Source organism: Labilibaculum manganireducens (assembly GCF_002843385.1).
GTDB lineage: Bacteria > Bacteroidota > Bacteroidia > Bacteroidales > Marinifilaceae > Labilibaculum > Labilibaculum manganireducens.
On sequence record NZ_MVDE01000041.1, the window covers coordinates 1 to 46,237 of the forward strand.

A 46,237-nucleotide genomic window follows, 5' to 3' on the forward strand; every position below is an offset into this window, starting at 1 on the left:
GTTCCTCCAACAACAAGTGATAATTGTTCGGGAACAATCACAGGCACAACAACCGATCCTTTAAGCTATACTACTCAGGGAACTCATGTTATTCATTGGACCTTTGATGATGGCAACGGGAACAGCACCACGGTTCCTCAAAATGTAATCGTTGATGATGTAACTGCACCCATCGCTCCGGTTTTGGATGATGTAAGCGGCATGTGTACCATTAGTCTTGCTGTGCCAATAGCTAACGACGATTGTGCAGGAGAGATACAGGGAACTACATTGGATCCATTGACTTATAACACCGAAGGCAGCTATGTTGTCAATTGGACATTTGATGATGGCAATGGCAATAGCAGTAGAGTTGCACAAAATGTAGATGTATTTACCATTGTGGAAGATGTTGAACTAAGTTCTTCAGCAACAGAATTAACCTGCGGTGTAAAGAATATTGATTTGACAGCGAGAGCGAAAGTACAAGGGGAAATTTATTACAAATGGTTTAAAGATAATGACTTAATCCCTGGGGAAACGGCTTCTGTTTTAGAGATAGGAAATGGAGAGGAAGGGGAGTATGCAGTTGAAGTTTCGGATGAAGATCTCCAATGCAATGTGCTTTCTGATCCAATACTTATTACAGAAGACGTAGCAGTTCCGATAGTTTCACTTTCTCCACTTTCAGGTAGTTTATCCTCTGCTGAAAGTATTATAATTAATGCCACAGCAATTACTAAGGGAGAAGCAGGTTATATTTGGTCCACAGGGGAAATTACTTCAAGTATAGAGGTTAAATATCCGGGCGAATATAGTGTTGAGGTAATTGATCATGCCAATGGGTGCAGTGTAAATTCGGCTGATATAGGACAGAAAGCAATAATATTGAATTATTGGAAAGAAAACCTTCTTAGAGCTTTTACTCCGAATGCTGATGGCTTTAATGATAGCTGGCGTATTGAACGGGTTGAATTGGTGCAGAAATTGAAAATTGTGATATACGACCGATGGGGTAAAGCAATTTATAAGTTCAGTGGCTCGGGAAATGAATACAAGGGGACACCTTGGAAAGGATCCGATGGAAATGGTAATTTACCGATTGGCTCGTATTATTATGTCATTAAAATAGATGAAGAAAAACCAATGAAGGGAACTGTTACAATTATGAGATAAAACACCTAAAATTCAATTTCGACATTCCAAATAAAATGAAGAGGGAAAGTAGATTGAGAGAAAGAAGAGCTGCTGATCGAAATTTCAGTAAAACAAAAACTTCCCGATACAAGAGAAACAGTAAAAGTTATATCTTTTTTTAAAAAATTTTAGAAGAACTTGAATCTGGTATTTTTACATAAAATACCGGATTTTTTATATCTTCAAGTTCGATTTAAACAAGTAAACCATGCAATTCTATCGACTTCTGTTTTTTATTGTCATCTCATTTCTCATTATTTCTTGCGACCAAGATGAGAATTTTACGACCGATCCAAATTTTAGATTGACATTTTCAGCGGATACACTTGCATTTGATACATTATTCACTGGCTTTGGTTCAACAACCAAGCAGTTAAAGGTGAAGAATACTTCATCTAACGCAATTAATATCTCGCACTTATACCTTCAAAATTTAGAATCACCATATCGACTAAATGTGAATGGAATTCAGTCGAACAATTTGATGGATATTAAACTTGATGCCAAAGACAGCCTTTTTATTTTTGTTGAGGTAGGTCTTGAAGCAAAAGATGAGAATGCTCCCCGGTTATTAAAAGACCAATTGAAGTTTGAACTGAACGGGCAGGTGCAGGAAGTGATTTTTGAGACTTTTGCGCAGGATGTATATATAGTTGATGGTAATATTACTAAAAATACGATTTGGACGGGAGATCGGCCTTATTTTGTTACGAAGCCTGTTTGGATTGATGAAGGTGTTGACCTGATAGTTTATGAGGGAACAATGGTTTATTTCAAGAAGAATGCGGCACTTCATGTTAAGGGTAATTTTGAGGTAAAAGGAAGTTTTCAAAAACCTGTTTATTTCGGAAGTTCACGATTAGAGGAATTGTACAAAAATGTTCCCGGTCAATGGGATGGAATCTACTTTTACGATGAAAGTACGACTCATCTTCTCAGTCATTTTATTCTCGAAAACGGCATTAATGGATTAAGCTTTCCTAAAACCATATTGGATAACAATCCAATTTTGATTGAGTATGGAATTATTCGGAATTTTACGGGGAATGGATTACTGGCATCAAATTCTATTATTGCTGCTCATGATATGCTGGTCAGTAATTGTGGTGAGGAGTGTGTTCGGTTAAAAGAGTATGGTTCTTGTTTGATATCTCATTCAACTTTTTATAATTCGTGGTTTTTTTCTGTCCGTTCAAAGGCAGTTATCTCATACAATGGTCTTGGCGAAGAGGGCTTGACAATCAGAAATAGTATTCTGTATGGAAATAGATCTGATGAGTTGGAATTTGATCAAACAGCAAATGTTTTGGTTCAGAATTCTCTCTTAAAATTGAGCAATTCAGCCCAGACTGATTATGCTTCAACATTCACTGAATGTTTGTTTAATAAAGATCCTGATTTTCTTAATTCCGAAGAGCTTGATTTTAGCTTGAGTGAGCAATCGTCAGCTATAAATAAGGGAAGTATTGAATTTATATCGACCTATCTTTTTGATTTGGCAGGCAATCGCAGAGATAATGATGTTGCCCCGGATATGGGATGTTATGAATTTTCAGAAATTAAATAATATGAAGTTTTCTCTAATCCTAATCATTTGCCTGTTCTTGTGTGCGAGAATTAGTTTGGCACAATCTGTCATCGATGGATTGGAGGAAGGCATACGAGGTGATTTTAGGTTGATGTTTTACAATGTGGAGAATTTTTTTGATTGTTTTGATGACAGCCTTACGCTGGATAATGAATTTCTTCCAAGGGGAGAGCGAAATTGGACATGGGAAAAATATCAGAAAAAATCACAAAAAGTGGCTAAGGTAATTTTAGCGGCGGGTGGCTGGGAGTTTCCCGATTTAATTGGACTCTGCGAGGTTGAGAACCGATTTGTTTTAGATGGTTTGTTTAAAATTGGATATCTGAACAAAGCAGGATATCAAATTATTCATCGCGAATCGCCGGACAGGAGAGGGATAGATGTGGCATTAATTTATCAGCCTGAAACATTTCATCCCATCGATACGACATTTATTAAATTGATTTATGAGGGAGATTCAATCTCAACTACCCGGGAAATTCTTTATGTAAAGGGGAAAACAAATACAGATGATACTTTGCATATTTTTGTAAATCACTGGCCTTCGCGTTGGGGAGGCCAGCTGGAGTCCGAGAATAGAAGAATATCAGCATCACATTTGCTGAAAGGAAAAGTATCTGAGATTGTTAATCATAACGGCAATGCCTTGATTGTAATAATGGGCGATTTTAATGATTATCCGGATAACAGATCTTTACAAACAGAGCTGAATGCTTTATCTCCGGAGAAAGAAATTTGCGATAATAAATTATACAATTTGGCTTATTTATTTTTAAACAAAACAGGAATAGGGAGTCATAAATATCAAGGGAAATGGGGAATGCTCGATCAATTTATTGTATCAGGAGCTTTGCTTAATAAGTCTGGTTTTTTGTATTGCGATCCAGATAATATGAGTCTTTTTAAACCCGAATTCTTATTGGAAACTGATAATACTTATTTTGGAGAAAAACCTTTCAGGAGTTTTGTTGGATATAAATTTAATGATGGTTTTAGCGACCATCTTCCTATTATTCTTGACTTGTGGAGGAAATAAAAATGGCTGTCAATAGATGTTGGCAGCCATTTTAATAATTTATTTATTCTGCAGAAATAATATCTGCAAGATTTTTTTCATATAATTTACTGCCCGTTTTCGGATCGAAATTCGAACTTGGACCGGAAATACAACCACCTTCACAAGCCATTACCTCTATAAAATTACCGCTTGTTTTGCCTGTTTTAGCAAATGCTTTCAGCATATTAATCTTCTTTTTGTCAAGACCATTTACAATTACAGGTTTAATGTTAACGTAAGGCTTAAGTTCAAGTACCGATTGTGCCACACCACCACTTGCAGCGTAAGCTCTTCCGTGATTTAAAATACTTTTGTCAAGATTTATTGAATTTTCCATTTCCATCTCAACTTTCCAACCTTTAAAAAGAGCCGATAATTCTTCAAATGTCATTACGTAATCTACGTTTGGATCATTCATTCCTTCCCGGCGTTTGGCAATACATGGCCCAATGAATACAATTTTTGCCTTTGGATAATTTGCTCGGGCAATCTCTGCGGCATAATACATCGGACTCTTGGTATGTGAAATGTATTTTTTCATTTCGGGTATATGCTTGTCTACAGCAGAAACATAAGCAGGACAGCAGGAAGTTGTCATAAAAGGGGCTTTTGCCGCCAGACGTTCCAGTAATTCGTCGGCCTCATTTTCAGTAGTTACATTTGCACCTTTAGCAACTTCTATCACATCTGTAAAACCCAATTTCTTGATAGCACCCAATACATTCTCTATTTTAGAGTGGAATTGTCCAAGAACAGCAGGAGCAACTATGGCAACGGTTTCTTGCTCTTCCTCTTTTATGGATTTCATCACATCGATTATCTGAGAATTCTCCATGATTGAACCAAAAGGACAAGCCGTAATACATTTGCCGCAATCAATGCATTTATCTTCATCGATCCGTTCAATACCATACTCATCTTTGGTGATAGCGCCAACAGGACAAGCATTTTCGCAAGGTACAGGCATGTATATAATGGAATGATAAGGGCAAACACTCATGCAAATACCACAATTAATACAGGTTTTGGGATTGATTTGAGCCTGACCGTTTGCATTCCAGCTGATGGATTCCTTTGGACAGTTCATCATACACGGATGTGCAACACAACCTTTGCAAAGATTGGTTACGATGTAACTATTCTTTACACAAGAAGTACACGCCTCATCAACAACCGTCAATATTTTGTTGATTGGATTTTTTCTTTCAAGTGCTTCTTCAGCATACGAAGCCAGAGTTTTAAGTTCGTCTGTATATTCATCCAAATCGAAACCTAAAAGCGGAATCAATTTTTCTTTAATGATTACACGTTCCTTAAAAATACAGCAACGATCAGATTTAGGGCTTCTGCGCGGGGCCATTTCAAGAGGAATTCTATCAAGTCCTTCCATTAATTTCCCTTCATTAAAAAGATCTGCCATTCTTGCCAGAAGATCTCTTCTGATTATCATTGTATTGTCAACATATGCCATTCCTGAATACTTTATTAGTGGGGTGCTTTCTTCTTTTTTTCAGGCCGCAAAAATAGATATTATTATTATATTTTATGATGCTGTTTAGCATGCAAAGGTTGTAAGTTAAAAAAAACCTTCGGACTAATCCAAAGGTTCTTTTTTGTTGCTTTTTTTTATGGGTTCAAGTCCCAGTTCTTTTCCTTTTTTCAGCATAAACTGATAGGCTGCATCATGTTCATTGGGAATTACTCCATCAAGAATAGCCTCCTTTATAGCCATTTTAATATCGCCAATTATTCTGCATGGCGATAAATTAAAAATATCAATAATTTCCTGTCCGTCAATTGGTGGCTGAAAGTTACGAACAGAATCCTTTTCCTCCACCTCTTTTAGTTTCCTTCGTACCAATTGAAAATTATCGAGAAACTTTTTCACTTTTTCTTCATTTTTAGAAGTGATATCGGCTTCGCATAATTTCATTAATTCATCTACATCATCGCCGGCATCAAACAGCAATCTTCGAATTGCAGAATCGGTAACCACCTCTTGTGCCAATACGATGGGACGCATATGAAGAAGTACCATTTTCTGAACAAATTTCATTTTCTCGTTCAAGGGCAATTTCATTTTCTTAAAAATACCAGGCACCATTTTCTCACCAATAAAATTATGAGCATGAAACGTCCATCCAATTCCATCCACAAATCTCTTGGTATTCGGTTTGGCAATATCGTGCAGCAAAGCCGACCATCGCAGCCAAAGATTATTTGATTTTGGAGTTAATTGATCAAGGACCTCAAGTGTATGGTAGAAATTGTCTTTATGACTGATTCCTTTTCTGGTTTCCCGACCTTTTAGTCTAACAAATTCGGGAAATATTAATTTTAACAAGCCCGTTTCATCCAGCAGCTTAAATCCGATAGAAGGTTTATCTGAAAGAATTATCTTATTTAATTCCTCGATAATTCTTTCTTTTGTGATGATATTAATTCGATCTTTATTGGTACGAATAGCTTCAAGAGTTTCCTTCGATATTGTGAAGTTAAGTTGAGTCGCAAAACGTATTGCCCTCATCATTCGCAAAGGATCATCAGAGAATGTTATTATTGGTTCCATTGGTGTTTTAATGATTTTATTATTTAAATCATTAATTCCATTAAATGGATCGAGCAACTCTCCAAAATTATCCTGATGCAGGCTAAGAGCCAAAGCATTAATTGTGAAGTCCCTTCTTTTTTGATCGTCTTCGAGCGTACCGTCTTCAACAATAGGGTTTCTGGAATCCCGATTGTAAGATTCTTTTCTGGCACCAACAAATTCAATTTCCAGATCTTTGTACTTTAGCATTGCCGTTCCATAGTTCTTGAAAATGGAAACTTTTGATACTCCGGCTTCTTTTGCTGCTTTCTGGGCAAGTTCAATACCACTTCCAATAACTACAATATCAATATCTTTTGATTCCCGGTGTAAAAATAAATCTCTTACAAAACCTCCAATTACATAACTCTCGAGATTTTCACGGGTTACAATTTTGGAAATAATTGAAAATATAGGGTGTTTTAAATGTTCTTTCACTTTACTTTTTTTCAAACAGTTTACTCTAAATCATGTGCTTCAGGAGCCTAAATTCATAAATCCCTGATTCATTGCGCTGACAAAATTACAATTATTTAGATGGAATCTATAAAAACAAGCAAATTTTGAATTTGGCATACGAATTGTAAGATATAAATATGTATATTTATACATGTAGAATGATTGTATTATTTTAATATTGAAGGTTATGGTAGAACATTTGACAGTAGAAACATTTAAAGCGAAAGTATTCAATTTCGAACAAAATAAAGATTGGAAATTTGAAGGCAACCGACCTTGTTTGGTTGATTTTTATGCAGATTGGTGTGGTCCATGTAAAGCTGTTGCTCCTATTTTAGAGGAATTACAGGAAGAGTATGGTGATAATCTGGATATTTACAAGATTGACACTGAAAAAGAACGTGAGTTGGCATCAATGTTTGGAATTCAGAGCATTCCGTCTTTGTTGTTCATTCCTACAGACGGGCAGCCACAGATGTCACAGGGTGCTATGTCAAAAGAATCATTTAAGCAGGCATTTTCAGAGGTTCTTGGTGTAGGTTAATAATGTTTGCAGCTTAAAATTTTATTAAAGCTCCTGGATAATAATGATGGTTCTGAAAAAAGTATCATTTTTGTAAGAGAGTAATAATAAAAAAAGAAGTTGAACGAGGGGTTGTTCTTTTGTTGGGTTACCTCTGTAAAGAAACAAAGATGAAAAAAATATTTTTTGCATTGTTTGTAGCAATGATAAACTTAAGTGCATTTTCTCAGACAGCAAATGAAGTCATTCACTTGGATGATAATAGTTTTAAGGAAAAGGTATTTGATTTTACAAATAGTAAAGAATGGAATTTTAAAGGGGATAAACCTGTAATCGTTGATTTTTATGCAACATGGTGTGGTCCGTGTAAACGTGTTGCGCCTGTGCTTGAAGAGCTTCAAAAGGAATATGGACAGGACATTCAGATTTACAAAGTTGACACCGATAAATCACCAATGGTTTCCGGGGCGTTTGGAATTAAAAGCATACCAAGTTTTTTATTTATTCCTGTTAAGGGAAAGCCAACAATGGCACAGGGAGCTTTACCAAAAGAAACATTTGTAAAAGCTATAAAGGATGTTTTGGGTGTTAATGCACCTGAATCAATTAAATAGGGTTGAAAAAATTAAAGTTTAGGTTTTAGGAAGAGCCGGCATTTAGCCGGCTCTTTTGTTTTTGAACTATTTCCGATTACCTTTGTGGCAAAATCACAGTGGGGTGCCTTAAATAACAGGCTGAGATCATACCCTTTAAACCTGATCCGGATAATGCCGGCGTAGGGAAAATTGCGAATTAACTTTTCGCCAACCTGATCTTATTTACAACCTCATTGCAATATATTATTAACGTTTTAACTTATAAACAATGTTTACAAGAAAGATGAACTGTGTTTTACGCAGAGCAGCAGTGTTAATTTTATTGCAATTTGTATGTTTTATTGGATTCTCTCAACTTACCTTAACCGGTAAAGTTACCGATAAAGCAGGAAAAGCACTTCCGGGTGCCACAATCGCAGTAAAAGGAACTTATTTAGGAACCGTTGCCAGTTCGAATGGTACATACAGGTTTCAGAATTTAAAAGAAGGAAACTACAGTTTTGTGGTTTCATTTTTGGGTTATGAAAGTGCTCAAAAAGAAGTGAAGCTGAGTAAGTCAGAAGAAATTGACTTTAATTTGGAAGCATCTGCCATTATGGCCGATGAGGTTCTTGTTGCTGCTACCCGTGCGGGCAATAAGGTTCCGGTTGCTATTACAAATCTCTCAGGGGATGATGTAAGAAGGCAGAATACAGGACAGGATATTCCTTATCAGTTAAGTTTGACTCCTTCATTGGTTGAGGCTTCTGAATCAGGTAATGGTGTTGGTTATTCTTCCTTGAGAATTAGAGGAACAGATGCTACCCGAATTAATGTAACGATTAATGGTGTTCCTTTGAATGATTCTGAATCACAAGGTGTTTTTTGGGTAAATATGCCCGATTTTGCATCTTCGGTAAATAACATTCAAATTCAGCGGGGAGTAGGAACATCTACCAATGGAGCTGCAGCTTTTGGTGCGACCATTAATTTTCAGACAGAAACTATTAATGCAGATCCTTATGCAGAGGTGCAAAGTGTTGCAGGTTCATATAATACGTTTAGGAATACAGTAAAAGTAGGAACAGGGCTAATTGACGGCAAGTTTAGTTTTGATGCTCGTTATTCCCGTTTAAAATCAGATGGTTTTGTTGATCGTGCATTCTCGGATCATGAATCTTTTTTTGTTAGTGGAACTTACTATACAGAAAAAAGTATGCTGAAGTTTAATGTGATGAGCGGTGATCAGAAAACAGGTATTTCCTGGTGGGGAAATGATGATATGGATGGCAAAGGTAGAAAATACAACCCAGCTGGGAAGTATAAGGATAAAGATGGCAATACGAAATTCTACGATAATCAAACCGATAACTACAAGCAAACTCATTACCAGTTGTTTTATTCTCAGGAGTTGAATTCAGCTTTGAATATGAATGCAGCTTTGCATTATACCAAGGGAAAAGGTTTTTATGAGCAATACAAGACGGATGAAAGCTATGCAGAATATGGTTTAAGTAATCCAAAGTATGGCGCTGAAGAGGTAAGTACTACAGATTTAACTCGTCAAAAATGGCTGAAGAATGACTTTTATGGATTTACATATTCTTTAAATTATAAGAAGAAAGGTGTAGATGCTTCATTAGGTGGTGCTTGGAATCACTATGATGGAGATCACTTTGGAAATATACTTTGGGCCAAAAATGGTGGTATAATAAATGATTACCAGTGGTATTTAAATAATGGTAAAAAAACAGACTACAATGCTTTTGCAAAAGTCAATCTTGGATTGAGTGATCAATTGAATGTATATGGTGATGTTCAGTATCGTCATATTTCGTACGAGATGGATGGAATTGATGATGATTTGAAACCATTGATTCAAGATCATAAATTTGATTTCTTCAACCCTAAAATGGGATTGTTTTATACAATTAACGATAGAAATAATGTCTACCTATCTTTTGGTTTGGCTCATCGTGAGCCAACCCGTACTAACTTTAAGGATGCTAAAGAAGACATTACAAGATTACCAAGTTCAGAGTCTTTATTTGATTATGAATTAGGTTATAATTTTAAATCTTCGAAAGCGACATTTGGGGTAAATATTTACTACATGTATTATCAAGATCAGTTGGTTGCAACTGGTGAAAGGAATAATGTAGGTTCTGCAATTATGACGAATGTTGATAAGAGTTATCGTGTCGGTTTTGAGTTTATTGGAGGTGTGCAGCTTCTTCCTAATTTGAAGTGGGATGCTAATCTGACTTTAAGTCGAAATAAGATTAAAGATTTTACAGATTATGTAAGTGTGATTGATGGAGATTGGGATGAAGTTGATGTGAAAGCTATAAAACTTGGCGAGACTGATATCAGTTATTCTCCGGAAGTAGTGGGTAGCAGTATTCTAAATTGGAACCCTGCAAAGGGGTTGGGAGTTAGCTTTATTAGCAAATATGTAGGCGAGCAGTTTTTCGATAACACATCAAACGAAGATCGTAAGATTGATGCTTATTTAGTAAATAACCTACGTTTCGAGTACACCGTTCAACCAAAATGGATGAAAGAAATTGCTTTCAATGTTCAGATCAATAATTTGTTTGATAAAGAATATGAGAACAATGCTTATGGTGAACACAACGAGGGTTTAGATGGAACTCCTGGAACCTGGAAAGCATATTTCCCTCAGGCAGGAACAAATTTCATGGCAGGATTAACATTTAGATTTTAATTATTTGATATACAGAACACCGGTTTCTATCTTGCATAGAATCTGGTGTTTTTTTAATATGCTTCAGAAATGAATTGGATTGTTGATAATATCATTGAAATAATTGGAACCATTGCCGGTTTAATCTTTCTTTTTTTAGAAATCAAACAGAATAAATGGTTGTGGCCGGTTGGGCTTTTAACCTCGGTGATGTACATTTATGTGTTTTTTATTGCCAAGTTGTATGCCGACATGTCTCTTCAATTCTACTATGTTTTTATTAGTATTTACGGTTGGATTGTTTGGTCGAAAGGAGCTGGTCAGAAAGAAATTCCGGTGACCAAATTATCCAAAGGATTGTTTTTGATTCTTTTTGGAGCCAGCATGCTAATCTATGCTGTTATCTCATATATACTGGTGGCTCATACTGATGCTTCTATTCCATATTGGGATGCTTTTACAACAGCCTTGAGTATTGTTGCTACCTGGATGCTGGCGCGGAAAATTTTAGAGCAATGGCTGGTTTGGGTAATTGTAAATGCGGTTTCTTTGGGGCTGTATATCTATAAAGGACTGTATCCAACTTCTGTTCTTTTCTTTTTTTATACTGTTTTGGCAGTGGTAGGATATATTCAATGGAAAAAAGATATGCTTTATACTGAAGCAATTTCCCGCGAATAATTACTTTTGTGTTTGGTAAAATTCAAATTCTGAAAGATTTAGATTAAGTAAGCATGCAAAAGAAAGCGGTAATTCTGGCTAATGGCTCATTCCCTACACACAAAATTCCTTTAAACGAATTAAAATCCTCAAAATATATTGTTTGCTGCGATGGTGCAATCAATAAATTGGATGAAGCTGGAATTGAGCCTTTCGCAATTGTAGGCGACCTGGATTCTTTAAATCCGGAAATGAAATGGAAATACCGCGATATCATTCACCATTTTGCCAATCAGGACAGTAATGATTTAACCAAAGCCATTAACTGGTGTCTGGAAAATAAATTTTCTCAGGTTATTATTGTGGGAGCAACCGGACAGCGTGACGATCATATGATTGGAAATGTGTTTTTACTGCCGCAATACGCAAAAAAAATTCGTGTGAGAATGCTTACCAATTATGGTTGTTTTACACCGCTTCTTCGTTCAAAAAATTTCGACAGTTACACTCGTCAGCAAGTTTCAATATTTTCTCCCAATTCGGAGACTTTAATTTCTACAGCCAACTTACGATATGCATTAACAGAGCAAAAACTGGAACTGATGAATCAGGGAACCCTAAATGAATCGATGGGGGACAGTTTCCGAATTGAATTTGAAGGTGGTCCGTTAATTATTTATCAGGAATATTGAGATATCTGCATAATAGATAATTCTTTATTTTTTTTGAAATTCTTTTAAAATGCTTTGTTAAGTTTTTGTAAGTATCTGATTGTCAAGATGATTTGCTTAATGTGTATTTCAGTATAAAGATCTGAAAATAAGCACACTGCAAATCGATCTAATATCTCACATCTAAAATCTAACGATCTATTGCAAATGAAAAGCTGTTTTATAATATTCTTATAAACTAATATTCCTGTATATCTTTGCGGCGCAAAAAAACTGATAAAATCTATGAAAAAAATTAACTACCTACTACTTTTAGCACTTTTCTGTGTTGGCATCCCTAAGCTTAATGCTCAAGAGAAGAAAGACGAAATTAAGGTGAAATTCGGAGGTTATGTACACTCTTTATTTACCTACGATACCCGTCAAACAGTTAGTGCCCGGGAGGGATTCATATTACTTTACCCACAAGATGAAGATTTGGATGCTGCCGGAAAGGACATGAACAAAGGCGGCGTTTATAATATGGCTGTTATTCAGTCGCGTGTAAATGCAAAAATTGCAGGTCCTGAAATTTTAGGAGCGAAGACCAACGGTTTATTGGAAGCAGAGTTTATCGGCAATGCAGAATCGGATGTGAACGGGTTGCGTTTGCGTCACGCTTTTGTGAATTTGGATTGGGGCAAGACTTCTTTGTTAATAGGACAAACATGGTCACCATTATTTGATGCTGAAATCTTTCCAACTACAGTTGGTGCCAATGCCGGATTGCCGTTCAAAGCTTTTGCGCGTAATCCTCAGCTGCGTTTAACGTACAAAACAGAGCATTGGAAATTGTTGGCAGCTATTGCATCGGAGCGTGATTATACAAGTACCGGACCCGACGGAGCGAGTAACAAATATTTAAGAAATTCAGGATTGCCTATTCTTCAGGGACTGGTTCATTACTATGCAGGAAAGCATGTGTTTGGACTAAGTGGAGAGTTTAAAAACATCAAACCATCTTTAACAAGTACAACCGGATCATTAAAAGATGGTAACTTAACTAAATGGAAGAATGATGAAACACTTTCGTCGTGGGCTGTGGTTGCATCTTATAAATTGAATTTAAAACCAATTACTTTTAAGACTCAAACTACTTACGGCACCAACTTAACTGATGTGTTAATGTTAGGTGGATATGCAGCGAAAAGTTTAAATCCTATGACTAATGAAGCCAGTTATACAGGTATAAAGGTTTTAGGTACATGGACTGATGTTTCTTACATTAAAAATAATTTTGAGTTGGCCTTACATGCCGGTTATTCAAAAAATATGGGTGCTGATGATAAGGTTATTCCAGGTATGATTTATAGCCGGGGAAAAGATATTGGAGAATTGTATCGTATTGCGCCACGGGTTGCGAAACGTTTCGAGAATTTGAAGATGGAATTGGAAGTAGAATATACAGCAGCAGCTTACGGTGATGTTACTGAGAAAGCCGAAGTTGAGAATACCCATTGGGTAGGAAATACAAGAATTTCGGTAGGCTTGTACTATTTCTTTTAAATAAGGAATTGAATACAGAAGGCGGACAGAAATGTCCGCCTTTATTTTTAAAACGGAATGGTAAAATAGAAGGTGGTTCCCTCATTTGGTTTCGAGATAAACCAAATTTCGCCTCCTAAAAGCTCAACCAGACTTTTACTGATTGCCAATCCCAATCCGGTACCTCCATATTTCCTTGTATCAGCATTTAAATCAGCCTGACGGAAACGGTCGAAAATAATTTTTTGTTTGTCTTCAGATATACCGATTCCTGTGTCTTTCACAAAAAACCGGAGGAAGTCTCCTTTAATATCATATCCAATTTCAATTGTTCCTATGTTGGTAAATTTTATTGAATTTTCGATTAAATTATTGAAAATCTGAACCAAACGCATTGTGTCAGTATTGAATTCAGTGATGCTTTTATCATCAGGAACAGTAGTTATAATGGAAAGATTTTTATTATCATGCAAGTCCAGTATAGCTTCGTAAATTTCATTCAGATTTACGAATAGATTATCCAGAACACATTTGTTTTTCACAATTTTTAATTGATTGGTCTCAATTTTCGAGATGTCCAGTATGTCACTGATTAAGCGAAGCAGGTGTTTTGTGTTTCTTTGAATAATTGAGATAAAGCGGGTACGTTTTTCTTTTTCTACATCATCACCGGCCAATAGATCGGTAAAACCTAAAATGGCATTCATTGGAGTTCGGATTTCGTGCGACATATTAGCCAAAAATGCCGATTTCAATCTACTTGATTCCTCGGCTGCTTCCTTAGCAATTTTTAGTTCTTCGTGATTGGCTTTTATTTCCAGCAAATGAGCTTTTTCTTTTTGAGCACGAACCTTTCGTAAATGCATATTAATGGTCATCACAATGATAATAATTGTAAGAAGAATCAATACTGTTAGGGTTAGAATAACAATTTCTTTGTTTTCGCGGACAAAACTGTATGGTTCATTTATAATACGGGAATCTTTAGGGAGTTTCGATCTGTCAATATTGAATTGTGTTAGTTGTTTGTAGTCAAAACAATTCTCGTATTTTGCATTTTGGGAAGGAATATCATCTATACTAGTACCTGATAGAACTCTTTTTGCCATTTCGGTAACTTGTTTTCCTTGATTTCTACCCGTAATTAATGTTCCTCCTACAGCCCCGTGACCCATGTAAAAATCCCAAACACAGTAAATTGGTACCTTGCAATAAGGTATTACTTCTCTAAAACTATCTTCGTAAGTATAATACTTCCCTTCAGAATCTCTATTGTAAAGCAGATATAAAACAATCGAATTTTTATCCAGCGAGGAGAGTTCTTTTTGAAGATTCGGCATATGATCTGGTTGAATGATTCTGTAAGGAATCAATTCTTCCATATTTTTGATATCATCTTCAACAAATTGTACCATGGCTTTTCCTGTGGTGGTTTTGTCGCTGACGATAACAAGTTCTGAAAACTTTGGGTGATTTTCTTTAATGAGATCAATGGTAGAACAAAAATTCATATTTTCGAAAACTCCGCTGTAGCCTTTCGGAACGTCAATAGTTGAGTTCAAACCGCAAAACAATACAGGCACAGAGCCAAAAATCTGATTCTTATATTCTAATAAGAAATCATAAGCATTGTTGTCTGTAGATATAATTAAGTCGAATTTTCTATTCTTATATTTTTCCTGATAAAATTTGGCAAGTACATTCAAGTAGTTTTGGGAGAAATATCTTTTTGTATCCATATCCTCTATGTAAACAGAATAGGATGATTCCGTTGAAAGCTCCCGCTTGATACTTGATACGATGGAGTCGGTCCAGCTTAAACCATTGTGGTAGGAATTTAAGACTAAAATATCTTTCTGATTAGCGGAAAAACCTTTAAAACAGAAGATGAAAAGAAAGAGTACAATTGAAAAATATTGCTTTGTAATTCTCATAAACATCAAATTAGATCAGTAAACAGATGCAATCTGAAGTTATGAATTATAAAGCTGATTTAAAAGAGTTAAAAGTTTAATATTTACAGCAGATGATGAGCAGGAATAATTATTAATTAAAATTGTTACAGCATATTCTTTTCCTGATTTTGTTGTCAGATAGCCGCAATAAGTTCTTACACCAGTCATCGATCCGGTTTTAGCCTTCCAGTTCCCTTGCAGATCACTATTCCGGCCGAACGATTTTAAAGTGCCTGATATCCCGGCAACAGGCAATGAAGAGCTAAACTCATTTGAATACCTGCTCTGATACATGATTCTTAAAATCTGATCGAAAAAGTCTGCAGAAACAGCGTTGAAGTGGGAGAGTCCGCTGCCATCGAACAGTGATATGTATTTTGTGGGAAGACCTTTTTGATTCCAGAAATTTTTAACAGCTTCAATTCCATTTTCCCAGCTTGCCTTTCCTGATTCTTTTGCTCCAATCTCGAAAAGCATATGATCGGCAAAAAGGTTGATGCTTTTTTGATTGGTAAGGCTTACAATGTCTTTCAGCTCCGGAGAATTCAAATTAAGAAGCAAACTTCTTTCTTTAGCAGGAAGAACCTTGTTTTCTATTGAGATTCCTACTTGCAGAAACGATTGATTCAGAGATTCGATTAAGCTGTTTTTTGGCTGCAAAAGGGCTCCTTTCACTTCAAATTGGGCTCTGTTTTGTGGAATGCTTCCTTCAATCCTTCGCTGATTACTGGTATTTCCACCAAAAATATAGGCCAGGTCGCGGTTTACAACCGAGCTGATTACCTGATTATCAAAAACCAATCCTGTGTTTTGCGGTTCTGTTTTTGTCAATTGTGTTGCAGTGCCGGCATTTCCCGATGAAAAAAACAGGCTGTACATATTATCATGAAAGCTAAGTCCGTTGGGAATTGCACCGTAGTAATTTCCGATATCTTCCCAGATCCATGTTGCAGGTATTTTGGCTTCAATATAAGAGTCGTCAGCCAGTATTTTTCCTTGGATTTTCAGGATGCCAAGCGCCTTAATTTTCTCTGCAATCTGTTGCTCAATCGGTTTTTCGTTCTCAAAATATTTCGACCCCAGTGTTGGATCTCCAAAACCTTTCACAATCAGATTTCCAACAAGAGTTCCGTTTTTAAGAAGTTCTCCGTCGGTTTCAACTTGCGTTGCAAACTGATAATTGTTTCCTAAAATCTCCAGGGCAGCAGCCGTGGTAATTAATTTTTGTGTTGATGCGGGAACCAAGGCCAAATGAGCTTGGTTCATTGCTAAATTTTTACTTGTTTTCACATCCGAGACAACAATTCCTATTCCGGCCGAATAAAAACAGCTGTCCGATACAAACTCATTCACGTAAGTCTGTAATTTGTTAGGCCTGGGTTTCTGAGCTTCACAAGAAATTCCCAATAAGGAAACAATGAAAACAAGCAGTAATTTATTCATCCATCTCATTTAAAATTTTCTCAACTTCTTTTTCGGTATTGTGAAGCTTCTCTTTGCAGATTACAAGAAGCTCCGAAACCCGTTTCACTTTATCCGATAAATCATCCACATCCAGCTCGTCATTCTCGATGGAAGCAATGGTTTCTTCAATTTCGGTAATTGCATCGCGGTAGCTTGTCTTTTTTTTAGCCATTTGTATTTAATTTAGTCGTTTTAGTTTTTCGGTTGATTTTTTGAACCTGACTTTCAACGCTTCCGTTGGCAAACCGGGTTTCAATAATGTCTTGGGGCGATAGCTGATCAATATCCTTTATTATTTTTCCTTCTTTCAAACTTAAGGTATATCCTTTTTTCAAAATATGATCAGGATTAAGATATTTTACCGATTGCCCGAATAATGACAGATGGTGTTTCTGCTGCTCAATCTGTCTCTTAATCTTGGTTTTAAGTTTTATTTGCAACTGATTGATAAGCGTTTTTTGATTTTCAATTCTTCGTTCTGTAGAATACTGAAATTGTGAATTCAGTCTTTGCTGATAATGAAATTGATTGCCCAGCAAATGCGTGCCTGCAGTTTTTAGTCTCTGTTTGGCTGCACTCAGCTGATTCGATTTCCGTTCCAGTATCTGACTCACCATGGGCGAGAATTTGTTGGTTAAGTGCACCAGTTTTTCCGATGAGGATAAAAGAACTTCATTCACCTCTTCTAAAAATTGCTCGCGTAAACCATTCTGATATTCTCTGCATTCGTCGAAACAATCAATTAAGAATTCGGCAGCAGCAGTTGGTGTTTTTACTTTGGTATGAGCCACCAAATCAACAATCGTTTCATCTCTTTCGTGTCCAATCCCCGAAATTACCGGCATTGGAAATTGAGCAATGTTAAAAGCCAGCCAATAGCTGTCAAAACAATTTAAATCTGCCTGCGAGCCACCACCACGAATAATAACGGCAACATCAAATACATCTTCGTATTCATTTATTTTATCGAGAGCAGCAATTATCGATTCTTCGGCATTATTTCCCTGCATAACAGCCGGAAACAATTTGTAGTGGAATTTGTAACCGAATGAGTTGTTATCGAGCTGATTTGTGAAGTCGTCGTAGCCTGCAGCCGTAGGCGAGGAGATGATGGCAATACATTTTGGAATTTCAGGAAAAGCCAGTTCCTTATTCATTTCCAACACACCTTCTTCATCCAGCCGTGCAATAATTTCTTTTCTCCGCCGGGCCATGTCTCCCAAAGTGTAGGTGGGGTCAATGTCTTTGATATTTAAGGAGAAACCATAAATTTCCTGAAACTCAACACTTACATTTACCAATACTTTTATTCCTGACGAAAAAGACTGACCTGTTGTTGTTTCGAAGTAAGGTTTCAGCATCCGAAAGGTGTAGGACCAAATGGTAGCTTTTGCTTTTGCAATAATCTGATCGCTGTTTTCACCTTTTTCAACCAGTTCCAGATAACAATGTCCGTTTTGATTGTAACGCAGTTCACTAATTTCAGCCACAATCCAAACGCCCGAAGTAAATGTATCGGAAAGTATATTTTTTATTTGCTGATTCAGCTGAAAAAGACTGATTCCTTTTTGGCTCATCTACTTATAATTAATGAAGTTGTGTTTCGGAGAATGGTAAATATGCAGGTGTTTATCTCATTTGCGAGCGAAGATAGGAATCCGGATCATCAACAAATTTTTCAGGATCGATTAAATGATCCTTTTGTTTCTCCATTTCCTCTAATTTTTTCTGTTGGATACTATCCAGTTCATCCTGATTGCCGGCAATGCCGTTTTTGTATTCTATATTGAAAAGAAGTTCGCCTTTTTCAGAATAAAAATCCCATTTCCCGTCACGTCTGTTGTTTTTGTAGGTGCCGCTAAATTCGATCACTCCATTTGGAAAGTACGATTGAGTGATGCCATCTAAATTCCCGGAGCTGTAATTTGCCTCCAAATATGTTTTTCCATTTTCAAAATAACGTTTCCAGATTCCATGTCGTTTGCCATTTAGGAAGCTAAGGGTTTCGGCAGGTTTGCCGTTTTTAAAGTAGTACACACTTTCACCATTTTTTATTCCCCTGGTAAATGTTTCGCTGGCGCGGATGTTTTTATTCTTATCAAAATACACCCAAATACTATCCTTTTTCGATTGTATGAAATTTCCTTTTGCAATTAATCCTGCAGATTCATTGTAAAGAATAGCTTTCGCTTTTTGTCCTTCACTGGTGAAAAATAATTCAGCTTTTAAATTGCCGTTTTCGTGATAACGTTTCATTTCTCCAATCGGGAAATTGTCTTTAAAAGTTCCGGAATATTTAAGCCTGCCATTGGTGTGTGATTTTTCCCATACACCTTGTTTGTTCCCCAGCTCATCGGTTCTGTTAATTTGCTGTGCAAAGTTTAGCAGCGGCAAAAGGATAAAGGCGAATAATAGTATTTTTTTTGTCATCTTATTTTTATTGGGTCTATACAAAACTACTAAAAGATTGATTGATGCTAAAAAAAACAGATAGCTTTTCCCATTAAAATCAAGACCTTTTCCTATGCGATTCAAAAAACATGTTGTATATCATTTTTTATATTTTTCCGATCGTGCTGATTTTTTGTATTTTATGAGTCGGAAATGATCGAATCTCGTGTAATTATGTTATGAATTACAGAAAGATGATTTCTTTAATTTTCGATGCTGTTTTATAAAAGATTCTGTAAGTGGTGAGATAGAATAGCAGCAAAGAAAGAGAGTGTAAAATGTATGCATAACTAACAAAAATGGTGGTATGGAAACAATAGATTTTCCTTTTAGTTTTGATGAAATGCCGGTGGCGGCAAAATTCTTGCTGGATAGTTACACCCGGGATATGGCAGATTTCAACAGAATGTATCCGATATTCGATGAGACTTTTAAAGCCCGTGTAAGTGAACAAATTCAACGGGCAAAAGAATATGTGAATTGTGGTCCCGAGGGAGTACAGATTCAAAACCTTCGTTCTGGAATTTATAAACGGATCGAATCTCTGAACAACATGATACTTGAGGTTCAGGATAACTTCCCGGTATCCCGGATAAACGAATTTGATAAGATTGTAGAAATCGTTGAAAAGAAGGATTTGAAAGCCATTCTCACAGTGATTCCAAAATTCATAGTGCAGTTGGAAGCGAATATTCCCCGCGAAAATGCCGAGGTCACCCAAACGATTATTGAGAAAATTTTGACTCTTTTTCAGGTGCTCAAATTAAATAGAATAGAACTCAATCGTTTGCTTAACTCAAGAGGTTTGCTAAAAGAAGAAGTATTCCGTTGTTTGAATCATTTGTGGGCAACCATGCAGGATATTATGGAGATAGGACAGGATTTGTATAGAAAATCAGATCCTATGAAATGCGTGGAGTACGAATCGAACTATTTAAAAATGAAAGTGAAAAGTTTTTGGCTGCATACCAGTCAGGATTTGGTAGCGTCCTGACATTTCATAATTAATTAAACTCTAAATAAAATACAAAGCCCGTTTTGAACCTTCGAAACGGGCTTTTTGTTGCCTTACATAGAAATTGATAGTGCCTGCATAAATAAAGTTGCATTATCCTTTATTTGTTAGTCTGTAATGCCCTGTAAAATATTGTGGGGAATGTTTTGTTTACGGTTTATTGTTCTGTAGATTAGTGTGCGAATTCATAGAAAAACGCGCATTTGTTTTTGCAAAAAATTAAGAGCCCTAGTCATCGAATTGCTGGAGATAAGAGCTCAATGAATAGCAAAATAAATAAACACAACAATCATTAAGGCTGCAAAAGCAAACATTAACTATTGATCCATCACCATTAACAATTATGGGTAGCGAAATAACTATATATCAAACCGAAGATGGTAATACCAAAATTCAAACTCGCTTAGAGAATGAAACTGTTTGGCTTACTATTGAGCAAATGGCTGAACTGTTTCAAAAAGCAAAGTCAACCATAAACGAACATATTTTAAATATTTACAAAGAGGCTGAGCTCGAAAAAGAAACATCTATGAGAAAAATCGGAAATTCCGATTTTTCTACCAAGCCAACCAATTTTTATAATCTCGATGTTATTATTTCGGTAGGTTACAGAGTTAAAAGCTTGCAGGGAACAAAATTTAGACAATGGGCAACCACACGTCTTAAAGAGTATATTATAAAAGGTTTTACAATGAACGACGAACTGCTGAAAGAAGCAGGTGGTGGTAATTATTTCGACGAATTACTAGCTCGTATTCGTGATATACGTTCTTCTGAAAAAGTTTTTTGGAGAAAGGTTTTAGATATATATGCTACAAGCATCGATTATGATCCAAAATCTGAAATATCATATGCCTTTTTCAAAACAGTGCAAAATAAAATGCGTTGGGATAGTATTACTGAAGTTGAACGCGAACTCAGAAACTATATAAAAGGTTTCACTTCGATTGGAGTCGAAATTAATGAAGATTTTGACCGATTAAAATATTAAAAAAAATGCCCTGGAGGATGCATAAAAATAATAGCGGTAATGGTTATAAATTCAAAGTTTGCTGCCTATACCTCTTGCGTAATATAACAGGAAAGCAAACTTAAATAGCTATTGCTTGACCAATTAACCATTGTAGAAATGAGTTCAAATGCAAAAATATGACCCAAAACGAAGAAATAATTGAATGCGAAAATAGACTTTTAGAAGCTATGAGAACTGGTGATATCAAAGTTCTTGAGGAACTTTTACACGACAATTTAATTTTCACTATTCCAACAGGACAGACAATTACGAAGGAAATGGATATTGAAAATTATCGTTCGGGAATTTTAAAGGTTTCTGAAATATTGGTAACAGATCAGATCATAAATTCGATTGACGACGTTTCTACCGTGGCAGTTACACTTTATTTAAAAGCAAAATATGCAGATCAATTGGTTGAAGGAACATACAGATATTTAAGAGTTTGGAAATTATTTAACCATTCGTGGCGAGTGATTGCAGGGAGTGGATTTCAAATTCAATAGTTAGGAGTTTATTGACTGAAATGAAATTAGAGCGTAAGAATTCCGGCGAATATTTTATTACTGCTAAAAGAGAATTTAAAGCAGCGGCGATTGACCGGACTACAATTGCTGTTTGTTTTGATTTTGCTTGGCACATGGTTTTTGGGGAAGGTCATCATCGAAAGCATCGCTCAGGAGGAAAGCAGGAAAGGAATAAGGGCGAATTGTTTGCGAATACTTTTCAGGGGAAATTGGCTGAATTTGTTACTTACAGTGAGCTGTTGAAAAGAGGTTTTGCGGATGTTGAGAAACCCGATACCGGTATTTACGGCAAAGCCATTTGGGACGATGCCGATCTGGAATGCCGGGGCAAAAGAATCAATATTAAATCGGCGGCATTTTTTTCCAACTTGTTACTGCTCGAGGCAAAAGACTGGAATGGGAAAGGGGAGTACCTTCCTAATTTAGCGAACGGCACCAACCAACACTACGATTTCTTTTTACTGGTGAGAACTAAGCCGGATAGTAAAAAACTGCTGAAAGTCCATCAGCTTTTTTATGCCAACGAGCTTGATTTTGAGTCGCTGAAAGAGATAATATTGGGTGAGAAATGGACTTTCGATTTTGCGGGTGTTTGCACTCAGGAAACCATCAGACATATTATTGGTGAAGGATATCTGTTGCCTCAAAATTCTCTTTTAAACGGCAAAATAAAAATGGATGCAGCCAATTACTACATCCAGTGCGGCGATTTAAAGGAATTCGATTTTCTGATTTGTGAATTGCAAAAGCTTTAGTTACTGCTTATTTTGCAGTCTATCCCCTCAATTGCTTTCAATATGTTTTCGGCAATTTTCTCGATAACGGGAACACTCACCGAGTTGCCGGCTTGTTTGTAGAGGTGTGAGTTGGCAATTTCGGGCAAAATATAAGTATCGGGAAAGCCCTGAAATTTAAAACACTCTTTAGGCGTTAATTTTCTGATTCCAAACCCGGTTTTTATTAAAGGAACATTATGTCCGCCAGTGCCCATATTGGCCGTTAAAGTGGGACAGACATCCGATTTGTTCTCTCTCACATATTGTCTTCGAAACTGATATACGGTATCGTCTCTTGTGATATCGTTCTGCAGCATTTCAAACATGTATTTGTCTTCGCGGTAATAAAATTTCTCATCCACTTTACCTTTCAGGAATACACTTTTTACCTTTCGGGTTAACGTTTCTTTGGCTGGAAAATCGAAGTATTTATAGTTTTCGGGATACACATCTTTATCGAATCCGACGATGAAAATCCGTTCCCTGTTGTGTGGAATGTTGCCGTAATCTTTTGTGTTCAGTACTTTGGAGTGAAAAGAATAGTTTCTCTTTTCGATTTCGTTCCGAATTACTTTAAAGGTATTTCCTTTATCGTGCCCAACCAGATTTTTTACATTTTCGAAGAACAAAACTTTGGGTCTCATTTCGTCTACAAAATCGAGCATTCTAAAAAAATGATTTCCCCGGTTGTCGCCGAATCCTTTTCTGTAGCCTGCCACCGAAAAAGGCTGACAGGGAAAACCACCGGCAAGCACATCTACATTATTCAGGCTACTGATATCAATTTCCATGATATCGCCTTCAATCAGTTTGTGAGTGAAATTTTCACGATAGGTAACACAGGCGTTTTTGTCATATTCATTGGCCCACGAAACAGCAAATCCTGAGTTTTTAAATCCCAGACAGATTCCGCCAACACCCGCATATAAACTCCCAACCGTAAATTTGTTCTTCATAATTCTGATAATTGTGGTTTGCGAAAATAGGGGTTTTTATTGAAAAATGAGAACAGAAACAGGATAAAGGAGAGTGGGAAATAAGAATGAGTAACCGGCCTGCAGGTGAAAGTAAGAATCAGTTACAATCTGTACAAATAAAAAATGGCGGTCAATTAATTTGACCGCCATTTGCTTTTATCTGAAGTTGAATTATTTCACTTCTTCGAAGTCTACATCAGTAACTTCGTCATTTTTGGCTGCACCTTCAGCTTGAGGTTCGCCACCTGTCTGACCAGCCTGAGCATCTTGTGCCTGAGCGTTGTACATTTCCTGAGAAGCTGCCTGGAAAACAGTGTTCAATTCTTCAACAGCTGCATTACATGCATCAACATCCTGAGCTGCGTGAGCAGTTTTCAATTTAGCCAAAGCATCTTCGATAGGCTGCTTTTTGTCAGCAGGAAGTTTATCACCGATTTCTTTCAATTGCTTTTCAGTCTGGAAAATCATACTGTCAGCTTTATTCAGAGCATCAACTTTTTCTTTTGCGGCAGTATCAGCAGCTTCGTTTTCTTTAGCTTCCTGTCTCATTCTTTCGATTTCAGCATCAGATAATCCCGATGAAGCTTCGATACGAATGCTTTGCTCTTTTCCAGTTCCTTTATCTTTCGCAGAAACATGAAGAATACCATTCGCGTCAATATCAAAAGTTACTTCGATTTGAGGAATTCCACGAGGTGCCGGTGGAATGCTGTCTAAATGGAAACGGCCAATTGTTTTGTTGCCGTTAGCCATCGGACGCTCACCCTGAAGAATATGAATTTCTACAGAAGGCTGATTATCAGCAGCAGTTGTAAAAGTTTCAGTTTTCTTAGTAGGAATAGTTGTGTTCGACTCAATTAATCTTGTCATTACACTTCCCATTGTTTCAATTCCCAATGAAAGAGGAGTAACATCTAAAAGAAGTACATCTGTTACATCACCGGAAAGAACACCACCTTGAATTGCTGCACCAACTGCAACCACCTCGTCAGGATTAACACCTTTTGAAGGAACTTTTCCAAAGTAATCCTCAACCAGTTTCTGAATAGCAGGAATACGTGTAGATCCACCCACTAAAATTACTTCGTCGATATCGGATGTTGAAATACCAGCATCTTTAAGAGCCAATTTACATGGCGCAAGAACAGCCTGAATCAATTTATCTGACAATTGCTCGAATTGTGCACGGGATAATGATTTAACAAGGTGTTTTGGAATACCATCAACCGGCATAATGTATGGCAAATTGATTTCAGTGCTTGTAGAACTCGAAAGTTCAACTTTAGCTTTTTCAGCAGCTTCTTTCAAACGCTGAAGAGCCATTGGATCTTTACGCAAGTCAATTCTTTCATCAGCAAGGAAACTTTCAGCCAACCAGTCAATAATCACCTGATCGAAATCATCACCACCAAGGTGAGTATCACCGTTAGTTGATTTTACTTCGAATACACCGTCGCCTAATTCAAGAATAGAAATATCGAAAGTACCGCCACCAAGGTCAAATACAGCGATTTTCATATCCTGAGCTTTCTTATCAAGACCATATGCCAAAGCAGCGGCAGTAGGCTCGTTGATAATACGTTTTACTGTAAGACCGGCAATTTCACCAGCTTCTTTAGTAGCCTGACGTTGTGAATCGTTGAAATAAGCAGGAACAGTAATTACTGCCTCGGTTACTTCTTGTCCTAAATAGTCTTCAGCAGTTTTCTTCATTTTTTGAAGAACCATTGCTGAAATTTCCTGTGCAGAATATTTACGGTCATCGATTTCAACACGTGGAGTGTTGTTATCACCTTTGATTACTTTATAAGGAACGCGGCCAATTTCTTTAGCCACTTTATCGTAACTTTCTCCCATGAATCTCTTGATAGAAGAAATTGTTTTTGTTGGATTTGTAATAGCCTGACGTTTTGCAGGATCTCCAACTTTTCTTTCGCCGTTTTCTATAAAAGCAACAATAGATGGTGTTGTTCTTTTACCTTCGCTATTAGGAATAACAACAGGCTCGTTACCCTCCATTACAGAAACACAAGAGTTGGTTGTTCCTAAGTCAATTCCAATTATTTTACCCATTTTTAGTATTTATTTAATGTTTTAATTCTATTACTTGTTTGGGATGTTTGTTTCATCCGGTATCAATTTATCAAAGCCTGTGCCATTAGTTATTTTGCCAAAAGAAATGTTATTCTGGCATCGGCGGCCGAAATTTCACGCATTCGCCTGACATGTTTTCTGCCAAAAAGACAGAACAACCTGATTGTGCATTAAGAATTATTAATTGCGAATTGAGGGCTGTCCGGAAATAATTTTTACGCTTTTGCCTTTCTTCTTTTATCTTGTTGCTTTTGCCTTATTTTATAACTTTGCAATTCAATATTCATTATTGTTGGTTAGATTTGATGAACCAAACTAATATCAAAAAAAATTAAAAATGTCAATCCATAAAGAATCCGCAAAGAGAGTAACTACACATGTACTTTCTGAAATGAAGTTAAAGGGCGAGAAGATCTCCATGCTTACTTCGTATGATTATTCCATGGCACTAATTGTTGACAGAGCAGGTGTAGATGTAATTCTGGTTGGCGACTCGGCTTCCAATGTAATGGCCGGACACGAAACTACTTTGCCAATTACCCTGGATCAGATGATTTATCACGGTGCTTCGGTTGTAAGAGCTGTGCAAAGAGCATTGGTTGTTGTCGATCTGCCGTTTGGAACTTATCAGGGAAATTCAAAAGAGGCTTTGAACTCATCCATCCGAATTATGAAAGAGGCCAGTGCCGATGCAGTGAAGCTGGAAGGCGGCCGTGAGGTTCTGGAATCAGTAAATCGGATTCTTTCTGCAGGAATTCCGGTAATGGGACATTTGGGATTAACCCCGCAGTCTATCCATAAATTTGGAACCTATGCGGTTCGTGCCAAAGAGGAAGAAGAAGCCGAAAAACTAATTGAAGATGCCAAACTGTTGGAGGAAGCAGGATGTTTTGCCATTGTTTTGGAAAAAATTCCGGCCACCTTAGCAGCTAAGGTCGCACAGAGTGTTGCAATTCCAATAATTGGAATTGGTGCCGGTGGCGGTGTTGATGGTCAGGTTTTGGTGATTCATGATATGTTGGGAATCACTCAGGAGTTTTCTCCACGTTTCTTACGAAGATATCACAACTTATTTGCTGAAATACAAGGAGCTGTAGAGACTTATATTGGGGATGTAAAATCAAGAGAATTCCCGAATGAGAGAGAGCAGTACTAAAAGCAGAAGAAGCGGGAATAAAGTCTAAGGCATCAAGTATCAGATTCGATGATAAGTATCAAGTCTTTTTTCTTATCTTTGCGCGCTTTCATTTGAAAATTAAATAAATAAGGAGTACCAATGGCGAAAGAACAATTGGATATATTATTCGAAGACAATCATATAATTGCCGTAAATAAAAAGTGTGGTGATATTGTGCAGGGGGATAAATCGGGCGACGAACCTTTAAGTGAAAAGGTAAAAGCCTATATAAAAGAAAAATACAACAAGCCAGGAGATGTTTTTTTAGGTGTTCCACATCGTATCGACAGACCTGTTAGTGGTGTTATTGTGTTTGCTAAAACCAGCAAGGCTTTAACCCGTTTAAGTATGATGTTTCAGCAAAAGGATAAGGAAATCAGTAAAATATATTGGGCAATTGTTCAAAACTGTCCAAGACTCGAGGAAGAAACATTAACTCATTACTTGTTGAAAAATGAGGAGAAGAACAAAACCAATGTTTTCGATAAATTGAAACACGGAGCTAAGGAAGCAACTTTAGAATATAAGTTACTGACTCGTTCTCAGAAATATTTTATGCTCGAAGTTAAATTGCACACCGGTCGTCATCATCAGATTCGTGCGCAGCTGGCTAAAATTGGTATTCCAATCCGCGGCGATTTAAAGTACGGAGCTCCACGGTCTAAAACCGGTGGAGGAATTGGTTTACACGCCAGAGAAATATCATTTATTCATCCGGTAAAGCAAGAGCCGGTTCGAATAGTTGCTCCTGTTCCCAAGAATGATAATCTTTGGAAAGAACTGGCGAATCAGCTATAAGCAAACAAGACCTGTTAAAAAAAATAAATGAAGGTGTCCAAAAAGTATAGTTCCATTGTCATTCTGATCCCGATGAATTCGGGACGAAGAATCTTTCACTCTGAAAAACAGATGTTTCGACTTCGCTCAACATGACAATCCGATACACAATATTACTTTTTGGACACCCTCATTCTTTCATTATTCATCCAGCATTTCTTTTTCAAAATACAGGGGAAGCATTTCTTTTATTGTTTCAACAACTCTGATTTTTTTCTCACCATACAAAATCAATTTGATAGGCTGATTGAATCTTTCTTCCGTTTCCAATAATACCTGCCGGCACGAACCGCAAGGAGGAATTGGTTTGTCTGAAAATTCACCATTGGTACGTGCAGTAACCACAATTGCTTTAACGGCTGCGTTGGGAAATTTTGAATTGGTATAAAACATGGCAACACGCTCGGCACACAGTCCGGAAGGGTAAGCCGAATTCTCCTGATTGTTTCCTTGAATGATTTCATCATTTTCGAGAAGAATGGCTGCACCAACACTAAATTTTGAATAGGGTGAATAGGAGCGGAGAGCTGCTTCTTTGGCATTTTTAACCAATTCTTGTTCTTTCAGAGGTAATTCATCTACCGAATCGTATTCGAATACAGTTGTAATTATTTGGGTTTTCTTCATTTGTTATTCTGTTTGCTCAGATTGTTTTTACGAACTACTGGTATTCCCGCTTAAAGAAATGGAAGCTTGTATCCATTATCAAACGGCAATTAAATCAATACTTTCTGAAATTTAAACATTTTTTTAATAATTATAATAAACAAGCAAGAATAGGCGTTTCCATACATCAGAAACAGATTGTTAATTAAATTAATTGTTTAAAGTAACGGAGGATAACAGGATTGTTATATTTTTATGGTTGTTTTGGAAATCGCGACTAATATATACATAAATAGATTGATTTCCCATTTTTCACACACGATTCAAAAAAACCTAAACCGAATGAAGAGAGTTTTCCTATATATCGTACTGAGTTTTGTTCTTGGTACATCTGTATTTGCAAAAGACTTAACCCGAAAACAATACATCGAAAAATATAAGGATTTGGCTGTGCGCGAAATGCTGCGGACAGGAATTCCTGCTAGTATTACATTGGCTCAGGGTTTGCTTGAATCCGGAAACGGCAACTCAATACTGGCAACAAAAGGCAATAATCATTTCGGAATTAAGTGTCACGACTGGATCGGTCCGAGTATGAAAATGGATGATGACCGCAGAAATGAGTGTTTTAGAAAGTATGATCATGCCTATGATTCTTATAAAGATCATTCTCAGTTTTTAACCACCCGCTCGCGTTATGCATTTCTGTTTAAATACGGTTCCAATGATTACAAACGTTGGGCTCATGGCTTAAAAAAAGCAGGATACGCTACCGATCCTCAATATGCTCATCGATTGATAAAAATTATTGATGAGGAGAATTTGCATCAGCTTGATCAAAAAGGGAAAGGGGAAGATCTGATTATTGAAAAACCAACAGGAACCGATCTGGCAGATATTGATTCCTATTTGGAAATTGATCCGTTTGGAGCACGCCTGGAAATTGCGAATGGAGTACATTATATAATCACCAAAAAAGGCGATACATTCTATAGTATTGAGAAAAATTTAGGAGTAAGCCGAAAGAAACTTCTGAAGTATAATGATCTTCCCAGGAATTATATTCTGCAGCTCAATCAACGATTGTATTTGCACAACAAGCGCGGAAGAGCTGCCAGAGGTTACAATTTCCACAGGGTGAAAGAAGGGGAAAGCTTGTATAGTATTGCGCAGGAATATGGAGTTCGGTTAAAGAGGATCCGAAGATTTAATGGGGTAGATAAGAATTACAAGCCCGAGCCTGGAGAAAGAATCTGGTTAAGAAATAAAAAGAGATAGGTAATATTGACATCAAAATTGATTTTATAAAATAGTGCTTATAGAATCAAGTCATAGCCTGACAAGAACGGCTTGTATATAGTCAGAGCATGACAAGCTGATATTTTAAGAAGGCTGTTGAAATTAAATTGGTACAATTAAATCCGGTTCGATAGAATCGGATTTTTAATTGATTAGGTTTTTTCTCATGTTTTACATAAATTTAAAATTCGAAAGAAAGATAATGGAGTATCCGTCGACACTAAGGGAAACCTGGGATATTTACGTCAGTATTTTGCATTTTTAATTATATAATCAAATCGAAAACAAATGAGACAGCTTTTTTTTATTGCTCTTTTAGCAATTTTTGCCAGTAGTTGTGCAATAACTCAGACTACGGTTACGCCGCCACCTAATGTAAATGTGCCCAAGCATGCTGTTTTTATTTCGCAATCGGGAACTCAGCATTATTTAATGCAAACAGTGCTGGATTTGAAAAACAACGAAATGGTGGTGTTGAGTTATGATTCTAATTATTTGTCAACTGTAATTAGAACAGGTATTTATTTAAATCCTGATGATTACAAAGGGGGGCATCTTATAGGAACAGATGCACCGTTTAAAGAAGAAGTGGAAGAAAATAAAACGGAAACTTCAGAGGGAAATAAATAAACTAAAAGAGGGCGTCCAAAAAGTAATATTTTGTATCGGATTGTCATGTTGAGCGGAAGTCGAAACATCTGTTTTTCAGAGTGAAAGATTCTTCGTCCCGAATTCATCGGGATCAGAATGACAATGAAACTATACTTTTTGGACACCCTCTTCATTTTTAAGACGATTAGAATTTATTCTTCCAATTGATCTTTTGTGCGGCTCAGCAGCAGTACATCGGCTGCCTGAATCAAAAGAATACAAAGCACACCAAACAGAAGAGGATATTTGTACGTGAAAATCAGTTCGAGAATGACATCCACTTTCGTAGATTTTAAATAGAAAAGCAATCCAAAAGCAATTCCGGGAATGCCAAGATATCCCAAAGTCATCATTAACATGCGCAGCAGCGCCTCACGAACCGATTTTTGTTTTTCCACCTTTTCGGTCACTAAATCGGCAAAATCAGCAGGAATCGAAACCGAAAAATCATGCTCAAGACTCTCGGTAAGCAGTTCATCAATCAGTTTTAGTTCATCTAAATTCCAGTTTTCTTCAGCATTTTCGAAATTCATATTCATCTGTATTAAAATCTCAAAGTTCTTTCCTCTCATACCTTGAATCTCTTTTCAATTCGCTTTTCTCCAGCATTTCTTTCAGCATTTTCCGGGCTCTAAAAATATAGTTTTTCACCGTACCTTCCGGCAATCCTGTAATTTCAACAATCTCATTGTATCCATATTCCTCCAAATGGTACAAACTCAAAACTGTTTTGTATTGAGCCGGCAGTCTGTCAACCATTTGCCGAACCATCTCCTTTAACTCTTTTTTCTGAGTCAATTGTTCCGGATTTTCCTCCGAAACCCTGCTGTGTTGAATCAATTCGTACTGCGATTCCCCAATATCCACATCGGGTTTTCGTTTTTTCAGATGATTTACCGATACCCGGTAAGCAATGGTTGCAATCCAGGTCGAAAGTTTCGAATCACCTCTAAAATCGGGCAATTTCTGATGCACCTTTAAGAAAACCTCCTGCGCTGCATCCTCCAAATCTTCCTGCTGATTCAACAATCTTCCGGCTACATGAAACACCAATCGCTCATATTGCTTCACCAAATATCGGAAAGCCTGAGGATTGCCATTACAAATCTGTTGTATCAGCTCGGTTTCGTTCATCTTTGAAGGAGTAGACAAGTACTCTTATTTATTTGTTGCACGATATTGCAATTAAATTTCATTTTCTTTTGGGCGTTCCCCTTCGGGTCGGGTCATCCGCTCTTACTCCTCGTTCGTACCTCACTGCGGGGTATGCGCTTCTACCCCTAACGCACACAATACACGAAAGCAATTAGTTATAAATATAAAACAATTCCAGTAGCTCTTGTAAATTGCAAATTTACAGGTAGGGAGTATTGGGATTTGTAATCCCATTTTCACGAATTTAAAATTGTAAGTGCATGAAGCCCTGGGATGCAAATTCGGGTCAGTTGATTGACCTCATCCTATCCTTTTTCTGAAGGAGAAGAGAACACATCTTTAATTTTATTGAACCAATCTTTATTTGGAGCGAGACTCCCCTTCACCTTTAGGAGAAGGGGCCGGGGGATGAGGTCTTTTTGACGAATTTTAAATGCCTAAATCTCAGATTGCAAATTTGGGTCAGCTGATTGACCTCATCCTATCCTTTTTCTGAAGGAGAAGAGAACACATCTTTAATTTTATTGATCCAATCTTTATTTGGAGCGATCCCCTTCACCTTTAGGAGAAGGGGCCGGGGGATAAGGTCTTTTTGACGAATTTTAAATGCCTAAATTCCAGATTGTAGATTCGGGTCAGCTGATTGACCTCATCCCATCCTTCGCCTTTAGGAAAAGGCTTATAAGACCTTATAGGCATTTAGAATATGATCAATCTTGGCATTGGTTTCAGGATTAATAAATTTCATATCTGGATTTTGATTCAGCCATTTTAAGGTTCTTTTTATTCCGGTGGAGAATGGGATTGAAGCCTTAAATTCCGGCACAAAAGTTTTGATCTTTGTATTATCAAAAATGACACTTTCACTTTTATCGGCAAGCAGCGTTCCTGTAAAAGAAGGTTCTGTTTTACAAATAAAATCAGAAGCAATATGCACCACCTTTGCTTCACAGCCCAAACTGTCAGCTAAAATTTTATAAATCATGTTCCAACTTAAAATTTCGTCGGAAGTAATATGAAAAGCATGTCCTATGGCTTGTGTTAAACCCAATAAGCCAACCAATCCTTTTGCAAAATCATCCGAATGGGTTACAGTCCATAATGAAGTTCCGTCGCCGTGAATAATAATACTTTTTCCTTTTAAAATTCTGTCAGCAGTTGTAAATTCTTTAAATCCCCCAATGGCAATAGGAATTACAGTATCATATGTTAACGAAGGGCGCACAATTGTAACAGGAAAATTTTCTTCCTGATAAGCTTTCATTAACCGCTCTTCACATTTAATTTTATTACTTGAGTAATCCCATAAATTATTACTTAACGGAGTAGATTCAGTAATTATAGGATAACTTAGAGGTGTTTGATAGCACGAAGCAGAACTTATAAAAATGTATTGTTTGGTTTTTCCTCTAAAAAAGGCAATATCACGTTCAATATCATCTGGTGCAAAGGCGATCCAGTTGACAACAACATCCCAGTTGTGTTTTTTAAGATTGGGTACCTCATTAATTTTATTACTATCACCTAATATAACTTTAACGCCTGATATTTTCCGGAGTGTATTCCCTCTGTTCAGGTGATAAATTTCAATTCCTTTTTCAATGGCTAATCGGCTTGATGAAGTACTTATGTTTCCTGAACCTCCTATAAATAATACTTTCATTTTTGACAGTTGAATGGTTAATAAAATCTTGATTAGCAAGATAAAAATAAATTAATAGTAAAAGTCACACCTTTAATCTTATACCAATTTTGATGTTAATTTGGTATTGCATTTATTTCTGCAATTGAATCAGGTACTTTTCGGGTGAAAATTTATTTTTCGGACAGGTACTGGGGGATGAGGTGTAAAAAAACAAAAACTTTTTGCAACATTCTGCAAAGCACTCTGGTCTAATAGGCAAAATACATTCAGAAACTTAAAACTTAAAATATGAATTTAGGAGAATTGTTAATGGCCGCAGTGGTGTTCTTTAGTATCATCACCTTTGTGAAAATCTTATCCGCGCATTTTTTAAAGCGCAAAATCATTAAATCCGGTCATTTCGAAAAGGCTGGAATATTAGAGCAAGATGCTGAAATAGAAGTAAAAAAACAGGTAAAATACGATCAGTATCCGGCTTTAAAATGGGGTTTGGTTGCGTTTTTTGGCGGACTTGGATTCATTGTAATAGAAATATTGGGCTTAAATTATCCTGTGTTTAAACAATACGACAGCACAATGCCTTACGGAATCTTTTTTGTTTCTGTCTCTGTTGGTTTCTTGTTGTATTATTTAATCATGAGCAAAAAAGTAAAAGAGTAAACTTCTTTATCGATCATAGTCAAAGTAAAACCTCCGGGGGCAAAATGATTTGCAGCCGGAGGTTTTTTTAATATGCTAATATTATTTGAGAGGTTTAAAACTCGTCTGTTTCAGCAGACGAATTTAATTGGAGACTATAAGGTTTATCCTTCTGTCAAAAAAGCAAGTCACGGCATTGAAATTCCCTATGTCAAAAAGTGCCTTCCCGATACTAAAAAGTGAACTCCCTATGCTAAAAAGAGCCTTCCCGGTACTAAAAAGTGCTTCCTTATGTCAAAAAGTGCCTCCCGGTACTAAAAAGTGAACTCCCTATGCTAAAAAGTGCCTTCCCGGTACTAAAAAGTGAACTCCCTATGCCAAAAAGTGCCTTCCGGGTACTAAAAAGTGAATTCCCTATGTCTAAAAGAGCTTTCCCGATATTAAAAAGTGAGCTCCCTATGCTTAAAAGAGTTTTCCCGGTACTAAAAAGTTCCTGTGCATTTAAAAGAGTGTTTTTCCCAATGGTATTTCTGTGTAAAGGCTAAGAATAAGCATACCTCAAATCCATTTCATATCTCATTCCTAACATCTAACGATCTACTGTTATCAGAAACAATACTTGTTTTCTTCAATCAATTTACCCGCAATTAGCCGGCGCTTTTCTTTGCTGTTGAGTCCGGAGTGTTTTGTGAATCGTTTCAAACCCAAAAGCATCATTCTTAATTCATCACCCTGAGATATTGAGTTTGCAGCATCTTTGGCATTTTTATGAATACGATCGGCAGCATCATAAAAAAAGACCTCGCACATGGCTGTTTGTTCTGCGCATGCTTCTTCACCTTTTAAGGCAATCAGCTTTTTCGTCCGCAATAAAAGAGATTCTGCCTGATAGCAATCGATAATCATATCAGAAATATTCATTAGTATTTCTTGTTCACTGCTTAGCTTTTGCATGAATTTTTGCGCCGCAGCTCCTGCAATTAACAGGGCACTTTTCTTAAAACCGACTATTAATTTGCTTTCTCCGGCCAACAGCGATGTGTCTTCTTCGTCAAATTCAGGAATTGCCATTAATTCTTTCACAACGTTTTGGGCTGCCGATAAAAGAGGCAATTCATTATTAAAAGCCTTGCGCAACAGGAAGTCGACCACCAGCATTCGGTTGATCTCGTTGGTTCCTTCAAAAATCCGGTTGATACGTGAATCGCGGTAAGCGCGCTCCATTGGTGCTTCGGAAGAATAGCCCATGCCGCCATAAATCTGAACGCCTTCATCGGTTACATAGTCTAAAGCTTCGGATGCAGCCACTTTTAGAATGGCGGCTTCGGCAGCAAATTCTTTTTGAGCCTGAATCACTGCCTTTTCCTTAGGCATTCCTTCTTCAAGTAAATGAAGCATTGCATTTTGTATGTCGTTGCTGCAACGGTAAATGGCCGATTCAACCGCATAGGTTCGAATTGCCTGTTCTGCAATTTTGTATTGTATGGCACCAAAATTAGCAATGGCCTGTCCGAATTGTATTCTTTCATTGGCATAAGTAATTGAATGGGTAATTACTTTTTTTGAAGCTCCTAAAACGGCAGCGGCCAATTTTATTCTGCCGTTGTTCAGAATGTTTAAGGCGATTTTAAAGCCTTCGCCCCGTTCGCCAAGCAGATTTTTTGCCGGAACTTTACAATTTTCGAAAAACATCATACAGGTGGATGAGCCTTTAATCCCCATCTTTTTTTCTTCGAGTCCGAGCTTGATGCCATTAAACGTTTTCTCAACAATAAACGCACTCAGGTTTTTATCATCATCTATCTTGGCAAAAACGGTGTAGATGTCAGCAAAGCCGGCATTGGTAATCCACATTTTTTGTCCGTTTAAAACATAGTGAGATCCGTCAGCCGAAAGCATGGCTTTGCTTTTTCCTGAATTGGCATCCGAACCCGCTCCGGGTTCAGTTAAACAATAGGCTCCTTTGGCCTCACCGCTTGCCAGAAGTGGTAAATATTTTTCCTTTTGTTCCTGTGTTCCGTAATATAAAACAGGCAATGTTCCAATTCCCACATGTGCGGCGTAGGCAACAGCAAAAGAGCTGTAGGTTCCCATAATTTCGGTACTCAGCATCGAGGTATTCAGATCCTGACCGAAACCACCGTATTCTTCCGGAACGGCAATGCCTAAAAGGCCTAACTCACCTGCTTTATCCATGAGGGAGGTCATTAATCCTTCTTTCTGACTGTCGATTTCATCCAACAGAGGAAGAATTTCCTTTTCCTGAAAATCATGACAAGTTTCCATGATCATTTTTTGCTCTTCCGAAATTTCTTCAGGAATAAAAATATCCTGAGGACTGGTTTCTTTCACTAAGAATTGTCCGCCTTTTACTGTTTTTATCTTTTCCATCTTTAATGAGTTTAGAGTTATTTTTTTCACCCCTAAATCCCCTAAAGGGGACTTTGAAAAAACAATGTCAATTATCTTTGAAGAAGAACTAGCCCCTAGGGGGTTGGGGGTAGTTTTATAGCATCTCAAAAATCCCCGCAGCTCCTTGTCCCGACCCAATACACATGGTAACCATGCCGTATTTTTGCCTGCGCTTTTTCATTTCGTGAAGCAGCTGCACGGATAATTTTGTACCTGTGCAGCCAAGCGGATGGCCAAGAGCAATGGCACCACCATTTACATTGATGATTTCAGGATTCAGGCTCAATTCTTTTATCACGGCAAGTGCCTGTACTGCGAAGGCTTCGTTCAGCTCAATCTGTTCTATTTGATTCATTGATAAACCTGAGCGTTTTAAAACCTTAGGAATGGCCTCTACCGGACCAATCCCCATGTGTTTGGGTTCCACTCCTGCAACAGAATAGGAAACAAAGCGGGCTATTGGTTCAACATTCAGCTGTTTCAGCATTTTTTCGGATACCACCAAAACAAATGCCGCACCATCCGAGGTCTGCGATGAGTTGCCTGCGGTAACACTTCCCCCCTGAGCAAAAACAGGTCTTAATTTATTCAGGGCTTCCTCAGTTGTTCCCAATCTAGGTCCTTCGTCCACATTAATCATGTGTTCTTTGGTTTGTGCTTTGTCCTGTCCATTTACAAAAGTCTCCAGCACGTGAATGGGAACAATTTCGTCCGAAAAACGATTATGAGCCTGTGCTTCCAGTGCTTTTCGGTGAGAGTGAAATGCAAATTCATCCTGCTCTTTGCGGGATATGTTGTATTTCACCTGCAGGGCTTCGGCGGTAATTCCCATGTTCCAGTACCAGTCGGGGTGCGATTTTGCAATTCCCAAATTGGGCACCAAGCGCCATCCGCCCATGGGCATCAGCGACATCATTTCAACACCACCGGCAAAGATGCAATCGGCCAGACCGGCCTCAATTTTCGAAGCAGCAATGGCAATGCTCTCCAATCCCGATGAGCAATACCGGTTCACGGTCATTCCCGGAACCTGCACATTGTCCAATCCCAACAGGGCAATCATACGGCCAACATTTAATCCTTGTTCTGCTTCAGGAGTTGCATTTCCAACAATTACATCATCCACCATTGCAGCATCCAAATTTGGAATTTCTGTCATGATCCGCTGCACCACCTGGGCCGCCAAATCATCGGGACGAATGAATCTAAGATTTCCTTTTTTTGCTTTGCCTACAGGGCTTCGGTAGGCGGCTACTATATATGCGTTCATAAATTTCAGTTATCAGTTATCAGTTATCAGTTTCGAAGAATTTTGCCTTTTTGCAGCAGACTTTGCATTCGCTCCAGGGTTTTCTTTTGCTGACATAGTTTCACAAAAGCAATACGTTCCAAATTCAGTATGTAGTTCTCCGAAACTTCTGAAGGTTCGCTCAGTTCTCCACCACTCAATACTTTCCCAAGTTCAATGGATAGATATTTATCGTACTCCGAAATGTAATTGCCAACTTCCATTCCGTCGGCTCCGGAATAAACCAAGGCCAGCCCTTCTGCACCTAATACTCGAATGTCTTTGGCAGGCAGAGGAGGAGTGTAGCCTTTTTCGCACATCAGCAGAGCTGTTTTTTTAGCGTAAAGCAACTGGTGCTTTCTGCTCACAATCACTTCATCAACATCTTTTCGCAGGTATCCCAATTCGAAGGCCTCGTACCCCGATGTAGATACTTTTGCTTGTCCGATAGTCAAAAATTTATCCCGGAAACGGTTGGTTCTAATGTCATCTGCAGCCATTTCTTTCGAAAGGCGATAGGCAAATTCTTTGGTGCCTCCGCCCGCAGGAATTACGCCAACGCCCAATTCTACTAATCCCATATAGGTTTCGGCGTGAGCAATTACCTTATCGGAGTGCATGCAAACTTCGCATCCGCCACCCAAAGTCATTCCATGAGGAGCGGCAATCACCGGAACTGATGTATATTTCAGTTTCAGCATGGTATTTTGAAAGGTTCTGACAACCATGTCCAGTTCTTCGAACTCCTGTTCGATGGCCAGCATAAATACCAGACCGATATTTGCCCCGGCCGAGAAGTTTTCCCCTTCGTTGGAGATAATCAGTGCTTTGTATTCTGTTTCGGCCAGTTCAATGGCTTTGTTAATTCCCTGAATAATTTCACTTCCAATGGTATTCATTTTGGTGTGGAATTCCAGATTAATAACGCCATCACCCAAATCGATAATACTGCAGCCTTCGTTGCTCCATATGCTGTGAGTAGGGCGAAGATTGTTGAGTGCGACTAATTCTTCCGTTCCCGGGATGGTCATGTAATTTTCAGAACCAACATCAAAGTATTGTTTGTTTCCAGCTTTAAGCTGATAGAATTTCTGATCTTTTTCTGCCATTTTATAAGTCCAGTCTGCAGGTTTATATCCCAGTTCTTCCATCATGGGAATGGTCTTTTTCAATCCCAGGGCATCCCATATTTCGAACGGCCCCATTTCCCATGCAAAACCTGTGCATATGGCTTCATCAATCTTGTAAATTTCATCCGATATTTCTGGGATTCGATTTGATACGTAGGCGAATAAACCTAAAAATAATTTGCGGTAGAATTGACTGACTTTTCCGTCTCCTTTTAACAGCAGTTTAAATCTGTCGTTCAGATGAGGAATGGCCTTGGCAGCCTCAAATTCTGCAAATTTTATTTGTTGTTTGCTTTGATATTCAAAGTTGGATAAGTTCAGGCTAAGGATTTCGCTGATTCCCTCTTCATTCTTGATCTTTTTATAAAACCCTTGTCCGGTTTTTGCCCCCAACCATTGGTTTTCCATTAATTTTTGAATGAAATCAGGAATCTCAAAAACATTTTTAGATTCATCGTGAGCAAGTGCTTTTTTTAGGTTTTGAGCTACGAGAACTAAAGTATCCAAACCAACAACATCGCAGGTGCGGAATGTGGCTGATTTAGGTCTTCCGATAATAGGGCCGGTCAATTTATCTGTTTCTTCCACCGAAAGGTCGAATTCTTTCATCAGATGAAATACCGACATCATGGAATACACGCCAATTCTGTTGGCAATAAAGGCAGGTGTATCTTTACAAATCACTACTGTTTTTCCCAGATGCTTTTCTCCAAATTCGGTAAGGAAACCGATTACTTCCTGTGATGTGTGTGTTGAAGGAATGATCTCCAGAAGTTTGAGATATCTTGGAGGATTGAAAAAATGCGTACCGCAGAATGATTGTTTAAAATCATCCGATCTTCCCTCTAATAACATTTCAATTGGAATTCCTGAAGTATTGCTTGTAATTAAGGAGCCTGCTTTTCTAAATTCCTCAATGCGGGTATATAATTTTTGCTTGATTCCTAAATTTTCGATGATGACCTCTATCACCCAATCACAATCTTGAATTCTATGAAGATCGTCTTCAAAATTTCCGGTTAAAATCCGTTTTGCAAAACTCTTTAAATACAAAGGGGCTGGGTTCATTTTTAAGGTTTTCCCAAGCATTTGGTTTACAATTCGATTCCTTACTTTAGGATGTTCAAGAGAGTAACCTGCTTTTTCTTCTTCAGCATTTAATTCCTTTGGAGGCATATCCAACAAAAGAACTTCCAGACCAATATTTGCAAAATGACAGGCGATTTGGGCACCCATAACACCGGCTCCCAAAACGGCAACTTTCCTTATTTTACGATGCATATATAGTGTTTTAAGTGTGTGTTAGGAATAAATTTCTTCAATTATCAATTGATATTTAATTTTTAAAACGGTACGCTTTAGCTTTAGAGTAGGCGAGAGTTCTCCTGTTTCAGGAGTCCAAACATGAGGAACCAATCTGAAACTTTTAATTTTTTTCGGACGATCCAGATTAACATTCATTTTTTGAATTTCTTTCCAGATACGAACTTGAATTTTCTGGTTGTAAATGATCTGATCAGCACTCTCAAATGGTATTTTCTTACGTCTGCAATATTCTTTTAGAAATACAAAGTCAGGTGAAATGATCACGGAAGGGAATCTTTTAAATTCACCACAAACAATACTTTGATCAATAAATGGAGATTCTTTAAGTCTGTTTTCAATTTCCTGCGGAGCAATATATATTCCTCCGGATGTTTTAAACATTTCTTTTTTTCGATCAGTAATTTTTAAAAAACGTTCATCCTCCCAACAACCAATATCTCCCGTATGAAACCAACCATCTTCTTCCAGAACTTCCTTTGTTAGTTCAGGATTTTTATAGTAGCCAAGCATTACGTTCGGTCCGCGGACCAAAATTTCACCATCCTCCGCAATTTTAACTTCTACACCTTTTAATACCGGTCCCACAGTACCAAACCTCACGTTAGGATAAGAATTCTGATTTGCCGAGATAATTGGTGATGTTTCCGTCAGTCCATATCCCTCTTGAACAGGAATTCCCGCAGCCCAAAAAAGCCGCTCTAAACGAATTTGCAAAGGGGCACCTCCAGAGCACATGAATTTGATATTTCCGCCTAAGGCTTCCTGCCATTTGCTGAAAACCAGTTTACGGGCAATTTTCAATTTGAATTCATACCACCAGCCATTTGCCCGATTCAACTCATATTTTTGGCCGAGGTTAACAGCCCATAAGAAAATTGCTTTCTTTAAAAAAGGCTGACTTTTCCCCTTTGCCATGATTTTATCATATACTTTTTCGAGCAAACGAGGAACAGTAGCAAAACCATGAGGCTTTAGTTCGCGTAAATTGTCACCAATGGTATCCATGCTTTCGGCGTAGTAAATACTAATTCCTTTGTATTGATACTGGTAATTTACCATTCGTTCGTAAACATGGTTAATTGGCAGAAAACTCAAGGTTTTGTGAGATGAATCTAAATTTAAACTGGCAGCAGACGCCAAAACATTACTTATAAAATTGCTGTGAGAAAGCATAACACCTTTAGGATTTCCTGTAGTTCCGGATGTATAAATAATGGTCACTAAATCATCAGGCTGAATACTATCTTTTATCGCCAACAGCTCTTTTTGCATTTTGTTTTCAGCATTTTTGCCAATTTCCAATAAGCGGCTCCAGTGAGCAACTGATTTTATTTTTTCAAATGAATACACAAACTTTACTGATGGATGATTGTTTAGCAGAGGTGCAATCTTTTCATATAAAACATGATTAGCTACAAAAATGGCAACTGGCTGGCATTGCAGAATAATGTAATCGTAACTTTTGGTATTTATTGTTGGATATAAGGGAACATGCACAGCACCAATTTGTGCCAGCCCCATATCAACAAAATTCCATTCAGGTCTGTTGTTGGTTATTGTAATAACGCAATCATTCTTTTTAATGCCATTTTCCAGCAGAGCATAGCTTATATAATCCGAATAAGTAAGGTATTGCTCAGTTGAAAACGGTATCCATCCGTCTTTTTCTTTTTTAGCAAAGGCATCTCTTTTGTCCGGAAAGTTTTTTCTGTAATTTTCCAGTAAATCAAAAATGCGCGTTATCATAAGTTATAAGTTTATCTAGGTAAGATATTATAGCATATCAAAATGTAGGATTGGCACATGATGAAGCGCAAAAGAATATAGTCTCTATGGGGAAGAGGTGAGAGGATGAGAATATTATTCCGGTAGCTGTGTGGATATAATCTAATCGGGAATTTAACTTGTTGAAAACCAAATTAGAGCTATAGAGAATTTACGAAAATGTTTTCGAAAATAAAAGAATAATTGGGGAGTCTGCTTTTTTATTTGGTGAGCGTAAAAAAAGGAAGCTGAAACAGCTTCCTTGTATTTTATAAATGATAGTTCTTTATTTGTTGAAATCCCCGGAGGAAATCCTCAGTTTTCATTCGTTTTTTACCTGCCTGCTGCAACATTTTAATGGAAATAAAACCTCCGTTTACTGCGACTTTTAAATAGGATTTGCCATCGGTAACGATACGGCCAATTTCTTCACTGTGATTTGTTTTTTCTTTTTCTGTTGTGAAAACTTTAAGTCCAATTGCTTTTCCTGTTTCATTAGGAATTAACTCGGTCCATGATGCTGGATAAGGGCTTAATCCGCGAATCAAGTTATGAATTGAGTCCAAATCTTTAGTCCAATCAATTTTACAATCTTCTTTGAAAATTTTTGGTGCCGATTTTAATGCAATTACTTCATCAGATAAATTTTCCTGAGGAATCTGAGGATATTCTCCTGCTTCTATGGCATGAACAGTTTTAACAACCAGTTCAGAACCAACAGTCATTAATTTATCATGAATAACTTCTACGTTATCATTATCTCCAATCAGAATTTTTTCCTGAAACAGGATATTACCGGTATCAATTTTATGCTGAAGCAGGAAGGTTGAAACACCTGTTTCTTTGTCTCCGTTAATAATAGCCCAATTGATTGGCGCAGCGCCTCTGTACTGAGGAAGAAGTGATGCGTGAAGGTTTAACGTTCCGTATTTTGGCATGTTCCATACCATTTCAGGAAGCATTTTAAATGCAACTACTACTTGAAGGTCAGCTTTTAATGCTTTTAATTCTTCCAGAAATTCTTCATTTCGAAATTTCTCCGGCTGAAGAATTTTCAGCCCTTTTTCTACCGCGAATTTTTTCACTGCAGCTTCCTGAATTTGTTGACCTCTGCCGGCAGGTTTGTCAGGATTTGTAATTACACCAACAACATTGCATCCTGCATTTAGTAAGGCTTCAAGAGGAGCAACAGCAAAATCGGGTGTTCCCATGTATACAATTCGAAGTTTATTCATAATTCCTTACTCTTTTAATGTTCTGTTTCCTTTGTTGTGTTTTGGGAAATAGGGGCAGTTTTTGCATCCGTTTCCACAGCAATATCCTCTTTCCGTCAAATACTTTTTCGAAAGTATTCGATATCCGTCGGGACTCATTGTATAATCAATATCTGGTTTTAAGTCGTCGAACATGCTATTCTTGATTGATTAGTAAGAATTCGTTCATCTTTTCATTCTTAATAGTGACTGAAAGATGATAGTGTGAAATTTTAAGTTTTCCATTTTCAAGAACAATAATACCCGATCCGCGGCAAACTCCCATCCATGTGTTTAGCAATTCATCAAACCAGATGGTTTTGTTATCGTCGGAGAAATATATTTGTCGGTTGAAAGGTTTAAAATCCCAGGTTTTTCCTTTTAAAAAGTGAGGTTCGCAGAATGTGAAAAATTCTTTTTTAGTCCAGCGTTCACCTGCATCTGTGCCAATGTAAATGGCATTTTCACTCATCATATCAAAATAGGATGTCAAATCGGCCTCGGCCGCAGCTTTGTGCCATTTATTAATGAATTCATCTACTTCCTTATTCTGTGGGGGCTCTGATGTGTTGCAGGAACCCGATATAAGAATAAAAAGTAATCCTAAAATGAGGGATAGTTTATGCATTTTTTTTCTTGAAAAATTTAAGAGGATTAATTTTCTTAAAGAAATCAATATAATTCTCAATATTGAATACCGCGGAGTCGGTTGTTGCCTTATAAGTAAGAATTATTCCTAAAGGCAGAACGATTAGTGAAGACATCCACATGCCCCAAACCGGTTCAAGAACCAATTCTTTTGAAAAACGTTCTGCTGTCATCGAAATAATGTAGTATACAATAAAAAATAAAATCGAGATAATTACCGGCATACCCAATCCTCCTTTACGGATAATTGCTCCAAGAGGAGCTCCAATAAAGAAAAAGATAAAGCAGGCAAAAGGCAAAGTGAATTTACGATGCCATTCGTTGGTGTATTTTCTAATCCATTTAATTTGGCCGGAAAATTCGCCATCTTTTCTGGAAATATTCTCACGGGCTTTTCTGCCTTTGTTTAAAGCATAACTAATTGTAGTAAGCTTTTTTGATAAGGAAAGTTTATTGAACAGGGAATCAGCATCTTGTATCTTTTCTGTAATCAAGACGGATTTTATTGAGTCCTTTAATAAGTTCTTAGGTTCTTTTTGAAAATAATGTCTGGCAAGCAAACTTTTAGTAAAGTTATCTTTTTCCTTTTTTAGGTTGAGTTCAAGAGAGTCTTCCTGATTTACCAATTGTCCCAAATTCAGCATTCTGTAACTGTTTTTGTAAACATTTTCATCAGTTCTCTTTAGATCTGTGCCCGGCAACGAAATATTTTGTTTAAATACTCTGAATTTTATTCTTCGGGAAGGATGATTTTTGTTTCTGTTTCGGGGTTTTTGTTTTACTTCCTGATAAATATTACCACTATACAGCGTAAGATTCATGGTTAGCTTGTCGGCAGAAGTTACCATAGTTCCCGAATCGGCTACAGTTACATCAGTATTTCCTAGATTTTCACGATGATCATAGATCAAAAGATCATACATCATTCCTGTGTTTTTATCTATTTTTCCAACCTTAACACTAAATTTTGGTAAGTCGTTCGTGAATATTCCTTCCTTAAGAATTAATTCAGGGTTTTGTCTTTTAATATCGCGCAGTAAGGTTGTAGTTTTAAGGGAAGCAACAGGCATTATATTGTTGGAGAAATAGAACGCACCTAAACTAATCAGGATAATTAGAATGGTTAATGGTTTCATGATCCTTTGTAAGGATATTCCAGCCGCTTTCATCGCTATAAGTTCGTAATTTTCACCCATATTGCCGAAGGTCATTATGGAGGCTAAGAGAATAGCCAAAGGAAGTGCCATTGGCACTAAAGTCGCAGAAACATAAAATAGAAATTCTGCAATAACAGTCCAGTCCAGACCTTTTCCTACCAATTCATCTATGTAGCGCCATAAAAATTGCATGAGTAAAACAAACATGCAGATAAAAAAGGTAAATGCCAGAGGCCCTAAAAAGCTTTTTAAAATAAATGAATGCAATCTTTTCATTCCTTGCCATTTTGGTTGATAAATGGAATCTAAAATATCTTTCAACCAGATTAGTAAATCATGTTTGTTGAAACTTCACGATTTGTTCCATACAAAACAAGACCAATAACACGATGAGACTGGTCTTGAGGAATACAAAAATAAGGTATTTTAATTAGGTTTCGTAAATGTGGAGTGTTAAAAAATTAGATACCTAAAACTTGTTTTAGCTCTGAAATCTGAGAGTCCCATAATTCTATCCCTTCATCAATCTCATCTTCTTCAGCATAATCTGTAATGATTAGAGATAAATCGTTGGTTAAAGCATCTATTTCAATTTTGAATTCGAAGAAACTTTCATCGTCTTCGCTGTCCAGCCAATGAAAACGAATCAGACGATTGTCTTTTTTTTGAATTAATTCTGCTTGTTGTTCGGAGCCTTCCCAAATGAAAGTAAAAATTTTTCCTTTTTGATTAACATCATCAGCAAACCATTCTGATAATCCACTGGCACTGCTTAATCTATCGTAAATTACTTTCGGTGAGGCATGGAGCACATATTCGAGTTCAAATTGTTGCATTGGACGGGCTTTGAATTAGTAAAATAATTAGATGTAAATATGTAAAAAACCATTTATACAAGTCAATAGTTTTTTCATATAACCCAAAATACTGGATTTTTTCTAACTAAAAACGTGAATTGTAAGTTACTACTGAAATTTTTCGCAAGATACTTAAGAATATGGAATAAAAAAAAACAGGATTAAAACTTACCGGATTTTCATATTGTTCAGTATTCTTTATTTTTCAACAGTTTAATTTTAGTAATATAAGCAAAATTTAAGAAATAAATTTTAGAGATTGCAATTCTAAACTTTTCAGAAAAAAATGGGCGTGGATTTTTTTTAAATGAAAAAGGATTTTATATTTGCACCTCGTTAGAAAAACGGCGAGGTAGCTCAGCTGGTTAGAGCGCGTGATTCATAATCACGAGGTCGGCGGTTCAAGCCCGCCTCTCGCTACAAAAAGGGAATGACTGAAGAGTTATTCCCTTTGTTGTTTATTTAAATGCAGAACCAAATGGGATTTGATTCTGATGTATTTTCAGTCTTCGAGAATTGATTTGAATCAGGATATTTAGATACTTTAACGGGAGGAGGCTGCTTTGCAATTAAATTGTGGCAGGCAGACTAC

The 46,237-nt window shown here is 37.2% G+C and carries 40 protein-coding genes, 1 tRNA gene and 1 riboswitch; of the genes, 19 read left to right on the forward strand and 22 right to left on the reverse strand.

All coding sequences use genetic code 11. The annotated features are described in order from the left end of the window. The 3 genes from BZG01_RS18585 to BZG01_RS18595 form a co-directional block, all read left to right on the forward strand. Positions 1–1,155, forward strand: a 1,155-nt coding sequence (locus BZG01_RS18585; protein WP_143470952.1) for a T9SS type B sorting domain-containing protein, incomplete at its 5' end; no start/stop codon positions are given. Between the two features lie 229 nt (positions 1,156–1,384). Then, positions 1,385–2,743: a choice-of-anchor Q domain-containing protein gene (locus tag BZG01_RS18590; protein ID WP_101311346.1), complete on the forward strand. Its 1,359-nt coding sequence runs from the start codon at positions 1,385–1,387 to the stop codon at positions 2,741–2,743. Position 2,744: 1 nt separating this feature from the next. Then, positions 2,745–3,800: an endonuclease/exonuclease/phosphatase family protein gene (locus BZG01_RS18595; protein WP_143470953.1), complete on the forward strand. Its 1,056-nt coding sequence runs from the start codon at positions 2,745–2,747 to the stop codon at positions 3,798–3,800. 43 nt (positions 3,801–3,843) lie between these two features. Here BZG01_RS18595 and BZG01_RS18600 read toward each other — a convergent pair whose 3' ends face one another. Next, the gene (locus tag BZG01_RS18600; RefSeq protein ID WP_101311348.1) at positions 3,844–5,292 is read right to left on the reverse strand and encodes a monomeric [FeFe] hydrogenase; all 1,449 of its coding nucleotides are present in this window, start codon (positions 5,290–5,292) and stop codon (positions 3,844–3,846) included. A 123-nt stretch (positions 5,293–5,415) separates the two neighbouring features. Then, entirely contained in the window at positions 5,416–6,849 is a 1,434-nt protein-coding gene (locus BZG01_RS18605; RefSeq protein ID WP_101311349.1) for a CCA tRNA nucleotidyltransferase, read from the reverse strand. Positions 6,850–7,057: 208 nt separating this feature from the next. Here BZG01_RS18605 and trxA (BZG01_RS18610) point away from each other — a divergent pair, with 208 nt between their 5' ends. The 6 genes from trxA (BZG01_RS18610) to BZG01_RS18635 all read left to right on the forward strand — a co-directional run bounded on the left by trxA (BZG01_RS18610) (position 7,058) and on the right by BZG01_RS18635 (position 13,551). Continuing rightward, complete coding sequence (gene trxA / locus BZG01_RS18610) at positions 7,058–7,414, forward strand: thioredoxin (protein WP_101311350.1); 357 nt, start codon at positions 7,058–7,060, stop codon at positions 7,412–7,414. A 149-nt stretch (positions 7,415–7,563) separates the two neighbouring features. Further along, positions 7,564–8,007 (forward strand): thioredoxin, encoded by a 444-nt coding sequence (trxA, locus tag BZG01_RS18615; protein ID WP_101311351.1) that lies wholly within the window; start codon positions 7,564–7,566, stop codon positions 8,005–8,007. Between the two features lie 89 nt (positions 8,008–8,096). After that, positions 8,097–8,193, forward strand: a riboswitch (TPP riboswitch). Between the two features lie 64 nt (positions 8,194–8,257). Beyond that, a complete protein-coding gene (locus BZG01_RS18620) occupies positions 8,258–10,696 on the forward strand; it encodes a TonB-dependent receptor (protein ID WP_245870428.1) in 2,439 nt (812 codons plus the stop codon). A 69-nt stretch (positions 10,697–10,765) separates the two neighbouring features. Next, positions 10,766–11,356, forward strand: coding sequence for a nicotinamide riboside transporter PnuC (gene pnuC, locus BZG01_RS18625; RefSeq protein WP_101311352.1), 591 nt, complete (start codon positions 10,766–10,768; stop codon positions 11,354–11,356). Positions 11,357–11,409: 53 nt separating this feature from the next. Further along, a complete protein-coding gene (locus BZG01_RS18630) occupies positions 11,410–12,027 on the forward strand; it encodes a thiamine diphosphokinase (RefSeq protein ID WP_101311353.1) in 618 nt (205 codons plus the stop codon). A gap of 264 nt (positions 12,028–12,291) precedes the next feature. Next, positions 12,292–13,551, forward strand: a complete 1,260-nt coding sequence (locus BZG01_RS18635) for a hypothetical protein (RefSeq protein ID WP_101311354.1) — start codon at positions 12,292–12,294, stop codon at positions 13,549–13,551. Between the two features lie 47 nt (positions 13,552–13,598). On the opposite strand, the gene BZG01_RS18640 is transcribed toward BZG01_RS18635, so the two are convergent. From BZG01_RS18640 to BZG01_RS18660, 5 genes are read right to left on the reverse strand one after another with little or no spacing between them, the layout of a single operon-like run. Further along, positions 13,599–15,464 carry a sensor histidine kinase gene (locus BZG01_RS18640; protein ID WP_180327390.1) on the reverse strand — a complete coding sequence of 622 codons (1,866 nt, stop codon included), beginning with the start codon at positions 15,462–15,464 and terminating at the stop codon, positions 13,599–13,601. A 39-nt stretch (positions 15,465–15,503) separates the two neighbouring features. Then, positions 15,504–16,928 (reverse strand): D-alanyl-D-alanine carboxypeptidase/D-alanyl-D-alanine endopeptidase, encoded by a 1,425-nt coding sequence (gene dacB / locus BZG01_RS18645; RefSeq protein WP_180327391.1) that lies wholly within the window; start codon positions 16,926–16,928, stop codon positions 15,504–15,506. After that, positions 16,921–17,121, reverse strand: a complete 201-nt coding sequence (gene xseB / locus BZG01_RS18650) for an exodeoxyribonuclease VII small subunit (protein ID WP_101259469.1) — start codon at positions 17,119–17,121, stop codon at positions 16,921–16,923. Before xseB ends, dacB begins: the two co-directional genes overlap by 8 nt. After that, positions 17,114–18,526: an exodeoxyribonuclease VII large subunit gene (gene xseA, locus BZG01_RS18655; protein WP_101311357.1), complete on the reverse strand. Its 1,413-nt coding sequence runs from the start codon at positions 18,524–18,526 to the stop codon at positions 17,114–17,116. Before xseA ends, xseB begins: the two co-directional genes overlap by 8 nt. A gap of 52 nt (positions 18,527–18,578) precedes the next feature. Further along, positions 18,579–19,379 carry a toxin-antitoxin system YwqK family antitoxin gene (locus tag BZG01_RS18660; RefSeq protein ID WP_101311358.1) on the reverse strand — a complete coding sequence of 267 codons (801 nt, stop codon included), beginning with the start codon at positions 19,377–19,379 and terminating at the stop codon, positions 18,579–18,581. A 328-nt stretch (positions 19,380–19,707) separates the two neighbouring features. Here BZG01_RS18660 and BZG01_RS18665 point away from each other — a divergent pair, with 328 nt between their 5' ends. The 4 genes from BZG01_RS18665 to BZG01_RS18680 all read left to right on the forward strand — a co-directional run bounded on the left by BZG01_RS18665 (position 19,708) and on the right by BZG01_RS18680 (position 22,709). Beyond that, positions 19,708–20,394: a hypothetical protein gene (locus tag BZG01_RS18665; protein WP_101311359.1), complete on the forward strand. Its 687-nt coding sequence runs from the start codon at positions 19,708–19,710 to the stop codon at positions 20,392–20,394. 364 nt (positions 20,395–20,758) lie between these two features. Then, positions 20,759–21,406, forward strand: coding sequence for a RhuM family protein (rhuM, locus tag BZG01_RS18670; RefSeq protein WP_101311360.1), 648 nt, complete (start codon positions 20,759–20,761; stop codon positions 21,404–21,406). A 158-nt stretch (positions 21,407–21,564) separates the two neighbouring features. After that, positions 21,565–21,933: a nuclear transport factor 2 family protein gene (locus BZG01_RS18675; protein WP_101311361.1), complete on the forward strand. Its 369-nt coding sequence runs from the start codon at positions 21,565–21,567 to the stop codon at positions 21,931–21,933. Between the two features lie 20 nt (positions 21,934–21,953). Further along, positions 21,954–22,709, forward strand: coding sequence for a hypothetical protein (locus BZG01_RS18680; protein WP_101311362.1), 756 nt, complete (start codon positions 21,954–21,956; stop codon positions 22,707–22,709). Here BZG01_RS18680 and dcm read toward each other — a convergent pair. Beyond that, a complete protein-coding gene (gene dcm / locus BZG01_RS18685; RefSeq protein WP_101311363.1) occupies positions 22,706–23,686 on the reverse strand; it encodes a DNA (cytosine-5-)-methyltransferase in 981 nt (326 codons plus the stop codon). The genes BZG01_RS18680 and dcm overlap by 4 nt on opposite strands. Before the next feature lie 192 nt (positions 23,687–23,878). After that, complete coding sequence (dnaK, locus tag BZG01_RS18690) at positions 23,879–25,780, reverse strand: molecular chaperone DnaK (protein WP_101311364.1); 1,902 nt, start codon at positions 25,778–25,780, stop codon at positions 23,879–23,881. A gap of 358 nt (positions 25,781–26,138) precedes the next feature. Here dnaK and panB point away from each other — a divergent pair, with 358 nt between their 5' ends. Next, positions 26,139–26,957, forward strand: coding sequence for a 3-methyl-2-oxobutanoate hydroxymethyltransferase (panB, locus tag BZG01_RS18695; protein WP_101311365.1), 819 nt, complete (start codon positions 26,139–26,141; stop codon positions 26,955–26,957). Between the two features lie 120 nt (positions 26,958–27,077). Beyond that, complete coding sequence (locus BZG01_RS18700) at positions 27,078–27,776, forward strand: RluA family pseudouridine synthase (protein WP_180327392.1); 699 nt, start codon at positions 27,078–27,080, stop codon at positions 27,774–27,776. 180 nt (positions 27,777–27,956) lie between these two features. Here the strand turns inward: BZG01_RS18700 and cdd are convergent, their stop codons facing one another. Beyond that, on the reverse strand, positions 27,957–28,442 hold the full coding sequence (cdd, locus tag BZG01_RS18705) for a cytidine deaminase (protein ID WP_101311366.1): 486 nt from the start codon (positions 28,440–28,442) through the stop codon (positions 27,957–27,959). A 321-nt stretch (positions 28,443–28,763) separates the two neighbouring features. On the opposite strand from cdd, the gene BZG01_RS18710 reads away from it, so the two are divergent. Both BZG01_RS18710 and BZG01_RS18715 read left to right on the forward strand, forming a co-directional pair. Further along, positions 28,764–29,699 (forward strand): glucosaminidase domain-containing protein, encoded by a 936-nt coding sequence (locus BZG01_RS18710; protein ID WP_101311367.1) that lies wholly within the window; start codon positions 28,764–28,766, stop codon positions 29,697–29,699. A 309-nt stretch (positions 29,700–30,008) separates the two neighbouring features. Then, positions 30,009–30,350, forward strand: a complete 342-nt coding sequence (locus tag BZG01_RS18715) for a hypothetical protein (protein ID WP_101311368.1) — start codon at positions 30,009–30,011, stop codon at positions 30,348–30,350. A 173-nt stretch (positions 30,351–30,523) separates the two neighbouring features. On the opposite strand, the gene BZG01_RS18720 is transcribed toward BZG01_RS18715, so the two are convergent. The 3 genes from BZG01_RS18720 to BZG01_RS18730 form a co-directional block, all read right to left on the reverse strand. Next, entirely contained in the window at positions 30,524–30,943 is a 420-nt protein-coding gene (locus BZG01_RS18720) for a hypothetical protein (RefSeq protein ID WP_101311369.1), read from the reverse strand. Continuing rightward, positions 30,924–31,505 (reverse strand): RNA polymerase sigma factor, encoded by a 582-nt coding sequence (locus tag BZG01_RS18725; RefSeq protein ID WP_101311370.1) that lies wholly within the window; start codon positions 31,503–31,505, stop codon positions 30,924–30,926. Before BZG01_RS18725 ends, BZG01_RS18720 begins: the two co-directional genes overlap by 20 nt. Before the next feature lie 700 nt (positions 31,506–32,205). After that, positions 32,206–33,189, reverse strand: a complete 984-nt coding sequence (locus BZG01_RS18730; protein WP_101311371.1) for an NAD-dependent epimerase/dehydratase family protein — start codon at positions 33,187–33,189, stop codon at positions 32,206–32,208. A gap of 270 nt (positions 33,190–33,459) precedes the next feature. On the opposite strand from BZG01_RS18730, the gene BZG01_RS18735 reads away from it, so the two are divergent. Next, on the forward strand, positions 33,460–33,831 hold the full coding sequence (locus BZG01_RS18735; RefSeq protein WP_101311372.1) for a hypothetical protein: 372 nt from the start codon (positions 33,460–33,462) through the stop codon (positions 33,829–33,831). Between the two features lie 585 nt (positions 33,832–34,416). Here the strand turns inward: BZG01_RS18735 and BZG01_RS18740 are convergent. The 9 genes from BZG01_RS18740 to BZG01_RS18775 form a co-directional block, all read right to left on the reverse strand. Further along, complete coding sequence (locus tag BZG01_RS18740; protein WP_101311373.1) at positions 34,417–36,201, reverse strand: acyl-CoA dehydrogenase family protein; 1,785 nt, start codon at positions 36,199–36,201, stop codon at positions 34,417–34,419. A 115-nt stretch (positions 36,202–36,316) separates the two neighbouring features. Next, positions 36,317–37,492, reverse strand: coding sequence for an acetyl-CoA C-acyltransferase (locus BZG01_RS18745; protein WP_101311374.1), 1,176 nt, complete (start codon positions 37,490–37,492; stop codon positions 36,317–36,319). 26 nt (positions 37,493–37,518) lie between these two features. Then, the gene (locus BZG01_RS18750) at positions 37,519–39,921 is read right to left on the reverse strand and encodes a 3-hydroxyacyl-CoA dehydrogenase/enoyl-CoA hydratase family protein (RefSeq protein ID WP_101311375.1); all 2,403 of its coding nucleotides are present in this window, start codon (positions 39,919–39,921) and stop codon (positions 37,519–37,521) included. A gap of 21 nt (positions 39,922–39,942) precedes the next feature. Then, positions 39,943–41,712, reverse strand: a complete 1,770-nt coding sequence (locus BZG01_RS18755; RefSeq protein WP_101311376.1) for an AMP-dependent synthetase/ligase — start codon at positions 41,710–41,712, stop codon at positions 39,943–39,945. Positions 41,713–41,999: 287 nt separating this feature from the next. After that, the gene (gene fmt / locus BZG01_RS18760; protein ID WP_101311377.1) at positions 42,000–42,965 is read right to left on the reverse strand and encodes a methionyl-tRNA formyltransferase; all 966 of its coding nucleotides are present in this window, start codon (positions 42,963–42,965) and stop codon (positions 42,000–42,002) included. Positions 42,966–42,971: 6 nt separating this feature from the next. Next, the gene (locus BZG01_RS21645) at positions 42,972–43,139 is read right to left on the reverse strand and encodes a DUF5522 domain-containing protein (protein WP_180327393.1); all 168 of its coding nucleotides are present in this window, start codon (positions 43,137–43,139) and stop codon (positions 42,972–42,974) included. Position 43,140: 1 nt separating this feature from the next. Then, positions 43,141–43,611 (reverse strand): nuclear transport factor 2 family protein, encoded by a 471-nt coding sequence (locus BZG01_RS18765; RefSeq protein ID WP_101311378.1) that lies wholly within the window; start codon positions 43,609–43,611, stop codon positions 43,141–43,143. After that, on the reverse strand, positions 43,604–45,064 hold the full coding sequence (locus tag BZG01_RS18770; protein WP_101311382.1) for an LptF/LptG family permease: 1,461 nt from the start codon (positions 45,062–45,064) through the stop codon (positions 43,604–43,606). Before BZG01_RS18770 ends, BZG01_RS18765 begins: the two co-directional genes overlap by 8 nt. A gap of 185 nt (positions 45,065–45,249) precedes the next feature. Then, positions 45,250–45,624 (reverse strand): START-like domain-containing protein, encoded by a 375-nt coding sequence (locus tag BZG01_RS18775; RefSeq protein ID WP_101311379.1) that lies wholly within the window; start codon positions 45,622–45,624, stop codon positions 45,250–45,252. Positions 45,625–45,991: 367 nt separating this feature from the next. On the opposite strand from BZG01_RS18775, the gene BZG01_RS18780 reads away from it, so the two are divergent. Next, positions 45,992–46,065 (forward strand) — tRNA-Met (locus tag BZG01_RS18780). The last annotated feature ends 172 nt before the right edge of the window (positions 46,066–46,237 follow it).

Bases quoted from the DNA above. Each gene is read 5' to 3' on its own strand.
- BZG01_RS18775 (WP_101311379.1), bottom strand. From the start codon at position 45,624: ATGCAACAATTTGAACTCGAATATGTGCTCCATGCCTCACCGAAAGTA.
- BZG01_RS18640 (WP_180327390.1), bottom strand. From the start codon at position 15,464: ATGAGAATTACAAAGCAATATTTTTCAATTGTACTCTTTCTTTTCATC.
- BZG01_RS18700 (WP_180327392.1), top strand. From the start codon at position 27,078: ATGGCGAAAGAACAATTGGATATATTATTCGAAGACAATCATATAATT.
- BZG01_RS18710 (WP_101311367.1), top strand. From the start codon at position 28,764: ATGAAGAGAGTTTTCCTATATATCGTACTGAGTTTTGTTCTTGGTACA.
- cdd (WP_101311366.1), bottom strand. From the start codon at position 28,442: ATGAAGAAAACCCAAATAATTACAACTGTATTCGAATACGATTCGGTA.
- fmt (WP_101311377.1), bottom strand. From the start codon at position 42,965: ATGAATAAACTTCGAATTGTATACATGGGAACACCCGATTTTGCTGTT.
- BZG01_RS18765 (WP_101311378.1), bottom strand. From the start codon at position 43,611: ATGCATAAACTATCCCTCATTTTAGGATTACTTTTTATTCTTATATCG.
- BZG01_RS18600 (WP_101311348.1), bottom strand. From the start codon at position 5,292: ATGGCATATGTTGACAATACAATGATAATCAGAAGAGATCTTCTGGCA.
- BZG01_RS18770 (WP_101311382.1), bottom strand. From the start codon at position 45,064: ATGAAAAGATTGCATTCATTTATTTTAAAAAGCTTTTTAGGGCCTCTG.
- BZG01_RS18740 (WP_101311373.1), bottom strand. From the start codon at position 36,201: ATGGAAAAGATAAAAACAGTAAAAGGCGGACAATTCTTAGTGAAAGAA.
- BZG01_RS18750 (WP_101311375.1), bottom strand. From the start codon at position 39,921: ATGCATCGTAAAATAAGGAAAGTTGCCGTTTTGGGAGCCGGTGTTATG.
- BZG01_RS18720 (WP_101311369.1), bottom strand. From the start codon at position 30,943: ATGAGAGGAAAGAACTTTGAGATTTTAATACAGATGAATATGAATTTC.
- xseB (WP_101259469.1), bottom strand. From the start codon at position 17,121: ATGGCTAAAAAAAAGACAAGCTACCGCGATGCAATTACCGAAATTGAA.
- BZG01_RS18725 (WP_101311370.1), bottom strand. From the start codon at position 31,505: ATGAACGAAACCGAGCTGATACAACAGATTTGTAATGGCAATCCTCAG.
- BZG01_RS18665 (WP_101311359.1), top strand. From the start codon at position 19,708: ATGGAAACAATAGATTTTCCTTTTAGTTTTGATGAAATGCCGGTGGCG.
- BZG01_RS18730 (WP_101311371.1), bottom strand. From the start codon at position 33,189: ATGAAAGTATTATTTATAGGAGGTTCAGGAAACATAAGTACTTCATCA.
- BZG01_RS18635 (WP_101311354.1), top strand. From the start codon at position 12,292: ATGAAAAAAATTAACTACCTACTACTTTTAGCACTTTTCTGTGTTGGC.
- BZG01_RS18590 (WP_101311346.1), top strand. From the start codon at position 1,385: ATGCAATTCTATCGACTTCTGTTTTTTATTGTCATCTCATTTCTCATT.
- BZG01_RS18595 (WP_143470953.1), top strand. From the start codon at position 2,745: ATGAAGTTTTCTCTAATCCTAATCATTTGCCTGTTCTTGTGTGCGAGA.
- trxA (WP_101311350.1), top strand. From the start codon at position 7,058: ATGGTAGAACATTTGACAGTAGAAACATTTAAAGCGAAAGTATTCAAT.
- BZG01_RS18755 (WP_101311376.1), bottom strand. From the start codon at position 41,712: ATGATAACGCGCATTTTTGATTTACTGGAAAATTACAGAAAAAACTTT.
- BZG01_RS18745 (WP_101311374.1), bottom strand. From the start codon at position 37,492: ATGAACGCATATATAGTAGCCGCCTACCGAAGCCCTGTAGGCAAAGCA.
- xseA (WP_101311357.1), bottom strand. From the start codon at position 18,526: ATGAGCCAAAAAGGAATCAGTCTTTTTCAGCTGAATCAGCAAATAAAA.
- dnaK (WP_101311364.1), bottom strand. From the start codon at position 25,780: ATGGGTAAAATAATTGGAATTGACTTAGGAACAACCAACTCTTGTGTT.
- BZG01_RS18680 (WP_101311362.1), top strand. From the start codon at position 21,954: ATGAAATTAGAGCGTAAGAATTCCGGCGAATATTTTATTACTGCTAAA.
- dcm (WP_101311363.1), bottom strand. From the start codon at position 23,686: ATGAAGAACAAATTTACGGTTGGGAGTTTATATGCGGGTGTTGGCGGA.
- BZG01_RS18620 (WP_245870428.1), top strand. From the start codon at position 8,258: ATGTTTACAAGAAAGATGAACTGTGTTTTACGCAGAGCAGCAGTGTTA.
- BZG01_RS18630 (WP_101311353.1), top strand. From the start codon at position 11,410: ATGCAAAAGAAAGCGGTAATTCTGGCTAATGGCTCATTCCCTACACAC.
- panB (WP_101311365.1), top strand. From the start codon at position 26,139: ATGTCAATCCATAAAGAATCCGCAAAGAGAGTAACTACACATGTACTT.
- pnuC (WP_101311352.1), top strand. From the start codon at position 10,766: ATGAATTGGATTGTTGATAATATCATTGAAATAATTGGAACCATTGCC.
- BZG01_RS18715 (WP_101311368.1), top strand. From the start codon at position 30,009: ATGAGACAGCTTTTTTTTATTGCTCTTTTAGCAATTTTTGCCAGTAGT.
- dacB (WP_180327391.1), bottom strand. From the start codon at position 16,928: ATGAATAAATTACTGCTTGTTTTCATTGTTTCCTTATTGGGAATTTCT.
- BZG01_RS18675 (WP_101311361.1), top strand. From the start codon at position 21,565: ATGACCCAAAACGAAGAAATAATTGAATGCGAAAATAGACTTTTAGAA.
- BZG01_RS21645 (WP_180327393.1), bottom strand. From the start codon at position 43,139: ATGTTCGACGACTTAAAACCAGATATTGATTATACAATGAGTCCCGAC.
- BZG01_RS18735 (WP_101311372.1), top strand. From the start codon at position 33,460: ATGAATTTAGGAGAATTGTTAATGGCCGCAGTGGTGTTCTTTAGTATC.
- rhuM (WP_101311360.1), top strand. From the start codon at position 20,759: ATGGGTAGCGAAATAACTATATATCAAACCGAAGATGGTAATACCAAA.
- BZG01_RS18660 (WP_101311358.1), bottom strand. From the start codon at position 19,379: ATGACAAAAAAAATACTATTATTCGCCTTTATCCTTTTGCCGCTGCTA.
- trxA (WP_101311351.1), top strand. From the start codon at position 7,564: ATGAAAAAAATATTTTTTGCATTGTTTGTAGCAATGATAAACTTAAGT.